This window comes from Streptomyces sp. YJ-C3 (genome assembly GCF_053891275.1).
Map to the genome: position 1 here is coordinate 5,568,493 of NZ_CM132685.1, position 56,355 is coordinate 5,624,847.

Annotated in this window: 47 protein-coding genes and 1 pseudogene (2 of these 48 cut by a window edge); 18 read left to right on the plus strand and 30 right to left on the minus strand. The window is 72.4% G+C overall.

Features of this window, described 5'->3' with window-relative positions:
• Positions 1-5,196, minus strand: the 5' portion of a protein-coding gene (gene pulA, locus ACVHNB_RS24925) for a pullulanase-type alpha-1,6-glucosidase (RefSeq protein WP_456225923.1). Its footprint begins 117 nt before the window's first position; the window shows 5,196 of its 5,313 coding nt (coding positions 1-5,196); the start codon lies at positions 5,194-5,196; the stop codon falls past the left edge of the window.
• A 247-nt stretch (positions 5,197-5,443) separates the two neighbouring features.
• Here pulA and ACVHNB_RS24930 point away from each other — a divergent pair, with 247 nt between their 5' ends.
• A complete protein-coding gene (locus ACVHNB_RS24930) occupies positions 5,444-7,519 on the plus strand; it encodes a carbohydrate-binding module family 20 domain-containing protein (protein ID WP_456225924.1) in 2,076 nt (691 codons plus the stop codon).
• A gap of 66 nt (positions 7,520-7,585) precedes the next feature.
• Here ACVHNB_RS24930 and ACVHNB_RS24935 read toward each other — a convergent pair whose 3' ends face one another.
• From ACVHNB_RS24935 to ACVHNB_RS24950, 4 genes are all read right to left on the minus strand, one after another.
• Positions 7,586-9,247, minus strand: a complete 1,662-nt coding sequence (locus tag ACVHNB_RS24935; protein WP_456225925.1) for a glycoside hydrolase family 13 protein — start codon at positions 9,245-9,247, stop codon at positions 7,586-7,588.
• A gap of 52 nt (positions 9,248-9,299) precedes the next feature.
• Positions 9,300-10,217 carry a sugar ABC transporter permease gene (locus ACVHNB_RS24940; protein WP_456225926.1) on the minus strand — a complete coding sequence of 306 codons (918 nt, stop codon included), beginning with the start codon at positions 10,215-10,217 and terminating at the stop codon, positions 9,300-9,302.
• 19 nt (positions 10,218-10,236) lie between these two features.
• Positions 10,237-11,229, minus strand: coding sequence for a carbohydrate ABC transporter permease (locus ACVHNB_RS24945; protein WP_428956439.1), 993 nt, complete (start codon positions 11,227-11,229; stop codon positions 10,237-10,239).
• A 97-nt stretch (positions 11,230-11,326) separates the two neighbouring features.
• Positions 11,327-12,601, minus strand: coding sequence for an extracellular solute-binding protein (locus ACVHNB_RS24950; RefSeq protein ID WP_456225927.1), 1,275 nt, complete (start codon positions 12,599-12,601; stop codon positions 11,327-11,329).
• Positions 12,602-12,980: 379 nt separating this feature from the next.
• Here ACVHNB_RS24950 and ACVHNB_RS24955 point away from each other — a divergent pair, with 379 nt between their 5' ends.
• The gene (locus tag ACVHNB_RS24955; protein ID WP_428957740.1) at positions 12,981-14,015 is read left to right on the plus strand and encodes a LacI family DNA-binding transcriptional regulator; all 1,035 of its coding nucleotides are present in this window, start codon (positions 12,981-12,983) and stop codon (positions 14,013-14,015) included.
• Between the two features lie 9 nt (positions 14,016-14,024).
• On the opposite strand, the gene sph is transcribed toward ACVHNB_RS24955, so the two are convergent.
• Positions 14,025-15,008 (minus strand): sphingomyelin phosphodiesterase, encoded by a 984-nt coding sequence (gene sph / locus ACVHNB_RS24960; protein WP_456225928.1) that lies wholly within the window; start codon positions 15,006-15,008, stop codon positions 14,025-14,027.
• Positions 15,009-15,102: 94 nt separating this feature from the next.
• A complete protein-coding gene (locus tag ACVHNB_RS24965; RefSeq protein ID WP_456225929.1) occupies positions 15,103-15,780 on the minus strand; it encodes an esterase/lipase family protein in 678 nt (225 codons plus the stop codon).
• A 191-nt stretch (positions 15,781-15,971) separates the two neighbouring features.
• On the opposite strand from ACVHNB_RS24965, the gene ACVHNB_RS24970 reads away from it, so the two are divergent.
• Both ACVHNB_RS24970 and ACVHNB_RS24975 read left to right on the plus strand, forming a co-directional pair.
• Positions 15,972-16,457: an Lrp/AsnC family transcriptional regulator gene (locus ACVHNB_RS24970; protein ID WP_428956435.1), complete on the plus strand. Its 486-nt coding sequence runs from the start codon at positions 15,972-15,974 to the stop codon at positions 16,455-16,457.
• A gap of 34 nt (positions 16,458-16,491) precedes the next feature.
• Positions 16,492-17,211, plus strand: a complete 720-nt coding sequence (locus ACVHNB_RS24975) for an HAD family hydrolase (protein ID WP_456225930.1) — start codon at positions 16,492-16,494, stop codon at positions 17,209-17,211.
• Here ACVHNB_RS24975 and ACVHNB_RS24980 read toward each other — a convergent pair.
• Positions 17,159-18,823 carry an AMP-binding protein gene (locus tag ACVHNB_RS24980; protein WP_428956433.1) on the minus strand — a complete coding sequence of 555 codons (1,665 nt, stop codon included), beginning with the start codon at positions 18,821-18,823 and terminating at the stop codon, positions 17,159-17,161. The genes ACVHNB_RS24975 and ACVHNB_RS24980 overlap by 53 nt on opposite strands.
• 11 nt (positions 18,824-18,834) lie before the next feature.
• Positions 18,835-19,476, minus strand: coding sequence for a TetR/AcrR family transcriptional regulator (locus ACVHNB_RS24985; protein WP_428956432.1), 642 nt, complete (start codon positions 19,474-19,476; stop codon positions 18,835-18,837).
• 86 nt (positions 19,477-19,562) lie between these two features.
• On the opposite strand from ACVHNB_RS24985, the gene ACVHNB_RS24990 reads away from it, so the two are divergent.
• The gene (locus ACVHNB_RS24990) at positions 19,563-22,694 is read left to right on the plus strand and encodes a carboxyl transferase domain-containing protein (RefSeq protein ID WP_428956431.1); all 3,132 of its coding nucleotides are present in this window, start codon (positions 19,563-19,565) and stop codon (positions 22,692-22,694) included.
• Positions 22,695-22,724: 30 nt separating this feature from the next.
• Positions 22,725-23,726, plus strand: a complete 1,002-nt coding sequence (locus ACVHNB_RS24995) for a Ppx/GppA phosphatase family protein (RefSeq protein WP_456225931.1) — start codon at positions 22,725-22,727, stop codon at positions 23,724-23,726.
• Positions 23,727-23,749: 23 nt separating this feature from the next.
• Here the strand turns inward: ACVHNB_RS24995 and ACVHNB_RS25000 are convergent, their stop codons facing one another.
• The 3 genes from ACVHNB_RS25000 to ACVHNB_RS25010 form a co-directional block, all read right to left on the minus strand.
• Positions 23,750-24,808 (minus strand): LLM class flavin-dependent oxidoreductase, encoded by a 1,059-nt coding sequence (locus tag ACVHNB_RS25000; protein ID WP_456225932.1) that lies wholly within the window; start codon positions 24,806-24,808, stop codon positions 23,750-23,752.
• Complete coding sequence (locus ACVHNB_RS25005; RefSeq protein ID WP_428956428.1) at positions 24,808-25,326, minus strand: SRPBCC family protein; 519 nt, start codon at positions 25,324-25,326, stop codon at positions 24,808-24,810. The genes ACVHNB_RS25000 and ACVHNB_RS25005 overlap by 1 nt, the downstream gene beginning before the upstream one ends.
• A 95-nt stretch (positions 25,327-25,421) precedes the next feature.
• A complete protein-coding gene (locus ACVHNB_RS25010) occupies positions 25,422-25,919 on the minus strand; it encodes a winged helix-turn-helix transcriptional regulator (RefSeq protein ID WP_428956427.1) in 498 nt (165 codons plus the stop codon).
• Positions 25,920-26,087: 168 nt separating this feature from the next.
• Between ACVHNB_RS25010 and ACVHNB_RS25015 the strand changes: the two genes are divergently transcribed.
• Both ACVHNB_RS25015 and ACVHNB_RS25020 read left to right on the plus strand, forming a co-directional pair.
• Positions 26,088-26,945 carry an AAA family ATPase gene (locus tag ACVHNB_RS25015; RefSeq protein ID WP_428957739.1) on the plus strand — a complete coding sequence of 286 codons (858 nt, stop codon included), beginning with the start codon at positions 26,088-26,090 and terminating at the stop codon, positions 26,943-26,945.
• Positions 26,942-28,294, plus strand: a complete 1,353-nt coding sequence (locus tag ACVHNB_RS25020; protein ID WP_456225933.1) for a vWA domain-containing protein — start codon at positions 26,942-26,944, stop codon at positions 28,292-28,294. The genes ACVHNB_RS25015 and ACVHNB_RS25020 overlap by 4 nt, the downstream gene beginning before the upstream one ends.
• Before the next feature lie 4 nt (positions 28,295-28,298).
• Here ACVHNB_RS25020 and ACVHNB_RS25025 read toward each other — a convergent pair whose 3' ends face one another.
• The gene (locus ACVHNB_RS25025; RefSeq protein ID WP_456225934.1) at positions 28,299-29,555 is read right to left on the minus strand and encodes an amidohydrolase; all 1,257 of its coding nucleotides are present in this window, start codon (positions 29,553-29,555) and stop codon (positions 28,299-28,301) included.
• Between the two features lie 330 nt (positions 29,556-29,885).
• Between ACVHNB_RS25025 and ACVHNB_RS25030 the strand changes: the two genes are divergently transcribed.
• On the plus strand, positions 29,886-30,389 hold the full coding sequence (locus ACVHNB_RS25030; protein ID WP_428956424.1) for a response regulator: 504 nt from the start codon (positions 29,886-29,888) through the stop codon (positions 30,387-30,389).
• 82 nt (positions 30,390-30,471) lie between these two features.
• On the plus strand, positions 30,472-32,238 hold the full coding sequence (locus tag ACVHNB_RS25035) for a VanW family protein (protein ID WP_456225935.1): 1,767 nt from the start codon (positions 30,472-30,474) through the stop codon (positions 32,236-32,238).
• Between the two features lie 24 nt (positions 32,239-32,262).
• On the opposite strand, the gene ACVHNB_RS25040 is transcribed toward ACVHNB_RS25035, so the two are convergent.
• Positions 32,263-33,318 (minus strand): chitinase, encoded by a 1,056-nt coding sequence (locus ACVHNB_RS25040; protein ID WP_428956422.1) that lies wholly within the window; start codon positions 33,316-33,318, stop codon positions 32,263-32,265.
• Between the two features lie 275 nt (positions 33,319-33,593).
• On the opposite strand from ACVHNB_RS25040, the gene ACVHNB_RS25045 reads away from it, so the two are divergent.
• The 4 genes from ACVHNB_RS25045 to ACVHNB_RS25060 all read left to right on the plus strand — a co-directional run bounded on the left by ACVHNB_RS25045 (position 33,594) and on the right by ACVHNB_RS25060 (position 38,808).
• A complete protein-coding gene (locus ACVHNB_RS25045; RefSeq protein WP_456225936.1) occupies positions 33,594-34,925 on the plus strand; it encodes a uracil-xanthine permease family protein in 1,332 nt (443 codons plus the stop codon).
• A complete protein-coding gene (locus ACVHNB_RS25050) occupies positions 34,922-36,247 on the plus strand; it encodes an amidohydrolase family protein (protein WP_428956420.1) in 1,326 nt (441 codons plus the stop codon). Before ACVHNB_RS25045 ends, ACVHNB_RS25050 begins: the two co-directional genes overlap by 4 nt.
• 223 nt (positions 36,248-36,470) lie before the next feature.
• The gene (locus ACVHNB_RS25055) at positions 36,471-37,457 is read left to right on the plus strand and encodes an isopenicillin N synthase family dioxygenase (RefSeq protein ID WP_456225937.1); all 987 of its coding nucleotides are present in this window, start codon (positions 36,471-36,473) and stop codon (positions 37,455-37,457) included.
• A 19-nt stretch (positions 37,458-37,476) separates the two neighbouring features.
• Positions 37,477-38,808 carry a nucleobase:cation symporter-2 family protein gene (locus ACVHNB_RS25060; RefSeq protein ID WP_456228943.1) on the plus strand — a complete coding sequence of 444 codons (1,332 nt, stop codon included), beginning with the start codon at positions 37,477-37,479 and terminating at the stop codon, positions 38,806-38,808.
• On the opposite strand, the gene ACVHNB_RS25065 is transcribed toward ACVHNB_RS25060, so the two are convergent.
• From ACVHNB_RS25065 to ACVHNB_RS25085, 5 genes are read right to left on the minus strand one after another with little or no spacing between them, the layout of a single operon-like run.
• Entirely contained in the window at positions 38,805-39,374 is a 570-nt protein-coding gene (locus ACVHNB_RS25065) for a hypothetical protein (protein ID WP_428956417.1), read from the minus strand. The genes ACVHNB_RS25060 and ACVHNB_RS25065 overlap by 4 nt on opposite strands.
• 36 nt (positions 39,375-39,410) lie before the next feature.
• Positions 39,411-40,523: an XdhC family protein gene (locus ACVHNB_RS25070; protein WP_456225938.1), complete on the minus strand. Its 1,113-nt coding sequence runs from the start codon at positions 40,521-40,523 to the stop codon at positions 39,411-39,413.
• Complete coding sequence (locus tag ACVHNB_RS25075) at positions 40,516-42,645, minus strand: xanthine dehydrogenase family protein molybdopterin-binding subunit (RefSeq protein ID WP_428956415.1); 2,130 nt, start codon at positions 42,643-42,645, stop codon at positions 40,516-40,518. Before ACVHNB_RS25075 ends, ACVHNB_RS25070 begins: the two co-directional genes overlap by 8 nt.
• The gene (locus tag ACVHNB_RS25080; protein ID WP_456225939.1) at positions 42,642-43,634 is read right to left on the minus strand and encodes an FAD binding domain-containing protein; all 993 of its coding nucleotides are present in this window, start codon (positions 43,632-43,634) and stop codon (positions 42,642-42,644) included. The genes ACVHNB_RS25075 and ACVHNB_RS25080 overlap by 4 nt, the downstream gene beginning before the upstream one ends.
• Positions 43,631-44,185: a (2Fe-2S)-binding protein gene (locus tag ACVHNB_RS25085; RefSeq protein WP_428956413.1), complete on the minus strand. Its 555-nt coding sequence runs from the start codon at positions 44,183-44,185 to the stop codon at positions 43,631-43,633. The genes ACVHNB_RS25080 and ACVHNB_RS25085 overlap by 4 nt, the downstream gene beginning before the upstream one ends.
• A 206-nt stretch (positions 44,186-44,391) precedes the next feature.
• Here ACVHNB_RS25085 and ACVHNB_RS25090 point away from each other — a divergent pair, with 206 nt between their 5' ends.
• Positions 44,392-44,985, plus strand: a complete 594-nt coding sequence (locus tag ACVHNB_RS25090; protein WP_456225940.1) for a TetR/AcrR family transcriptional regulator — start codon at positions 44,392-44,394, stop codon at positions 44,983-44,985.
• Between the two features lie 9 nt (positions 44,986-44,994).
• On the opposite strand, the gene ACVHNB_RS25095 is transcribed toward ACVHNB_RS25090, so the two are convergent.
• The gene (locus ACVHNB_RS25095; RefSeq protein ID WP_428956411.1) at positions 44,995-45,777 is read right to left on the minus strand and encodes a LysR family transcriptional regulator substrate-binding protein; all 783 of its coding nucleotides are present in this window, start codon (positions 45,775-45,777) and stop codon (positions 44,995-44,997) included.
• 58 nt (positions 45,778-45,835) lie between these two features.
• Here ACVHNB_RS25095 and ACVHNB_RS25100 point away from each other — a divergent pair, with 58 nt between their 5' ends.
• Entirely contained in the window at positions 45,836-46,246 is a 411-nt protein-coding gene (locus ACVHNB_RS25100) for a DUF5997 family protein (RefSeq protein ID WP_428956410.1), read from the plus strand.
• A gap of 8 nt (positions 46,247-46,254) precedes the next feature.
• Here the strand turns inward: ACVHNB_RS25100 and ACVHNB_RS25105 are convergent, their stop codons facing one another.
• Both ACVHNB_RS25105 and ACVHNB_RS25110 read right to left on the minus strand, forming a co-directional pair.
• The gene (locus tag ACVHNB_RS25105) at positions 46,255-47,475 is read right to left on the minus strand and encodes an MFS transporter (RefSeq protein ID WP_456225941.1); all 1,221 of its coding nucleotides are present in this window, start codon (positions 47,473-47,475) and stop codon (positions 46,255-46,257) included.
• Positions 47,472-48,041 (minus strand): helix-turn-helix domain-containing protein, encoded by a 570-nt coding sequence (locus tag ACVHNB_RS25110; RefSeq protein ID WP_428956408.1) that lies wholly within the window; start codon positions 48,039-48,041, stop codon positions 47,472-47,474. The genes ACVHNB_RS25105 and ACVHNB_RS25110 overlap by 4 nt, the downstream gene beginning before the upstream one ends.
• Here ACVHNB_RS25110 and ACVHNB_RS25115 point away from each other — a divergent pair.
• A complete protein-coding gene (locus ACVHNB_RS25115) occupies positions 48,040-48,561 on the plus strand; it encodes a GNAT family N-acetyltransferase (RefSeq protein WP_428956407.1) in 522 nt (173 codons plus the stop codon). The two genes, ACVHNB_RS25110 and ACVHNB_RS25115, sit on opposite strands and share 2 nt — an antisense overlap.
• A gap of 148 nt (positions 48,562-48,709) precedes the next feature.
• On the opposite strand, the pseudogene ACVHNB_RS25120 reads toward ACVHNB_RS25115, so the two are convergent.
• From ACVHNB_RS25120 to ACVHNB_RS25155, 8 genes and pseudogenes are all read right to left on the minus strand, one after another.
• Positions 48,710-48,781, minus strand: a pseudogene (locus ACVHNB_RS25120) (ANTAR domain-containing protein); the annotation flags it as partial.
• A gap of 154 nt (positions 48,782-48,935) precedes the next feature.
• Positions 48,936-50,177, minus strand: a complete 1,242-nt coding sequence (locus ACVHNB_RS25125; protein ID WP_456225942.1) for an MFS transporter — start codon at positions 50,175-50,177, stop codon at positions 48,936-48,938.
• A complete protein-coding gene (locus ACVHNB_RS25130; RefSeq protein ID WP_456225943.1) occupies positions 50,161-50,685 on the minus strand; it encodes a GNAT family N-acetyltransferase in 525 nt (174 codons plus the stop codon). Before ACVHNB_RS25130 ends, ACVHNB_RS25125 begins: the two co-directional genes overlap by 17 nt.
• Entirely contained in the window at positions 50,682-51,845 is a 1,164-nt protein-coding gene (locus tag ACVHNB_RS25135; protein WP_456225944.1) for a type III PLP-dependent enzyme, read from the minus strand. Before ACVHNB_RS25135 ends, ACVHNB_RS25130 begins: the two co-directional genes overlap by 4 nt.
• Positions 51,842-53,158 (minus strand): DUF6271 family protein, encoded by a 1,317-nt coding sequence (locus ACVHNB_RS25140; RefSeq protein ID WP_456225945.1) that lies wholly within the window; start codon positions 53,156-53,158, stop codon positions 51,842-51,844. Before ACVHNB_RS25140 ends, ACVHNB_RS25135 begins: the two co-directional genes overlap by 4 nt.
• Positions 53,140-54,222 (minus strand): phytanoyl-CoA dioxygenase family protein, encoded by a 1,083-nt coding sequence (locus tag ACVHNB_RS25145; protein ID WP_428956402.1) that lies wholly within the window; start codon positions 54,220-54,222, stop codon positions 53,140-53,142. The genes ACVHNB_RS25140 and ACVHNB_RS25145 overlap by 19 nt, the downstream gene beginning before the upstream one ends.
• Before the next feature lie 552 nt (positions 54,223-54,774).
• Positions 54,775-55,248 (minus strand): iron chaperone, encoded by a 474-nt coding sequence (locus tag ACVHNB_RS25150; RefSeq protein ID WP_456225946.1) that lies wholly within the window; start codon positions 55,246-55,248, stop codon positions 54,775-54,777.
• 171 nt (positions 55,249-55,419) lie between these two features.
• Complete coding sequence (locus tag ACVHNB_RS25155) at positions 55,420-55,875, minus strand: carboxymuconolactone decarboxylase family protein (protein ID WP_456228944.1); 456 nt, start codon at positions 55,873-55,875, stop codon at positions 55,420-55,422.
• A 224-nt stretch (positions 55,876-56,099) separates the two neighbouring features.
• Between ACVHNB_RS25155 and ACVHNB_RS25160 the strand changes: the two genes are divergently transcribed.
• On the plus strand, positions 56,100-56,355 hold the start of the coding sequence (locus ACVHNB_RS25160) for an ATP-binding protein (RefSeq protein ID WP_456225947.1). It continues 2,225 nt past the right edge of the window; only the first 256 of its 2,481 coding nucleotides appear in the window; the start codon lies at positions 56,100-56,102; the stop codon falls past the right edge of the window.

The following is a 56,355-nucleotide window of genomic DNA, read 5'->3' on the forward strand; positions in this document are numbered from 1 at the left end:
CCGGTATCCGGACCCGGCGAGCGCCGCGACCGTCTGGTCCTGCCGCTGCGGGGTCGCGTTGAGGACGACCACCAGGTCACCGAGGCGCATGGTGATGACGCCCGGCGCCTCGTCCTTGCCGGACAGCGGGAAGGAGAGCTCCCGCTGCACCTGGCCGGCCGTGGCCAGGTGGAAGGCCGGCTCGGCCGTGCGGATCCTCAGCAGGTCCTGGTAGGCGGCCGACGTGCCCTTGATCTCCCTACAGCCGGGCACCGCGACCGAGGCCAGCAAGGGCTTGGCGTAGGGCCACTTGGCCTTGTTGTCGGCGGCCGGGGGCAGCCCGCGCCCGAAGCCGTTGCCGGCCCGGCAGTCCCAGTGGACGGCGTTGAACCAGTCGCCGCTGTCGAACGAGTTGCGGTCCAGGGACTTGGACCGCAGCAGGTCGGTGCCCGCCTGCGACAGCGCCGGGCCCTGCGACAGCGCCGCGGTGGCCAGCGCGAGGACCTGCATGCGGGAGCGATCGGCGGCGCTCGTCGTCGCGGGCAGTTTGTAGGTCAGCGCGTCGTAGAGGGACTCGTTGTCGTGCGCGTCCGCGTAGGCGAGCGCGTCACCGGGGGCGTCCGCGTACCCGGCGGGCGCGCCGTTGTAGTCGACGTCGGAGCCCTTCACCTTCTTCCCGTCGCTGTCGGTGAACTCGTAGGCCGCGAGGTTGCCCGACAGACCCACCTTGATCAGGTCCTGGTAGTGCAGGAGGCGGGCCTTCTGCTCGGCCGATGTGCCGTTCGCCGTCGAGGAGTTGGGGTCGGAGTACAGCCCGGAGGCGAAGCCCTGCACGCCCGGGTCCTCGTCGAAGGGGCCGCCGCCGCGCACGGCGTCGCGCGCCCGGTCGGAGAAGGTGGCGATGCCGGTGCCCGCCATGTTCTTCTGCGTGGCCTGCACGAAGCGCGCGTCGTCGGCGACCTCGCCGAAGTTCCAGCCCTCCCCGTACAGGATGATCTTCTTGCCGTCGACGCCGTCCTTCTCGACGGTGAGGGCGTCAAGGGCCTTGCGGACCGCGAGGATGTTGGCCTTGGGGTGGTGGCCCATCAGGTCGAAGCGGAAGCCGTCGACCTTGTACTCCTTGGCCCAGGTGACGATCGAGTCGACGACGAGCTTGCCCATCATGGCGTTCTCCGGCGCCGTGTTCGCGCAGCAGGTGGAGTTCGCGACGGATCCGTCGGCCAGGAGCCGCTGGTAGTAGCCCGGGACGATCCTGTCGAGCACGGACGTCTTGTCCTGGCCGGCGGCCGCCGTGTGGTTGTAGACGACGTCCATGACGACGCGCAGCCCGTCCTCGTTGAGGGACTTGACCATCTGCCGGAACTCGACGGTGCGCCGGGTGCCGTCCGGGTCGCTGGCGTACGAGCCCTCCGGGACCGTGTAGTGGTACGGGTCGTAGCCCCAGTTGTACGCGTCCTTGGCGGCCGCCTTCGTCACGCACTCCTGCTGCTTGTCACTGTCGGCGGCATAGGACGCCACGTCACAGTCGGGTGAGGCCTGTTCGGACTTCTTCTCGGGGATCGTGGCAATGTCGAAGGCCGGCAGCAGGTGCACGTACGACGTGCCGGACCCGGCCAGGTCGCGCAGGTGCTTCGAGCCGTCGCTGTTCTTGTCGGTGAAGGCGAGGTAGGTGCCGCGATCCTTCTCGGGTGTCGTGTGGTCCGCCACCGAGAAGTCGCGGATGTGGAGCTCCTGGATCTGCGCGTCCTTCATGGCGACGGCCTTGGGCTTGCGCAGGTCGGACCAGCCCTTGGGCGCGGTGGACCTGTCGTTCAGGTCGACGACGAGGCTGCGCTGCGAGTTCGCGGTCAGGGCCACCGAGTACGGGTCGGTCACCTCGTTCGTGACGAGCTTCTGGACGCTGGGCGCCCACACGGTCACGGCGTAGCGGTACTGCTTGCCGCGCCAGGCCGCCGCGGAGCCCGTGGCGGTCCACACGCCGCTCGCGGCGTCGCGGCGCATCGGCGTCCGCTTGCCGCCCAGGTCGAGGCGGACGTCCCGCGCGGTCGGCGCCCAGACGGACAGGGTGACCTTGCCGCCCTTGAACACCGGCCCCAGCGCGGCCTTCCCGGCCGCGCCCGCGTACACGTCGTCGAGGGCGCCGGGGATCTGGACCCCCGTGGCCGCGAGGAGGGCACCGTTCGCCGCGCGCTGCGTCGCGACGAGCTGCCCCCGCAGGGCGTCGCGCACCCGGTCGCGGTCGCGCGGGTCGACGGTGAACGCCGGATAGTCCTTCAGGTGGGGGTACTCGGCCTTCTGCGCGTCGGTGAGCGCGCCGGGGTCGAGCCGCAGCCAGTGCCCCTCGCTGCTGAGGGCCCCGTCCTGGACGGTGATGCCGCCCTCGGGGGCGTAGACGAGCTGCTGGCTGGTGGCCGCGGTGGACGTCACCTTCCACACGACGGTGTCGGCGTCGATCCACTGCGCCTGCGCCTTGGAGAGGTCGAGGTCGGCGCCCGAACCGATCGACGGGAGCAGGTAGTCGGTGTCCCCCGCGTTGAGCCACACCTCCTTGCCGTACGTGGCGAGGTCGAGCGCGCGGTCGGTGGGGATGTCCTTCTCGTCGCCCTTGTGGAGGATGTAGCTCAGGGACGTCGCGCCGTCGGCGAGCGGCACCTCGAAGACCAGGCCGTAGGCGTCCTTGCCGGTGGGCTGCAGCGGCCTGGACCAGTCGGTGGGGTTCGCGGCGCCGGTCCAGGTGTGCAGGCCCCAGCCGTCGTAGTCGCCGTCGGCGCGGTGGACGTGGACGACGGCCTTCTTCTCGTCCTGCGGCGGGTAGGCGCCGTCGGGCCTGGTCGTCGCCTGGCCGTCCTTGCCCTGCTCGATCCAGACCTCTCCGGTCTTCGCCAGGTCGACGGTGCGCTGCGGCCCGTCGGCGCCGTCGGCGTTCCGGACGGTGTACGTCAGGGAACTCGCACCGTCGGGCACCTTCACCCAGGCGAAGGCTCCATAGGCGTCGCGCCCGACGAACTCACCCGTCGCGTCGCCGGACTTGAGGGTCCAGCCGGCATAGTCGCCGTCCGCACGCTTGTAGTGGACGACGGCGTGGTCGCGGTCGACGGCCGTGGGCTTGTCGGGCGCGGGCGGCTGTCCCGCCGTCGTACCGGCGAGGGCGCTCGCGGTGCGTCCGGCGCGGTCCACCACAACCGCCTTGTACCGCAGAGGCGTTCCGGCCGACACGGTGTCCGGCAGGTACTGGGTGATCCGGTACGGGGCGTGGTCGACGGAGCCGAGGGTGCGCCACGCGCCGTTGCCGGCCTGCGCGGCGAAGACGACGCGGGCCGAGGCGCTGTCGCCGGGGTCGGCGGACAGGGTGACCGTCCCGGTGGCACCCGCGGCCGGGGCCTTCAGCGACAGCGTGGGCCGGGACGCCGGCGCGGGGAGCTTGTTCTCGGCGCGCAGGACGAGGGACGACAGGGCCGGGACGGTGACCTCGATACTCCCGTCGGACGCCTCGGACGTGCCCGAACCGCCGTACAGGGTACGGAATGCCGCCGACTCGACCGGCAGCTCGACCGTCTTCGCCGAGGTCGCGTTGTTGACCGCCACGACGTACTCGCGGCCGGCGCCGGTGCGCGAGAAGGCGTACACCGAGTCCTTGGCGTACAGCTCCTTCTGCGTGCCGTCGGCGAGCGCGGGGTTGTCCTTGCGTAGCTTCGAGAGCGCGGCGATCGACTTGAACAGGGGATGCGCGGTGTCGTACGCGTCGTCGGCGTGGGTGCGGTCGGTGCCGAGCTCGTCGTCGTCGAGGTAGTCGGCCACCTTCGAGGCGAACATCGTCTGGCGGGCGTCCTTGTCGCCGCCGGGGCCGGTGAAGCCCTGTTCGTCGCCGTAGTAGACGACGGGGTTGCCACGTGACAGGAACATCAGCTCGTTGGCGAGCTTGTCGCGCCGCAGCAGTTCGTCGTCGCCGGCCTTCGGGTTGTCGGCTTTCAGGAAGGTGCCGATGCGCCCCATGTCGTGGTTGCCGAGGAACGTCACCTGCTCATAGGCGTTCGCCTTGTCGGTGGCGTACTTGTAGTCGTCGGCGAAGACCTTGGCGAGCTTGTCGGCGGAAGCGCCTTGCGAGGCGTAGGCGCGGGCCGCGTCCTGGAACGGAAAGTCGAGCGTCGCGTCGAGGCGGCCGCGCGTGACGTACGGAGAGGTGACGTCGGTGTCGGCGGAGTACACCTCGCCGAACATGAAGAAGTCCTCGCGGCCGTGCTCGGCGGCGTACTTGTCGAGCGCCGTGGCCCACTGGGTCCAGAAGTCCAGGTCGACGTGTTTGGTCGTGTCGATGCGGAAGCCGTCGACGGCGAAGTCCCGCACCCACTTCTCGTAGATCTTCTCCATGCCCTTCACGACCTCGGGCCGCTCGGTCCACAGGTCGTCGAGCCCGGAGAAGTCCCCGTACGTCGTCGACTCGCCCTCCCAGGTGGAGTCGCCGCGGTTGTGGTACATGGTCGGGTCGTTCAGCCACGACGGGACCATCTCGCCCGTGTTCTTCGGCGTGTACGGGAAGGAGTCGGCGTCGACCTTCGCCATGCCCTTGCTGTCGTCGAAGGGGCGGCCCTCGGTGTCCAGGTACGGGTAGGCGCCCTTGGAGCGGTAGCCGTAGGTCTTCTCGGTGTAGTCGACGGTGTCGGCGGTGTGGTTCGTGATGACGTCGAAGAAGACCTTCATGCCCTTGCCGTGGGCTCGGGAGATGAGGGTCTTCAGGTCGGCGTTCGTGCCGAAGTGCGGGTCGACCTGGGTGAAGTCGGTGATCCAGTAGCCGTGATAGCCGGCCGAGGCGTCCTTGCCCGCACCCTGCACGGGCTTGTTCTTGAAGATCGGCGCCAGCCATATCGCGGTGGTGCCGAGGTCCTTGATGTAGTCGAGCCGCTTGGTCAGGCCCTTGAGGTCGCCGCCCTGGTAGAAGCCCTTGTCGGTGGGGTCGTAGCCGGTCGCGAGGCGTGAACCGGTCAGTTTGCCCCTGTCGTTGGAGGCGTCGCCGTTCGCGAAGCGGTCCGGCAGCACGAAGTAGTACTGCTCGCGCGTCAGGTCGTGGCGGGCCGGCGCGGCGGCCAGCTTCGCGTCGGACGGCGGCGCGGGCGGGGCCGCGGCGCGCGCGGCGAGGGGCTGGGCGAGGGTGACCAGCAGCGCGGCGGCCGCGGTGTACGCGGCGGCCCGTCTGTGCGGGGTGGTACGGGTGCGGCTCAAGGCGTGAACTCCTCGCGGAATCAGGGCTCTTGGGAGGGCGAGAGGCCGGGGCGCGGGCGGGCGGCGCCGCTCCGCCGCGTGACCGTATCCCTTGCAGAGACTTTGCTGCAAGAGTTCTGCAACTCACAGCAAGAACTTTCAGCAGGGTTATTGACGTGACCTTCTCAACTCCCTCACGCTCACGGAGCGTTGCTCGTCCTCCGGCCCCGCCAGACCGGCCGGAATCCCCACATTCCAGGAGCCGCACATGAGACAGATCCCCACCCGGCCGTCCCGGCCACGGCGCCGCACCGCCGCCGCACTCGCCGTCGGTGCCCTCGCGCTCGGCGGCGTCGTCGCCCTGCCCGCGTCCCCGGCCGCCGCGGCCGACACGGGCGTCCCGAACGGCGACGTGATCGCCAACCTCTGGCAGTGGAACTGGGCGTCCGTGGCCAAGGAGTGCACGGACGTCCTCGACCCGGCCGGCTACGGCGCCGTCCAGGTCGCCCCGCCCGAGGAGTCCCTGAAGCAGGCGAACTTCTACTGGTGGGACGTCTACCAGCCGTACTCGTACAGCCTGGACAGCCGTTTCGGCAGCGCCGCCGCCTTCAAGGCGATGGTCGACGCCTGCCACGGCGCGGGCATCGAGGTGTACACGGACGCCGTCATCAACCACACGGCCGCCCAGACCGGCACCGGCTACGCGGGCACCACGATCGGCAACAAGTACGACACCCCGGACTACGACCCGGCCGACAGCGACGACTGCACGAAGACCATCTCCAACTGGTCGGACCAGCACGAGGTCCAGCACTGCGAGCTGCTCGGCCTGCCCGACCTCGACACCGCCGAGTCCGGCGTGCGCGACAAGATCGTCGGCTTCCTGAACAAGCAGATCGACCTGGGCGTCGACGGCTTCCGCGTGGACGCCGCCAAGCACATCGAGACCGGCGACATGAAGGCCATCGTCGGGGCGCTGCACAAGACGACATCGGGCGAGACGCCGTACATCACGCAGGAGGTCTATCCCGGCACTCCCCCGGCCCTCGGCGACTACTACGCGAACGGGGACGTCCTCGACTTCACGTACGCCGCCGCGATGAAGTCGCAGTTCGGCGGCGGCGACATCGCCAACCTGTCCTCGTTCGGCAGCAGCTGGGGCCTGGCGAACGAGCAGAACGCCAACACGTTCGTCACCAACCACGACACCGAGCGCAACGGCTACACGCTCAGCTACAAGGACGGCGCCACCGCCACCCTCGCCAACGTCTTCCAGCTGGCCCGCGGATACGGACGCCCCTCGGTCTACGCGGCCTGGAACTTCGGCCAGAGCGACGAGGCCCCGCCGCACAACGGCAGCGGCTTCGTCACGGCCACCGACTGCGCGAACGGCTGGACCTGCCTGGACCGGGACACGGCCGTCGCGGGCATGGTCGGCTGGCACAACGCCGCGGCCGGCTCGGCCGTCGCCAACTGGCAGTCACCGGCGTCGAACGTCATCGGGTTCGGCCGGGGCAACGCGGGCTTCGTCGCGCTCAACAACAGCTCCGGCGCGCACACGTCCACGTACACGACGGGCCTGGCCGACGGCACGTACCCGAACGTCATCGACGGCGGCGCGACGTCCGTCACCGTCTCCGGCGGCAAGGCGACGCTGACCGTGCCCGCGAAGTCGGCGGTCGCGTTCTACGACAAGAACTACGTCTGCACCGTCAACTGCGGCGGCGGCAGCGGCGGTTCGGGCGGCTCCGGCACGGTCACGGCGTCCTTCGGCGCATACGCGGCCACCGCCTCCGGCTCGGACGTCTACGTCGTCGGCTCGACCGCGGCGCTCGGCTCCTGGAACCCGGCGAACGCGGTCAAGCTGTCCTCCACCGACTACCCGATCTGGAAGAAGGACATCGCGGTCCCGACCTCGGCGTCGCTGGAGTACAAGTACCTGAAGAAGGACTCCGCCGGGAACGTCACCTGGGAGTCCAACGCCAACAGGACGCTGAAGACGGCGAGTTCGCCGGTCCAGGTGAACAACTCCTGGAACGTGGCGAACGCCGACGCCACCGATGTGACGTTCTCGGTGAACGCGACGACGGCCTACGGCACGAACGTCTACGTCACCGGTTCGCTGCCCTCGCTCGGCTCCTGGAACCCCGCCGACGCGATCCCGCTGTCGTCGGCCGCGTACCCCTCCTGGGGGCGGTCGGCCATCGTCCCCAAGGGCACGGCCTTCACGTACAAGTACCTGAAGAAGGACGCGTCGGGGAACGTCACGTGGGAGTCCGGCGCCAACCGCACCTACACGACCGGGTCCGGAGCCGGGTACACGGCGAGGGACACCTGGAAGTGACGCCGAGAGCATGAAGAAAGGGGCCGGTCCGCACCGGCCCCTTTCTCCTGCGTCAGCGCCGGCGCGTCACGCCGTCTCCCACCACACGGTCGTGTCGGCGGGCAGCTCGATGCGGCCGCCCTCGACCGTGACCGGGCCGGAGGACAGCAGCACCCGGCCCGGCGCCTCGACGGAGACCGGGGCGCCGGTGGTGTTGACCGTGCAGGCGAACCCGGGCCGCTCGAAGAAGAGCAGCCCCGGGGGGACGTCGTCGTGCCACTTCACGCTGTCGCCGGCGCCGAGGCCCGGCCGCGTGCGGCGCAGGGCGAAGGCGGAGCGGTACAGCTCCAGGGTCGAGTCCGGGTCACCGGTCTGCGCCTCGACACTGAGCGCACCCCAGGTGTCGGGCTGCGGGAGCCAGCTGCCGCCGTCGCCGAAGCCGTACGACGGCCCGTCCACGGTCCACGGGATCGGCACCCGGCAGCCGTCCCGGAAGCCGTCCTGGCCCTGGGCGCGGAAGAACGACGGGTCCTGGCGCACCTCGTCGGGCAGGTCCGTGACGTCCGGCAGGCCGAGCTCCTCGCCCTGGTAGACGTACGCGGACCCGGGCAGCGCCAGCATGAGCAGCGTGGCGGCGCGGGCGCGGCGCAGGCCGAGCTCACGGTCGCCGGCGGTGCGGATCTGGGTGCCGCCGGGCGGATTGGCGTAGCGGGTGGCGTGCCGGGTGACGTCGTGGTTGGACAGCACCCAGGTGGCCGGGGCGCCGACGGGGCGCATCGCGTCGAGGGAGCCGTCGATGATCTCCCGCAGCTCCTGCGCCTCCCAAGGAGCGCTCAGGTACTGGAAGTTGAAGGCCTGGTGCAGCTCGTCGGGGCGGACGTAGTTCGCGGTCCGCTCGACGGTGGGGGTCCAGGCCTCGGCGACGAACACCTTGTCGCCGTCGTACTCGTCGAGGATCGTGCGCCAGGAGCGGTAGATCGCGTGCACGCCGTCCTGGTCGAAGAACGGCATGACGTCGTTGCCGAGCAGCTTCAGCTGGTCGTGCGAGCCGAGGTCCGGCAGGCCCTCGGCCTTGACGAGGCCGTGGGCGACGTCGATGCGGAAGCCGTCGACGCCCATGTCGAGCCAGAAGCGCAGGATCGAGCGGAACTCGTCGGCGACGGCCGGGTGCTCCCAGTTCAAGTCGGGCTGCTCGGGCGCGAACAGGTGGAGGTACCACTCGCCGTCCGGCAGCCGGGTCCAGGCGGGGCCGCCGAAGATGGACTCCCAGTCGTTGGGCGGGAGTTCGCCGTTCGCGCCCTGGCCGGCGCGGAAGTGGTAGCGCTCCCGCAGCGGCGATCCGGGGCCCTCGGCGACGGCCCGCTTGAACCACTCGTGCTGGTCGGAGGAGTGGTTGGGCACGAGGTCGACGATGATGCGCAGGCCGAGCGCGTGCGCGTCGCGGATCACCGCGTCGGCGTCGAGGAGCGTGCCGTACATGGGGTCGACGGCGCGGTAGTCGGCGACGTCGTAGCCGCCGTCGGCCTGCGGCGACGCGTAGAACGGCGAGAGCCACACCGCGTCGACCCCGAGGTCGCGCAGGTAGGGCAGACGGCGGCGGATGCCTTCGAGGTCGCCCGTGCCGTCGCCGTCGCTGTCGGCGAAACTGCGCGGGTACACCTGGTAGATGACCGCGTCGCGCCACCAGTCGGTGGTCGGGCGGGTCGTGGTGGCGAACGCCGGGGACTCGTCGGTGGAATGCTGAGTCATGGTGTCCTTGCTGCGTGAAGGAACGGTCAACTGGTCGGTCGTCGAAGCGGGATCAGCCCTTGGTACCGCCCGCGGTCAGGCCGGTGACCAGGTGCTTCTGGACAAGGTAGAAGAAGGCGGTGACCGGTATCGCGATCAACACCGCGGTGGCGGCCATCAGACCCCACTGGGCGTCGTGCTCGCTGATGAAACTCTGCAGGCCCACCGCGAACGTGTACTTGGAGTCGTCCAGCATGAACGTGGACGCGAAGGGGACTTCGGCGAAGGCCGTGATGAAGCTGTAGAACGCCGCGACGGCGATGCCCGGCTTGGCGAGCGGCAGGATCAGCCGGTAGAAGGTGCCGAAGGGGCTGAGTCCGTCGATGCGGCCGGCCTCGTCGATGTCGACGGGGACGGTGTCGAAGTACCCCTTCATCAGCCAGGTGCAGTACGGCACGACCGTGGTGCAGTAGGCGAGGATCAGACCGAGATAGCTGTCGACGAGCCCGAGCTCGGCGAAGATCTCGTACATCGGCACGATCAGCACGGCGATGGGGAACGCCTGCGTGAGCAGCAGCACCCACATCAGCGGCTTGTAGCCGGGGAACCGCATCCGGGAGACCGCGTACCCGGTGGTCGCCGCGAACATCACACCGACGAGTGTGGTGCCGAGGGAGACGATCAGCGTGGACGTCATCCAGTTGAAGAAGCCGCTGTGCTGGAGGACCTGCGCGTAGTTGTCGAAGGTGGCCTTGCCGGCGATGTCGCCGGGGTGCAGGTAGTCGTCCTTGTCCGGCCCGAGCGACAGGTAGATCAGCCACACGATGGGGAACAGGGCGATCAGGCTCGCGACGGCGAGCACGCCGTGCGAGAAGGCCTTCGCCAGCGGACCGAGTTCGCCGCGCCGGCGGGTCCGGCGGGTGGCGCCGGCACCGGTGGCCCGCGGGGCTGAGCGCTGCTCGGGGATCTGCGAGGCGGTCGTGGTGCTCATGGTGGTGACTCCTGCGGCGTCAGACGGCGAGCTGCTCATTGCGCCTCAACCAGCGGTAGTAGAAGGACGTGAACACGGTCAGGATCGACAGCAGCAGGACGCCGTACGCGGCGGACTGCGCGAAGTCGCGCGGCTGCTGGCCGAAGCCCAGGCGGTAGGCCCAGGTCACGAGGATCTGTGCGTCCGGCGCCGTGTTGCCGAACAGCAGGAAGATGATCGCGAACTGGTTGAACGTCCAGATCACGCCGAGCAGGACGACGGTGGAGCTGACCGAGCGCAGGCCGGGCAGGGTGATGTGGCGGAACCGCTGCCAGGCGTTCGCGCCGTCCATCTCCGCGGCCTCGTACAGCGAGGCGTCGATGGACTGCAGTCCACCGAGCAGCGAGATCATCATGAACGGCACACCGCACCACGTGTTGACGAGGATCGCGGCGGCGCGCTGGAAGAAGGGGTCCTCCAGCCATTGGGGCTGGGGCAGGTGGAGCGAGCCGAGGGTGGCGTTGATGACGCCGGAGTCGGCGAGCATGATGCGCCACGCGAAGACGGTGACGAACGTCGGCACGGCCCACGGCAGGATCAGCATCAGCCGGTAGAAGGTGCGCCCGCGCATCTTCTGGTTCAGCAGCAGGGCGAGACCGAGCCCGATCGAGTAGTGCAGCGCGACGCACAGCGCGGTCCAGACGACCGTCCAGATGAAGTGCGACCAGAAGCGGTCGTAGGAGGCGGGGCCCCACAGGATGTCGGCGTAGTTGTCGAGGCCGATGAACTTGTAGGTGGCGTCGATGTGGTTGACGCCGATGGTGCGGGCGGAGTTGAGGCTGTTGGCGTCGGTGAGCGTCAGGTAGAAGCCCCGCACCAGGGGGTAGCCGACGAGGACGCCGAGGACCACGACGACCGGGGCGATCATCGCGTACGCGTACCAGTATCTGCGGTACGAGTCCTTCAGGCGCTGGATCGGTCCGGGGCGTGGCTCACGGCTCGTGGAGGCCGGTCGGTCGACGGCGAGGGTCATGTGCGGGGCACCTTCTGAGTCGGGCTGCATCAGGTCGACGCCGGTTCGCGCCCTCCCCTTCGGGGCGCGAACCGGCTGGACTACGAGGACGCGGGCGTCACTTGGAGAAGTCGGGCACGAGCTTGGCGAACGCGGTCTCCACGTTGCCCAGGCCCTTGTCCAGGGACTCCTTGCCGGTGGCGACCTTCGGCAGCTCCTGGTCCAGCGGCGTCCACAGCGAGCTGTACTCGGGCAGCTCGGGCCGCGGCTGGGCGGCGGTCAGGACCTTCTGGTAGCCGGCGATGCCCGGGTCGGCGGTGACCTTCGCGGTGTACGCGTCCGAACGCGTGGGCAGCGTCGAGTTCTTGAGGGCGATCTGCTCCTGCGTCTTCGCCGAGGTCATCCACTTGACGAACGTCAGGGACGCTTCCTGGTGGGACTTGTCCGAGCCCGCGTAGACCGACAGGTTGTGGCCGCCGGTCGGGGCGCCCGCCTTGCCGCTGGAGCCGGCCGGGACGGTGGCGATGCCGAGGTTGCCCTTGTCCTTGAACGCGGAGCCCTTGTAGAAGTTCGTGATCTCCCAGGGGCCCTGGATGATCGAGGCGACCTTGCCGCTGACGAAGGCGTCCTGGATGTGGGCGTAGGCGTCCGCGGTGGCGTCGGCCTTGTGCAGGCCCTTGCCGTCGAACAGGCCCTGCCAGGTGGTGAGGCCCTTCTTGGCCTCGGCGGAGGCGATGGTGATCTTCTTGCCGGAGGCGTCGACGGTGTCGGTGCCCTCGCCGAACAGGAACGGCTGGGCGTAGTAGCCGGCCGTGGAGCCCCAGTAGCCGTCGGCGCCGGTCTTGTCCTTGACCTTGGCCGCGTCCGCCTTCAGCTCCTCCCACGTGGTGGGGGCCTCGGTGATCCCGGCCTTCTTGAAGAGGGCCTTGTTGTAGACGAGGGCGAGCGTGTCGGTGACCAGCGGGACGCCGTAGGTCTTGCCGTCGAACTGGGCCTGCTTGATCAGGCTCTCCTGGAACTTGCCCTGGTCCGCGAGGGCCTCGGTGCCGTCCAGCGGCAGCAGGTAGCTCTTCTTCGCGAACGCGGGCGTCCAGCCGACCTCGGCGCGCAGCACGTCCGGGGCGCCGCTGGCGCCGGCCGCCGTGTCGAACTTGTTCTGCGCCTGGTCGAAGGGCACGTTGACGTACTTGACCTTGATGTCGGGGTTGGCCTTCTCGAAGTCCTTGACCAACACCTTGTACGTGGGCGCCTCGTTGGTGGCGTTCGACGTGTCCCACCACGTGATGGTGACCGGGCCCGACGCCTTGCCGCCGTCGTCGTCACTTCCGCCGCAGGCCGTCGCCGCGAGTGCGAGGGACGCCACCACCGCGGTGGCCGCTATGCCACGCCGCATGAGATCTCCTAGAGGGTGAATGCCCGTGAGTGGGCGAGGAACGGTCCCGTCCGTTCCTCTGGCCTACTTGCCGACCGCGCCGTCGCCGCCGCCGGGCGACGTGAACGTAACAGCGCAGCAAGCCCGGCGAAAGACCTTGCAGCAAAAAATTGCAGCCACGGGGGCGAGTTACCGCTTCGTGACCGGCAAGGTGCGGACCAAAGCGGCGTGTTATGCCCGTTTTTCAGGCACTCTGCCGCCTTGCAAGGGTCTGCAAGGTCTTGCCACCAGCCGGTTGCGCAGGGATGATCGGGACTCTTGCCATCAGGATGTCCCCCCAAGGAGTGCGATGACGCAGCTGCCCGCACAGGCTGCCCGGCGACCGGCCCAGTCCCCACCCGTGACCGCGCGCCTCGCCGACATCGCGGCACAGGCGGGCGTCAGCGAGGCGACGGTCAGCCGGGTCCTCAACGGCAAGCCGGGCGTCGCGTCGGGCACCCGCCAGTCGGTGCTCGCCGCGCTCGACGTGCTCGGCTACGAGCGGCCCGTGCGGCTGCGCCAGCGCAGCGAGGGACTCGTCGGTCTGATCACCCCGGAGCTGGAGAACCCGATCTTCCCGGCCCTCGCCCAGACCATCGGGCAGGCGCTGACCCGCCAGGGCTACACACCGGTCCTGGCCACCCAGACCCCGGGCGGCTCCACCGAGGACGAGCTCACCGAGATGCTCGTCGACCGGGGCGTCAGCGCCATCATCTACGTGTCCGGGCTGCACGCGGACACCACGGCCGACACCCAGCGCTACGAGCAACTGCGCGCCCAGGGCGTGCCGTTCGTGCTCGTCGACGGGTTCTCGCCGAAGGTGCAGGCACCGTTCATCTCGCCGGACGACCGGGCCGCGATGCACCTGGCCGTCACGCATCTCGCGTCGCTGGGCCACGCGCGGATCGGTCTCGCGCTCGGCCCGAAGCGGTTCGTGCCGGTCCAGCGGAAGATCGAGGGCTTCGTGCGTTCGATGCAGGACCGGTTCGGTCTCGGCCCGGACGAGATCGAGCGCGATCTCGTCCAGCACTCCCTCTACACCTTGGAGGGCGGCCAGGCCGCGGCCTCCGCGCTGATGGACCGCGGCTGCACGGCGATCGTCTGCGCCAGCGACATGATGGCGCTCGGCGCGATCCGGGCGGCCCGGCAGCGCGGTCTGGAGGTGCCGGACGACGTGTCGGTGGTCGGCTTCGACGACTCGCCGCTGATCGCGTTCACCGATCCGCCGCTGACCACGGTGCGCAAGCCCGTGCAGGCGATGGGCCAGGCAGCGGTCCGCGCGGTCCTGGAGGAGATCGGCGGCACCCCCGCGCCGCACACGGAGTTCGTGTTCATGCCCGAACTGGTGGTGCGCGGCTCGACGGCGTCGGGGCCCGGGGTCACGGGCCGGCGCTGACCGGGCGCGTCAGCGCGCGGACGCCACCACGGGGTAGTGGTCGGAGAGGTCCGTGTACGTGTAGCTCGCGCCCCAGCTGGTCACGGTCCAGGGGGCGCTGTGCTCGGCGACGACCTCGTTGGTCCATCCGGCGGGACGGGCGTGGCCCTGCTTGAAGAGCACGTGGTCGAGATCCTCGCGCGGGTCGTCGGGGTAGCGGTAGCGGGCGACGGAGTTGTCCCGGGTGTCGAAGGAGTACGGGTGCCCGGTGCGGCCGTCGGCCGGGGTCAGGCCCGCGTCGGCCAGCATCGAGGCGTACTCGGTGCCGTGGGCGTCGACGTTCATGTCCCCGGCGACGACGACCTCCTCGTCCGCGGGGATGTGCCGGTCGGCGAGGAACGCGTCGATGGCCCGGAACTGCTTTGCGCGGTCGGCCCGCGCCTCTCCGTCGCCGCATCCGGAGTCGGTGGACTGCGTGTGCGTGCCGACGACGTGCACCTTGGTGCCGCGCACGTCCAGCACGGCGTACACGAACCCCTTGTTCGACCACCAGTCGGAGCCGCACGCGTCCGCGTAGACGTACTGCTCCTTGCGCAGGATCGGCCACTTGCTGAGCAGGGTGACCCCGCCGTCCTCCGGCGTCGTGGCGGAGTAGGCCCCGCCCGTGGCGTCCCACCCGCTCGTGCCGCGGCCGACGACGGGGGTCTGGTGGGGGTAGGCCCCGGCCGCCGCCCGCTTGAGGGCGTCCGAGGCGGAGTTGTCGAACGCCTCCTGGAGGACGACGACGTCGTTGCCCTGGAAGAAGGACGCCTTGGGGATCTGCGCCGCGCGGTGCTCCTGGCCCCAGTTCGGATACAGGTTCTGACTCATGAGGAACGTGTTGTAGGTCAGGACACGCAGCGCCGGTGCCGGCTCGGCGGCGGTCGCGGCCGGCGATCCGGCCGCGACCGCGGCGAGGGCGACGAGCGCGGCGGGGACCGCTCGGCGCAGGCGGGAGTGCGGGGCACGCGGCATGAGAGCTCCTGGGGGGGGTCGGCTTGTCGGCGTACATCCAAACAGAGCGGAGTACGCCGGGGTGGGCGGCGGGTGACGGGAGGCTGTCGAGGCGTCATGTCGCGAGGAACGCGCGCACCCCCTGTGAGACGCCGTCGTCCCCGAGCAGTTCGTTGTGGTCCAGGCAGCCGGCCGCGGTGTTGAGGGCCCCGGTGAGCGGCACGCTGTCGTCGGGGTTGATCACCTCGTCACAGTTCGACCAGAAGGTGGCGTACCGGGTGGCGCCCGGGGTCTCGTCGCCCGCGGCCAGCCGCTTCTGGACGTAGCTGCCGGGCGACATGTCGCGGCAGGCCTGGTCCCAGGCGGCGCAGGCCCAGGCCGTGTAGGTGCCGTGGTTGGGGCCGCCGAGCGAGATCCAGTGGGCGACGTGTGCCGTACCGCCGCCGTGGGCGAGGTACCAGCGGGTGGGCAGGCTGCCGAAGGAGTGCGCGACGATGTCGACCTGGTCGGCGCCCGTCCGCGCGCGGACGCCGTCCACGTAGGCGGCGAACTGGCCGGCGAGCGTCTCGTTGACCGACGCGTGCGTGTCGTAGCCCCAGCGGAAGATCTCGTCGTCGGTGTATCCGGACGCCTTGAGGTCGTCCGCCAGTGCGCCCCAGACCCCGGGGTCGGCGTTGTATCCGTGGACGAGGACCACGGGACGGTGCGGTGCGGCGGACACCGTCGGCGCCGCGTACAGCAGCCCGGCGAGCGAGCTCAACAGGGCCAGGAGCAGGGCGGGTCGACGGCGCATCGGTACCTCCGGCGTGGGGGGGCGGAAGGAGACGAGACGGAGCTACTGGATGGTAGGGCTCCGAGGCGCAGAGGAACAGAGCGCCGCGGCATGTACACCGGCTGAACCGTCCGGTCGGCGAAAGGGCAGCTCGACCGGGCCATCGGTACAGTCGGTGACGATCGACCGCGCCACCGAAGGAGCCCGCCCCCATGGCCGTGGACCAGCTCGACACCCGCATCCTGCGGCTGCTCCTGGAGCAGCCGCGGACCAGCGTCCGCGAGTACGCGCGCATCCTCGGCGTCGCCCGCGGCACGCTGCAGGCGCGGCTCGACCGGCTCGAACGGGACGGTGTGATCACCGGCGCGGCGCCGTCCCTCTCCCCCGCGGCGCTCGGCCACCCGGTGCTGGCGTTCGTGCACATCGAAGTGACACAGGGCCACCTGAGCGAGGTCGGGGACGCCCTCGCGGGGGTGCCGGAGATCATCGAGGCGCACTCCATCACCGGCGGCGGCGACCTGCTGGCCCGGGTGGCGGCCCGCGACGCCGGTCATCTGGAGGACGTGGTCCAGCAGCTCAACCGGTTGCCCGGGGTGGTCCGCACCCGTACCGAGGTCGCCCTGCGCGAGCGGGTCCCGCACCGGCTGCTGCCGCTGGTCGAGGCGATCGGCCGGGCGGCGGCGAAGGACCGCGGGTGATCGCCGGGGCCGCGCTTCCTGCATCCTGGGAAGCATGAGCGACCCGCACCACGACTCCCCGTACCGGCTGCGCGGCACGGCGGTCGTCTTCGATCTCGACGGCACCCTCGTCGACAGCGAGCCCAACTACTACAAGGCGTCCCTGGGGACTCTCGCCCGCTACGGTGTCACGGGCTTCACCTGGGCCGACCACGAGACGTACGTCGGCATCTCGACGCTGGAGACCATCGGGATCTGGCGGCGCGCGTACGGCATCGAGGCCCCCGCCGACGAACTCCTCGCCGACATGAACGCCCGGTACCTGGACCTGGCCCGCGCCGACACCCACGTCTTCCCGCAGATGCGGCTGTTCGTGGAGCGGCTGCACACGGCGGGTGTGCCGATGATCGTGGCGTCGGGTTCGTCGCCGGAGGCCATCGAGGCGATCCTGACCGGCACCGGTCTCGGTGCGCAGCTGACGCGGTACGTGTCGGCGGACGAGGTCGAGCACGGCAAGCCGGCCCCGGACGTGTTCCTGGAGGCGGCGCGCCGCCTCGGGGTGGACCCGGCGCACTGTGTGGTCCTGGAGGACGCGGCGCCGGGTGCCGCCGCGGCGCACGCGGCGGGCATGCGCTGCATCGCGCTGCCGTATGTCGCGGCGCAGGCGGACGACCCGGCGTTCACCACGGCGGACCTGCTGTTCAAGGGCGGTCAGGAGGAGTTCACGGCGCGGGCCGCGTGCGAGTGGCTCGAGCGGTCAGCTCCGTCTTCCTGATCTTGCCGGTGGGGGTCATCGGGAGGGCGTCGACGATCTCGACGGTGGGCACTTTGTACGTCGCCATCGTCGCCGCGGCCCATTCCCGCAGGCCGTCCCCGGTGAGCGTCGAGCCGGGGGCGGTGCGCACGAACGCGTAGGGCCGCTGCCCGCTGTCGGCGTCGTCGACGGCGACGACCGCGGCGGCGAGCACGTCGGGGTGCTGCCCCAGGAGCGTCTCGACCTCGGTGGGGAAGACGCTCATCCCCTTGACCTTGATCATGTCCTTGTCGCGGCCGAGGTAGTGCAGACAGCCCTCCTCGTCGAGGGCGCCGATGTCGCCGGTGTGCAGCCAGCCGTCGCGCAGGGCGTTCTCGGTGGCCTCGGGCGCGCGCCAGTACCGGGTGAGCACGGACGGGCCGCGCACGACGATCTCGCCGCGCTCGCCGAGCGGCAGCGGCCGCCCGGTGGCGAAGTCGACGACCATGAAGTCCGTGCCGGGGACGGGCAGCCCGCAGAAGACGGGGTCGCCGAGCAGGTCCCGGTCACCGTCCTGGAAGCCGAGCGTGTTGGTGTCGCTGGTGTGGGTCTCCGTCATCCCGTACGAGGCCTCGCGCAGCACGCTGTGGTCGCCGACGGCGGCCTTCCAGCGGGCGCGCAGCGACGGCGTGAGCTTGCGGACGAAGGAGACGGTCAGCGGGGCCGTGAGGCTCGACAGGTTGTGCCGCGCGAGGTCCGGATGCTCGAGGAGTTCGAGGTAGTTCTCGACGGTCCCGGCCATGGTGCTCACCCGGTGGGTGCCGATGGCGCGCAGCACGGCGTCGGCGTTCCAGCGGGTGAGCAGGACGCTGGTGCCGCCGGAGACGAGCGGGGCGAGCACGCCGAGGTTCTCTCCGGCGATCCAGAAGACGGGCAGGTAGCACAGGGAGACGATGCCGCGGGCGCGTTCGGCGGCGTCGGGCATCCGGCCGTTGTCGATGGCGGTGGCCGTGTAGACCATGTGCCGCTGGGTGTGCTCGCAGCCCTTGGGCAGTCCGGTGGTGCCGCCCGTGTAGTTGAGTGCGGCGAGCGCGTCGAGGTCGTCGGCGACGTGGTCCAGCGGCGGATGGGCGAGGGCGGCCGGCCAGTCGGTGTCGGCGAGGACGGTGCGGACGGCGGTGTCGGCGCGCACCTCGTCGAGGACCGGCAGCAGGGCGTCCTGGGTGAGGACGGTCCCCGGTCCGGCGTCGACGAGTTCGTGGCGGAGTTCGGCGGCGCGGAACATCGGGTTGACCGGCACGTGCACCGCGCCGAGCCGCAGCACGGCGAGCATCGCCACGACGAACCGGATGCCGTTCGGCAGGAACACCGCGACCCGGTCGCCGGGCCGCACGCCGCGCGCGTCGAGCCAGCCGGCCAACCCGGCGACGGCCGCGTCGAGTTCACGGTAGGTGAGCGTCTCGCCGCCGCTGACGAGCGCGGGCCGGTCGCCCTTGAGGCGGGCCCAGCGCGCGAGATGTGCGGGGATCGTCAACTCGCCCGCCCCGTGGACGGTTCGGGTGGGCTGGCGGCCCGCGCGGGCCTTGGCCTGGCGGGCCCGCAGGCCGTGCAGATACGTGTCGGTGTCTGTGCCGATGGATATGCCGGTGGACAACGTGCGGCTCCCTACTGGGGGTGTGCTGCTCCGATACCGAGGAGGTGCAGATACATGGCGGTGACGTCCCGCACCGCTTCGTCGTACGCCGCCGGCCGCTCGGCCACGAGCCGGGCGAACTCCACGCTCATGCCGCCGACGGCGCGGGACAGCGTGAGCGGGTCGACGACCGGGTGCGCCCGGCCCTCGGCCGCGACCCGGCGCACGTAGCGGGCGGCGCGGCGGACCGGCCGCTCGCGGATCTCCTCCCACAGCGCACGCACCTCGTCGTCGGCGCGGGCCTGCTGTTCGAGGAGGGCGAGCAGCGGGAGGTGGCGGGCGTAGGCGGCGATGAACGCGGCGGTGGAGGCCCCGGCGACCGAGGCCACGTCGTCGGTGTCGACGCCGGGCACGTCCTGGGCGGCGAGGAACGCGTCCCGGACGCGCGCCGCGAGGACGCGGAACACCTCCTCCTTCGACGCGAAGTAGACGTAGAAGCCGGCCCGGGACACCTCGGCCCGCGCGGTGATGTCGGCGATGGTCGTCGGCCCGTACCCGAGCCGCCCGAACACCTCCTCCGCCGCGTCGAGCAAGCGTCCGCGCGCCGGGGCGTCGGTCCGGTCCCGGGCGGTGCGGGTCGCCCATTCGTGCCGTTGCTGCGCTCTGCGTGCCACAGCGCCAGAGTATTGACGTTGACGTCAGTGTCAATGAGCATGGCGGCATCTTTCGAGGTCCGACCACGAACGTTCCGGAGGGGCTCATGGGGTCTGCCGCCGTACTCGTCGCCAACCGCGGGGAGATCGCCGTACGGGTGCTGCGCGCGGCCGCCGAGCTGGGTCTGCGGACCGTGGCGGTGCACGAGCCGGGTGACGAGGCGCATGTCCCGCTCGCGGACGAGGCCGTGCCGTTGGCGGCCGGGGGGTATCTCGACGCGGCGGCTCTGGTGGCCGCCGCGCGCCGGACGGGATGTGCGTATCTGCATCCCGGATACGGCTTCCTGAGCGAATCGGCGGCGCTCGCCCGGCGGTGCGCCGACGCGGGTGTCGTGTTCGTCGGGCCGTCGCCCGAGGTGCTGGATCTGTTCGGGGACAAGGCGCGGGCCCGCGCGCTCGCGGTCGAGGCGGGGGTGCCGGTCCTGCCGGGTACGGACGGTGACACGGACCTGGACCGGGCGCGGGCGTTCCTCGCGGACGGCCCGGTGATGGTGAAGGCGCTGGGCGGGGGCGGCGGGCGCGGGATGCGGGTCGCGCGCACCGCGGCGGAGCTGGACGAGGCCTGGGAGCGGTGCCGTTCGGAGGCTCAACAGGGCTTCGGACGGGCCGAGTTGTACGTGGAGCGGCTGTGGGAGGGCGCCCGGCACATCGAGGTGCAGATCGTCGCCGACGGCGGCGGCACGGTCGGGCATCTGTGGGAGCGGGACTGCAGCGCGCAGCGCCGCCATCAGAAGCTGGTCGAGATCGCCCCGGCGCCCGCCCTGGACCCGGCCGTACGGGAGCGGCTCCTCGACAGCGCGCTGCGCCTGGCCCGGGCCGCCGGGTACCAGGGGCTCGGCACGGTCGAATTCCTCGTCCGGGACGGGGAGTTCGTCTTCATCGAGGCGAATCCGCGGCTTCAGGTGGAGCACACGGTGACGGAGGAGGTGACCGGGGTCGACCTGGTCGCCGCGCAGCTGCGGATCGCGGCGGGCGAGCGCCTCGCCGATCTGGGCCTGGCCGGGGAGCCGCCCGCGCCGCGCGGTTGCGCGGTGCAGGTGCGGGTGAACGCGGAGGTCACGGCGGCGGACGGGTCGGTGCGTCCGTCGGGCGGGCGGATCGCACGCTTCGACGTGCCGACGGGGCCGGGCGTGCGCGTGGACACGGCCGCGCGGACCGGCACGGAGATCGGGACGCGCTACGACTCGCTGCTGGCCAAGGTCGTCACCCATGCGCCGGGCGGCTCCTTCGAGGCGGCGTGCTCGCGGGCGCGCCGGGCCCTCGGCGAGTTCACGGTGGACGGGGTGCGGACCTCGGTGCCGCTGCTGCGCGCCCTGCTCGGTCATCCGGGGTTCACGGCGGGCGGCATCGACACCGGGTTCGTGGAGCGGCACCTCGCCGAGCTGGCGCCGCCCGAGCGGCCGGAGCCCGTCGCCGCGGCGGGCACGGTGACGGCTCCGATGAGCGGCACCGTGGTCGCCGTCGAGGCGGAGCCCGGCCGGGCCGTCGCCGCGGGCGCCACGCTGCTCGTCCTGGAGGCCATGAAGATGGAGCACGTCGTGCGCGCCGGGCACTCCGGTGTCGTGCGCAGCGTCGGCGCGGCCGTCGGGGAGACCGTCGCGGAGGGCGCCGAGCTGGTCCTCGTCGAGGTGTCCGGTGACGGGTCCGCGCCGGAGGAGGAGGCGGTGGACGCCGACCCCGACGCGGTGCGCCCCGACCTCGCCCAGGCGCTGGCGCGGCACGCGTTCGGCCTGGACGAGCACCGCCCGCAGGCCGTCGCCAAGCGGCACGCGGCGGGGCGCCGCACGGCCCGCGAGAACATCGAGGACCTCTGCGACCCGGGCACGTTCACCGAGTTCGGGGCGCTCGCGGTGGCGGCGCAGCGACAGCGCAGGACGCTCGACGACCTGATCCGCTCGACGCCCGCGGACGGCATGGTCACGGGCACCGGCCGGATCGGCGGCGCGCCCGCGGTCGCCATGTCGTACGACTACACGGTGCTCGCCGGCACCCAGGGCCTCAACAACCACCGCAAGACCGACCGGATGCTCCAGGTGGCGGAGCGACGGAGCCTGCCGGTCGTGCTGTTCGCGGAGGGCGGCGGCGGCCGGCCCGGCGACACGGACACCACGTCGGTCGCCGGGCTGAACGTGACGACGTTCCAGCAAATGGCCCGGCTCAGCGGCCGGGTGCCGCTGGTCGGGATCGCGTCGGGCCGCTGCTTCGCGGGGAACGCGGCGCTGCTCGGCTGCTGCGACGTGGTCATCGCGACGCCCGAGGCGACCATCGGCATGGGCGGCCCCGCGATGATCGAGGGCGGCGGGCTCGGCGTGCACCGGCCCGAGGACGTCGGGCCGCTGTCGGTGCAGGTGCCGAACGGAGTCGTCGATCTGCCGGTCGCCGACGAGGCGGAGGCGGTGCGGGTGGCCCGTGCCTACCTCTCGTACTTCCAGGGGCCGCGGGAGAGTTGGGAGGCGCCGGACCGGCGGCTGCTGCGGCATGCGGTGCCGGAGAACCGGCGGCGCGCCTATGACGTGCGTGGTGCGGTCACCGGGCTCGCCGACACCGGCTCGGTGCTGGAACTGCGGCGCGGCTTCGGCGTCGGGATCATCACGGCCCTGATCCGCGTCGAGGGCCGGCCGATGGGGCTGATCGCCAATGACCCGGGGCATCTGGGCGGCGCCGTCGACCGGGACGCCGCCGACAAGGCCGCGCGGTTCCTGCGGCTGTGCGAGGCGTTCGGACTGCCGGTCGTCTCGCTGTGCGACACCCCGGGGTTCATGGTCGGTCCGGAGGCCGAACGCACCGCCACGGTGAAGCAGTTCGCGGATCTGTTCGTCGCGGGTGCGCGGCTCACGGTGCCGCTGGTCTGCCTCGTGCTGCGCAAGGCGTACGGGCTCGGCGCGATGGCCATGATGGGCGGTTCGACGCGGGCGCCGCTGGCGACGGCGGCCTGGCCGAGCGGCGAGTTCGGCGGCATGGGCCTGGAGGGCGCGGTCCGGCTCGGCTACCGGCGTGAGCTGGAGGCGATCGCCGATCCGGCGGAGCGGGAGCGGGTGTTCGCGGCGCGGGTGGCCGAGCTGTACGAGCACGGAAAGGCGGTGAACGCGGCGGCGGCGCTGGAGATCGACGCGGTCATCGACCCCGCGGACTCGCGGAGTTGGGTCCTTGCCGCGATGGACGCGGCACCGCGGCTTTGACCGGCGGACCATTCGGGTAATCGAACGATCATGCGTATAAGTGTGGTGGATGTCGGATCGAACACGGCGCGCCTCGCGATCGCGGACGCCCGGGACGGCGCACCGCTGCCGGTGCACACGGCCAAGCGCCGGCTGCACCTGTCCGAGGACGTCGACAGCGACCGAAGACTCGGGCCGGGGGCCGTCGAACGGATCGTCGAGGCGGTCGCGGCCGCGTGCGCGGAGGCCGAACGGTGGGGCAGCGACGAGCCGTTCGCCTTCGCCACGGCCGTCGTGCGCGACGCGCCGAACCGGGACGAGGTGCTGCGCGCCGTGGAGCGGGGCACGGGGGTACGGCTGCGGGTGCTGCCCGGCGAGGTGGAGGCCGAGCTGACGTTCCTCGCGGCGCGCCGCTGGATGGGCTGGCGCGCGGGTCCGCTCGGCGTCCTGGACATCGGCGGCGGCACCCTCGAAGTCGCTTTCGGGCGGGGCCGGTTGCCGGACTTCGCGGTGTCGCTGCCGCTCGGCGCGGCCCGGCTGACGCGGGAGTTCCTGCCCGGCGGCGACCCGGCGACCGACGAGGAGCTGAAGGCGCTGCGCCGCCATGTGCGGCACGGGCTGCGGGACGTCGCGGCCCGCATCCGCTGGGAGGGGCCGCTCACGGCGGCCGCCACGTCCCGTACGTTCACGCAGCTGGCCCGGCTGTGCGGGGCGCCGCCCGGACGGCACGGGCCGTTCGTGCCGCGCCGGCTGGCACGCAAGGACCTGGGCTCGGCCGTCACCGAGCTGGCGCTGCGCCCGGTGGCGCGCCGCGCGGAACTTCCCGGCATCTCGGCACCGCGCGCGGCCCAGTCGCTGGCCGGGGCGCTGGTCGGTCACACGGCGATGAAGCTGATGGGGATGCGCGAACTCACCATCTGCCCCTGGGCGATCCGTGAGGGCATCCTGCTGCGGCGCATCGAGGGGGACACGGGCTGGTGGTCGGGGAAGCTCGCGCCGACCACCCAACAGACCGTCTCAGCGGTGAAGTTGCGGCTCGCGGTGCCGCGCTGAGGCACGGGACGGCCGGGTCCCCCTCACCCGGCGTCCCGGTCCACGCCCCGTACGAGGTCGATGGCCCGCCCCAGCGTCGTCAGGCGCGCGGCAGGCGTGTCGCCCGCCGGGTAGAGACGGACGGTGTCGACGCCGGCGTCCCGCCACACCTTCAGCCGGGCCCGCACCATGTCCTCGGTGCCGATGAGGGTCGTGGCGAGGACCATGTCGTCGGTGACCAGGGCGGTGGCCCCGTCCCGGTCGCCGGCCTGCCAGCGCTCACGGACGGCGGCGGCGACCTCGGCCCACCCCTGCCTGCTGTAGGCCTGGTTGTAGAAGTTCGTCGTGGCGGACCCCATGCCGCCGAGGCTGAAGGCGAGCTCCTTCTTGCGGCTCGCGACGATCGCCCGCAGTGACTGCTCGTCCTCCGCGAAGTTCACCTCGGCGCCCTGGCAGATGTCGAGGTCGGCACGGGTGCGGCCGGACGCGGCGAGCCCGGCGTCGAGGTGGTCGAAGTACGCCTCCCCTGCGCCCTCCGGCACGAAGCTGGTGCCCAGCCAGCCGTCGGCCACCTCTCCGGTCAGCCGGAGCATCTTCGGCGACAACGTGGCCAGATAGACGGGCAGTTCGTGCTCCGCCCGCATCGACAGGCGCATGGGCTTCGCATCGCCGCCGGGCAGCGGGAGCGTGAACTCACGTCCCTGGTAGGCGAGTTTCTCTCCGGTCAGCGCCATCCTCACGATCTCGACCGTCTCCCGCATCCGCGTCAGCGGCCGGTCGAACGGCACTCCGTGCAGCCCCTCGATCACCTGCGGCCCGGACGGGCCGAGGCCCAGCAGGAAGCGGCCCTCGGAGAGGTTGGAGAGGGTGATCGCGGCGCGGGCGATGGCGGCCGGGGTGCGGGTGGCGAGCTGGATGATGCCGGAGCCGAGCAGCATCCGTTCCGTGCGCGCCGCCAAGTAGCCGAGCGCGGACGGCGCTTCGGAGCCCCATGCCTCGGCGACCCAGCAGATGTCCATGCCGAGCTTCTCGGCCTCGGTCACGAAGTCGACGGTCTCCCGCCAGTTCCCGCCGGACGCCTCGATCGTCGTGGACGTGCGCATCAGACGGCCTCCTCTTCCGCGAGCGCCTTCAGGGCGTCGAGCGTGACGCCCATGTTCCGCTCGAACTCCCGCAGCCGCACGAAGACGATCTTCTGTTCCTTCTCCGGCGTCCGGTCGATGGCGAACGAGAGTCCGGAGCGGCCCGGGCCGAGCTGCATCCACTGGGTCAGGTCCGTGGTCCCGTCGTCGCGCGCTTCGAGGGTGAACCGCCATACGGCGCTGGGATGTTCGGGGTCCGAGACGGCCCAGGCGAACCGGTGCGGGGCGGCGCACTCGACGACGTACGACGTGGTCTCCCAGGAGCCGAACGCCTCGTGCCGGTTGCGGCCGACGAACCGGGCGCCGACCGCCGGGCCCGTCACCTCCCCGAGCCACTCGGCCGACTGCAGCTCGTCGCTCAGGCGCGGCATCAGACCGATGTCCGTCACCAGCTCCCAGACCCGCCGCGGCGCCGCCTCGATCCTGCGCCGCACCTCGACGGTCGGGGTGTCCGCGTACCGCGCGCCCGTCCACTCCATCGTGGCCCACCTCTCTGTTTCACCGGCTCTGACCACGAGAGTTTCGTAGATGGACTCACTACGTCAAGAGGGACGCCCTGGTCCGGGGCGATCGTTCAGCGGGTGAACCGCTCGCGGATGTCGGGGCGTTCGGCGAGGCGCCGGGGGTAGCCGGGGCCCATCCGGGGCCGGGTGTCGTCGGCCGTCATCGGCTCCCCGCAGTCGGCACACACGACCGCGGCCTCGGTGCGGTGACCGCAGCGGTCGTGCTCGAAGACGACGGGGGCGCCCGCGTCACCCGACAGCCAGCGGTTGCCCCAGGAGTTCATGGCCGCGAGCACCCCGAAGAAGTCGCGGCCCATCTCCGTGAGGACGTAGTCGTGGCGCACCGGCTCGGTCTGGTAGGCGCGCTTCTCCATCAGCCCCTCGTCGACGAGGCGGCGCAGCCGCTCCGCGAGAGTGGTGCGGGCGATGCCGAGCTCCTGCTGGAAGCCGTCGAAGCGGGTGATCCCGTAGAACGCCTCGCGCAGCACGAGCGGCGTCCACCAGTCACCGAGGAGATCCATGGTGCGGGCGATGGAGCAGGGCCAGTCGGCAAAGGAAGTGCGCCTCATGCCGTCAGGATACGGAGGGCGCGCCAGTGGGTCCCTGTACGAGACTCAGCAGACGGCCCCGGGGATCGGCGGGACGTGACGTTCGCCATGAACCGGGCCGGCCGGTTGTGGCGGCCGCGCGGAGCTGATCAGCTGGAGCGACCGCAACGCAACCAGCTGGAGGCCCCGTTGTTCACTTCCGTGGACGATGTCACCGCACGCCTGGCCGAGACCGGTTACCTGGCCTCGCCCGCGGTCGCGACCACCGTGTTCCTGGCGGCCCGGCTCGGCAAGCCGCTGCTCGTCGAGGGCCCGGCGGGCGTCGGCAAGACGGAGCTGGCCAAGGCGGTCGCCGCGATCAGCGACGCGCGGCTGATCCGCCTCCAGTGCTACGAGGGCGTCGACGAGTCGCGCGCGCTGTACGAGTGGAACCACGCCAAGCAGTTGCTGCGCATCACCGCGGGCCGCGACGAGTCGTGGGACCAGACGCGCACGGACATCTTCAGCGAGGAGTTCCTGCTCACCCGTCCGCTGCTCACCGCGATCCGCGGCGACGACGCGAAGGTCCTGCTCATCGACGAGATGGACAAGGCGGACGTGGAGGTGGAGGGCCTGCTCCTGGAGGTGCTCAGCGACTTCCAGGTCACGGTGCCCGAGCTGGGCACGATCAGCGCCACCCGGCGCCCGTTCGTCGTTCTCACGTCCAACGCCAGCCGTGAGCTGTCCGAGGCCCTGCGCCGGCGCTGTCTGTTCCTGCACATCGGCTTCCCCGAGGAGGAGCTGGAGCGCCGGATCGTCGCGCTGAAGGTGCCCGAGCTCGACACGGTGCTGGCCGAGTCCCTGGTCCGGGTGGTGGGCGCGCTGCGCGCGATGGACCTGCGCAAGGTGCCGTCGGTGGCGGAGACGGTCGACTGGGCGCGCACGCTGCTCGCGCTCGGCGCGGACCGGCTGGACGAGGAGGTCGTGCGCCAGTCCCTCGGTGTCGTCCTCAAGCACCAGGAGGACGTGGCGACGGCCACCGCCAAGCTCGACCTGGACGCGGTGTGAGCACGCCGTCGGTCACGGACCGGGTGACGTCACTGGTCCGGGCGCTGCGCACGCACGGCATCCGGATCGGCACCGGCGAGAGCGTGGACGCGGCGCGGGCCGTCGCGGCGCTCGGTCTCGACCACCGCGAGCATCTGCGCGAAGGGCTCGCCGCGGCGCTGCTGCACGACCAGGGCCAGCGCGATGTCTTCGACCCGGTCTTCGACCTGTACTTCCCGCGCGACGTGGGGGCGCCGGAGCGGCCGGACGGCGCCTTCGACCGGGCCGGGCTCCGTGAGCGGCTCGCCGACGCGCTCGCCGCGAACGACCGGTCGGCGATGGCGCGGCTGGCCGCCGAAGCGGTCGACGGACTCGGCGGGTACGACGCGGACGGCTGGTCGTCGATGCAGACCCTCGACCGGCTGCGCCCGCAGACCCTGCTCGCCCGGATCATGGCCGGCATCCGGGAGGCGGGCGGCGGCTCCGGCGCGTTCACCGACCGCATCGAGGCCGACGAGATCCGGCGCCGGATCGAGGACTTCCGTGAGCAGGTGCGCTCCGAGGCGCGCCGCCGGGTCGCCGAGCGCCGCGGCACGGACGAGATGGCCCGCCGCGTCCCCGTGCGGACCCCCGACCGCACCCAGTTCCTGTACGCGGGCAAGGAGCAGCTCGCCGAGCTGCGCAGGACCGTGCACCCGCTGGCCCGCAAGCTGGCGACGCGCCTCGCGGCCCGTCGCCGCCGGGCCGCGCGCGGCCACATCGACCTGCGCCGGACGCTGCGCGGCTCGCTCTCCACCGGCGGCGTCCCGATGCGCCCGGTGCTGCGCAGACGCCGTCCCGCCCGTCCCGAACTCGTGCTGCTGTGCGATGTGTCGGGTTCGGTCGCGGGCTTCGCGAACTTCACGATGCTGCTGGTGCAGGCGCTGCACGACGAGTTCAGCAAGATCCGCGTGTTCGCCTTCGTCAACCGGATCGACGAGGTCACCGACCTCATCGCCCGCGGCACCGCCGACCCGGAGGGGCTCGGCGACCGCATCACCACGCAGGCGGCGGTCACCGGCTGGCACGGCAGCAGCGACTACGGCACCGCCCTCGGGGAGTTCGTCGAGCGCTACGAGGCGGCGGTCGGCCCGCGCACCTCGGTGTTCGTCCTGGGCGACGCCCGCACGAACCAGATGGACCCGAACGTCGCGGCCCTGCGCCGCATCGCCCGCTCGGCCCGCCGCGTCCACTGGCTGAACCCGGAGCCGCGCTCCCTGTGGGACACGGGCGACTCGGCGGCCGGCGCGTACGCGGACGTCGTGACGATGCACGAGTGCCGCACGGCGCGCCAACTGAGCGCGCTGGTGGGGCGGTTGCTGCCGGTCTAGCTGCCTATGCGGCGCCGTCGAGCCAGGTGAGGGCCGCGACCACGAGGGCTTCGACGCCCGTGCTCAGGGTCGGCTCGACGAGCGGGGCGAAATGCGGCGAGTGGTTGCTCGGCAGGTCGTCGAGGCGGCCCTCCTGCAGCGCGGCGACCACCGTCCGCGTCTCCAGTCCGCCCCAGAACCAGAAGACCGTGGGCACGCCCAGCGCGTCGCCGAACACGCCGACGTCCTCGCTCGCGTTGACCTGCGGCATCGGCATCACGCGTTCCTGCCCGAAGTGCGCGGCGAACGCGGCCACCGTGGTCCTGGTCCCGTCGGGGTCGCTCACCAGGGCGGGCGCGCTGGCCAGCCACTCCAGGGTGGGCTCGGCGACCGCGGCGCTCGCCTTCGACTCGGCGCGCACGATGCGCTCCACGGCGGCGCGGACCAGGGTGCGGGTCTCCGGCGTGTAGGTGCGGATGTTGATGCCGAGTTCGGCCGTGCTCGGGATGATGTTGTCCTTCGTGCCGGCCTGCAGCCGGCCGACGGTGACCACGGCGGTATCGGCCGGCGGCACCTCGCGGCCGACGATGCCCTGCAGCCGGGTGACGACGTTCGCGGCCATCAGCACGGGGTCGACGGACGCCTCCGGGCGCGAGCCGTGCGCGCCGCGCCCGTGCAGGGTGACGTCGAGGGAGTCGGAGGCCGCCATCACCGGTCCGGTGCCGAAGCCGATGAAGCCGGCCGGCAGCGGTCCGACGTGCTGGCCCAGTACGATCTCCGGCTTCGGGACCCGCTCGAAGAGGCCGGCCTCGACCATGTCGCGGGCGCCGCGCGCCAGTTCCTCGGCGGGCTGGAACACGACGAGCAGCGTCCCGGACCACTGCTCGCGCGCCCGGGCGAGCAGGGTGACGGCCCCGACCAGGCAGGTCGCGTGCATGTCGTGGCCGCAGGCGTGCATGACCGGGACGTCGCGGCCCTCGCCGTCGACGCCGCGGACCCGGCTCGCGTACGGCAGGTCCGTCTGCTCCTCCACGGGCAGCGCGTCGATGTCGGCGCGGAGCATGACGACCGGCCCCGTGCCGTTGCGCAGCACCCCGGCCACGCCGGTGCCGCCGATCTTCTCGATCACCTCGTCGAAGCCGGCGTCCCGCAGCCGCCCGGCGAGCAGACCGGCCGTGCGCGTCTCCTGGAGCGACAGTTCCGGGTGCTGGTGCAGATCGCGGTACAGGTCGGCCAGCTCGTCCTTCATCGTGGCCAGCCCCGCGGTCACCGTCTGTGCCATGCCCCAGCCCTCCTCGCGCGCCGATGCGGGCACGCTACCGCCGGGGTGATCATGTCGCCAGCCCGGACGCCGGCCCAGGCGGGGAGTGCTCACGACAAGGGGCCACTGAGCACCGTGCGGGGGCCGTCCGGCCCCTGTCGTCACGCGGCCCGGACCCCACATCGTTGACGAGCGGCCCCTTGCGGGCCCGCCCCGTCCCCTTGCCCACCCCTGCTCTCTTCCAGTCCACTCCGCACGGCACCAGCAAAGAGTCGGCCGAGGCGTCACACGACAGCCTGCCCCGTACGCTGCGCGGGCCCCCTCGTGGAGCAGCCCACCAAGGACGGTGACATGCCGACGGAACTCACGGTGCTCCTCGTGGACAACCACGAGGAGACCCTCGTCGCCCTGGAGGGCGCGCTGACACCGCTCGGCTGCGCCACCGAGCGCGTGCAGAGCGGCGAGGAGGCGCTCAAGGCGGTGCTGCGGGGCGGCATCGACCTGATCATCCTGGATGTCGTCATGCCGGGCATCACGGGCCTCGAGGTGGCCCGGCATCTGCACCGGCTCGACCAGACCTCCGGCATCCCCGTGATCCTCCTGACCGGTCTGTTCCGGCATGCGCAACTTGCCGAGGAGGCCTACGAGTTGAGCGTGGCCGACATTCTCACCAAACCCGTCGACCCGTGGCTGCTGCGCATCAAGGTCTCCTCCCATCTGCGCTATCTGCGCCGCATCAAGTCCCTGGAGGCCGAAATCGCCCGGCAGTCGGCGGCGGCCCGGCGCGACGCAGCGGCCGAGAGCGACCGGGGCGGCTCGGCCGCCCGACGGGCAGGGCCTTCCTCGCGCCCTTAGGGTGGTGACGAGCAGATGCCTGATTGGTCCGTGTCGTCGCAGGTCAACGGCTTGCGCGCGCCCCACCGAGAGGGAGCACGCCATGTCCGATCCCGCCCCGGACGACATATCCGGCAGAGCTTCGGCCGGCCGCGGGGGCAGAGGCCGGCGCACCGCGTGGTGGGCAGGGGCCGCCGCGGTGCTCGTCCTCGGCGCCCTGTATGTGGTGGGCCTGCTGCGTTCCGGTGACGACATACCCGAGGGCACCCAGGTGCAGGGCGTCGACATCGGCGGCATGTCGCGCACCCAGGCCGCCGCGGCGCTCGAGAAGCAGCGCGGTGACGACTGGTCGGCCCCCGTCGCCGTACGGATCGGGGACACCGGCGCGAAGGTCGACCCCGCCGCGGCGGGTCTCACCGTGGACGCGGCGGCGACGGCACGGGACGCGGCGGGCAGCCGGGACAAGAACCCGGTCGCGGTCATCGGCGGGCTCTTCGGCTCCGGCGGGCGCTCCCTGGACCCGGTCGTCCGCGTCGACGGGACCAAGGCCCGCGCCGCACTGAAGGCCCTCGCCGAGGGCCACGACACCTCGGCCGAGGACGCCGCCATCGCCTTCCGCGACGGCACGGCGGTGGCGACGCAGCCACGGCAGGGCCGCACCCTCGACGTGGACCGGGCGGCGACCGCCCTGCGCGCCGCCTACGCGGAGCGCAGGTCGGCGTCCTCGGGCGACGCCCGGCCCGCCGACCTGCCGACGAAGACCACGCAACCGGCCGTCGGGCAGGACGAACTCGACCGCGCCATGAAGGAGTTGGCCACTCCGGCCGTGTCCGGGCCGGTGAAGCTCACCACGGGCGCGCACACGATCGAGGTGTCCCCGGCGGCGCTCGGCGCGCATCTCACCGTCGAGCCCGGCGACGACCACCGCTTCGCGCTGCGGCTCGACGGGCAGGGCCTGCTGGACGATCCGTCCGTGGCCCGGTCCGTGGACCGGGCCACGGACGGCCCGGTCGAGGCCAGGCTCCGTCTCGACGGCGACCGGGTGGTGGTCGCCTCCGACGGCAGGCCCGGCCGGACGCTCACCGCGGCCTCCCTGCACAAGGCGGTGCTGCCGCTGCTCGCGAAGACCGGGGACCGGGCCCGCACGGCGCCGGTGGCCACCGAGGCGGTCCAGCCCCGCCTCACCAAGGCCACCGTGGAGAAGCTCGGCATCACCCGGCGCATGTCCACCTTCACCGTGAACTTCGAGCCGGCCCCGTACCGCACCACCAACATCGGCCGCGCGGCGGAGCTGATCAACGGTTCGCTCGTGCCGTCCGACGCCGTCTGGTCGTTCAACCGCACGGTCGGTGAGCGCACCAAGGAGAACGGCTTCGTCGACGGCACGATGATCCAGGACGGTTCGTACGAGAAGGCGCCCGGCGGCGGTGTCTCCGCGGTGGCCACCACCATGTTCAACGCGATCTTCTTCGCGGGCGTCCAGCCGCTCGAGCACGGCGCCCACTCGTTCTACATCGAGCGCTACCCGGAGGGCCGCGAGGCCACGGTCGCCTGGGGCACCCTCGACCTCTCGTTCCGCAACGACTCCGGGCACGCCCTCTACATCCTGGCGAACGCGACGGACACGTCGGTCACCATCACCTTCCTCGGCACCCCCAAGTACGACGACGTCGAGTCCGTCACCGGCCCCCGCACCCGCATCACCCAGCCGAAGGAGCGCACCAGCGACTCGGAGAGCTGCGTGCCGCAGCCGCCGCTCGAAGGGTTCGACGTGGCCGTGGACCGGGTCATGAGCAACGGCGGCGAAGAGGTGAAGCGCGAGACGTTCCGCACGCACTACACACCACGCGACAAGGTCACCTGCGAGTGATGCGCGGGTGACCCGCAGGCATGGCTACTGCTGGAGGCTCTTCACGTTGTCCCCGAAGGTCCACCCCTTCGACCCGTCCCAGTTGGCGGACCAGGTCATCAGCCCCTTGAGGCCGCCGCCGTAGGTGTTCCAGGCCTGCGCGACCTGACTGGTCGTCATGTAGCCGCCGCCCGCGCCGGGTTGTGCGGGCAGGCCGGGCACCTGCTTGTCGTAGGGGACCTTGATGGTGGTGCCCTGGACGACGAGGCCCTTGTTCAGGCAGTCGGTCTGGGCGGTGAAGCCCTGCACGGTGCCGGCCTCGTAGGTGTCGCCGGAGCAGCCGTACATGGAGCCGTTGTAGTACTGCATGTTGAGCCACCACAGGCGGCCGTTGTCCGCGTACTTCTTGATGACCGGCAGGTACGCGCCCCAGATCGACCCGTAGGTGACACTGCCGCCGGTGACGTAGGCGGTCTCGGGGGCCATCGTGAGGCCGAACCCGGCGGGCATCTGGGCGAGGATGCCGTCGATGATGCGGATCAGGTTGGTCTGCGACGTGGACAGCTGACCGATGCTGCCGCTGCCGGTGAGGCCGGTCTCGATGTCGATGTCGATGCCGTCGAAGTTGTACTTCTTCAGGATCGGGACGATCGTCTCGACGAAGCGGTCCGCGACGGCGGTGGAGTTCAGGTCGATACCGGCCGCCGCGCCGCCGATGGACATGAGGATCGTCTGGCCGGCGTCCTTGGCCTGGCACATCTCGGCGGGGGTCGCGACCTTCACGTTGGTGTCCATGCCGTCCTCCCACAGCGCGGTGCCGTCGGAACGGATCACCGGGAAGGCGGCGTTGAGCACGTTGTAGCCGTGCTGCGCGAGTGCGGGGTCGGTGATCGGGGTCCAGCCGAAGGGCGGGTGGACGCCGTTCGAGGCTCCGTCCCAGTTCTCCCAGTAGCCCTGGAGGACCTTTCCGGCCGGTCTCTGCTTGGTCGCGCAGGTGTCGGCGGCGGGGGCGGCGGGCGCCGCGACGAGGACGGTGGACAGGGCGGCGGCAGCAGCGAGGGCCGCGCCGAGGAGACGGGACGTACGACTGCGACGGGACATGGGGGGCCTCCGCAGGATCGCCGGTGAGTGGGGGTTGGCGTGAGCACGACGCACGCTAGAGAGGTCCAGACCTTTCGTCAATGGGTCTGGACCAATGGGCTGTCGAGGCGGACCGGCCGGGTTCCGCGACGGACTCCTGGCGGCAATGCCGGCGAAACACACCGTCCCTACGGTCGCCCGTACACCGGTCATGGCTGCAACGGCCGGTGCGCGCACGGACGTTGATCCGCGTCGGCGCTAACCAGCCGTCTTCCACCGAGTTTCAGGGAGGAACGATGGCTGTCACCACGCACGCCGTCGCGCCCGCGCCGGACCCGCACCCCGTCGACGCCCGGCCGCCGCTGCGCCGCCTGGTACCGCTGAGCCTCCAGCATCTGCTCGTCGCGTACGCGGGCCTGGCGACGATGCCGCTCCTCGTGGGCACCGCGCTGCACCTGCCCGAGGACCGCATACGGCTGCTCATCAGCGCCAATCTGCTGGTGAGCGGCCTCGCCACGCTGCTGCAGTCACTGGGTGTGAAGTGGCTGGGGGCGCGTCTGCCGATCGTGATGGGGTCGACCTTCACCGCCATCACGCCCGCCATCCTGATCGGCGCGGAGCACGGGCTCGCCGCCGTGTTCGGGGCGACGATCGTGTCCGGCCTGGTGACCCTGGCCGTCGCGCCGTGGTTCGGGCGGTGGCTGCACCTGTTCCCGCCGCTGGTCACCGGGACCGTCATCGCCGTCATCGGGTTCTCCCTGGTGCCGTCCGCGGCCGGGCTCGTCACCGGCGGGCACGGGGCCGGCGGCGGGCGCGGCCTCGCCCTGGCCGCGGTGACGGTGCTGCTCGTCGTGCTGGTGGAGCGCCTCGCGCCGCCCGCGCTCGCCCGGTTCTCGGTGCTCGTCGCGATGGCCGCCGGAACCGTACTGGCCGTGCCCCTCGGGCTGTTCGACGGCTCGGGCATCGCGGACGCGCAGGCGGTGACGGCTCCCGACCCGACCGCCTTCGGAGCGCCCACGTTCGTCGTCCCGGCGATCGCGGCGATGCTCGTCGTCCAGCTCGTGAACATGGTCGAGTCGGTCGGCGACACCCTCGCCGTCGGGCAGATCGTCGGCCGCGGCGACGACGCGCCCACGGTCGTACGGGCGCTGCGCGCGGACGGCGCCGCCACCGTGGTGTCCGGGGCGCTCGCCTCCTTTCCCGTCGTGACGTTCGGGCAGTCCGTCGGCCTGGTGAGCGTGACGCGGGTGCGCAGCCGTCATGTCGTGGCGCTGTCCGGCCTGCTGATGGTGGTGCTGGCGTTCGTCCCGGTGCTCGGCGCGGCCGTCGCCGCCCTGCCGGGACCGGTCCTCGGCGGGGTCTCGCTCGTCATGTTCGGCACGGTCGGCGCCGTCGGCCTGCGCATTCTGGCCCGCGCCGACCTCACCGACTCCCGCAATCTGCTGACCGCGGCGCTCGCCTTCGCGCTCGGCATGATCCCGGTCGGCGCCCCGGACTTCTACGCGCCGCTCCCCTCCTACGTCCGCACGGTCCTGGACAGCGGCATCGCCGTCACCGGGATCGTCGCCTTCGCCCTGAACCTGCTGTTCCACCACACGCCCCGCGCCCGGAAGGACCACGCCCGATGACGACGACCGACATCGACACGATCACCGACGTCACCGTCTACAGCGAGGGCCGCTGGCACCCGGGCACGGACGTCCATCTCGCCGACGGGCGGATCACGGCGCTCGTCCCGTCCGGTGAACTCCCCCACGGACGACGGGTCCTGGACGGAACCGGCGGACACCTCACGCCCGGCCTGGTGAACACGCACACGCACCTCTTCCAGGCGGGCCTGCGCGGCATCGGCGAAGGGCTGCCCCTGCTGGCGTGGCTCAGCGCGGTCGGCGAGGAGGCGGCGCTGCTCACCCCCGAACGCGCCTACGCGACCGCGGCCGCCGCCGCTGCCGAGGCCCTGCGCAGCGGCACCACCACGCTCGTCGAGCACATGTGGCCGCACCCCTCCCCCGCCGTGCACGACGCGGTGCTGCGGGCGCTGCGCGACAGCGGCGTACGGGCCGTGCTGTGCCGGGGCGTCGCCGACCGCGCCGACCGCAGCCGCAAGTGGGGCTTCGACCCGCGCCTGATGCAGCCGCTGAAGGAGGCTCTCGCGCACACCGACGAGCTGATCGCCGCCGCGCGCGGCAGCCGGATCGAGGTCGGCCTCGCCGTGCCCAATCCGCGGTGTCTGACACCGGAGGGAATGGCAGCCGTACGCGCCTACGCCGACGAGCGCGGGCTGCCCGTGTCGCTGCACCTGCTGGAGACGACGACGGACGACGCGATGTGCCGCGAGCACACGGGGGCCGGCGCCGTCGACTACCTGGAGCGGGCCGGGTTCCTGTGGGAGCGGCTGCTCGCGGTGCACTGCGTGGAGCTGGACGCGGCCGGCCGCGCGACGCTCGCCCGGCACGGCGTCGGTGTGTCGTACAACCCGCTCAGCAACATGCGGCTCGGCAGCGGGATCGCGCCGGTGCCGGACATGCTCGCCGACGGACTGCGGGTCGGGCTCGGTGTCGACGGCGCGGCCAGCAACGACACGCAGGACATCCTGGAGGCGATGCGGATCGGCGCGTACCTGCAACGGGCCGCGCACCGCAAGGCGGACCTGTTCGGCTTCCCCGAGATGCTCGCGATGGCCGCGAACGGCGCGAACCGGGTCCTCGGCCTGGAGGAGCGCCCGGACGGGGTGCGGCCCGGTCTGCAGGCCGACCTCGTCCTGCACCGGTTCGAGAAGGACTACGCGTGCCTGCCCGTACGCGATCCGGGGGCCACGCTGCTGACCTGTGCGGGCAGCAGGACCGTGGCCGCGGTCCTGGTCGGCGGGGAGGTCCTGGTGCGCGACGGGGAGCATGTCCGGCTTCCGTCGCGGGAGTTGGCGGCCGGGCTCGGCTTTACGGCCGCGTAACACCGTGATGCCCGGCGGAAACACACGCCGGGCAGGCTGAACGCATCGCGTACGGACCCCGCGCACCTCACGCTCCGGGGTCCGTGCCAGTCCACGGCGCCGGGCCCGCGAAGGGGTCCGCCGCGACCGTGCCCACGGGCCTCTGAGCGCCCGCGGTGGGGATCGCAGGGGCGGTGACTGCATCCCGGGAAACCCACGATCGCTTCGAGGAGCGACAGCCGCGATGAGTGACATCACGTACAGCATGGCCGAGTTGGCCAAGGAGACCCGTATGGGCGGGGCCGGGACGGAGACCTCCGACCGGGAGATCCGCCGCATCGACCTCAGCGACTTCGACGCCCGCAAGGCCGAGATCACCGAGGAGCTGTGGGCCGCCGCCACCGACATCGGTTTCTTCCAGCTCGTGCACCACGGCATCGAACAGGAGCTGGTGGACGGGGCGTTCGCCGACGCCGAGCGCTTCTTCGGACTGCCGGAGGAGACGAAGGCGCGGCACGGCCTGAAGAAGGGCCTCAACTCGGGCTGGGAGTCGATGACCCAGGTCCGGCCGTCGATCGGGACGCCGGACCAGAAGGAGTCGTACCAGCTGACCCGGCCGCACATGGACGGGCTGTGGCCGGACGACGCGCTGCCCGGCTTCCAGGAGCGCACGCTCGCGTTCGAGGCGCGCTGCCGGAAACTGGCGATGCGCGTCCTGTCGTGCTTCGCCGACAAGCTGGGGCTGCCCGAGGGCTTCTTCGCGCGGGCCCACGACCCGGTGAGCGCCCAGTACCAGTCGACGCTGCGGATGCTGCACTACTTCGCGGTGCCCGAGGACGCCGAGATCCCGGCGGACGTCTGGCGGGCCGGCGCGCACACGGACTTCGACTGCCTGACGCTGCTGTTCCAGCGCGACGGGCAGGGCGGCCTGCAGGTGTGCCCGGGCAAGGAGGCCGAGGCGCAGGAGTGGACGCCGGTCGAGCCCGCGGACTCCGTGATCACCTGCAACATCGGGGACATGCTGATGCGGTGGAGCGACGACCGGCTGCCGTCGAACTTCCACCGGGTCAAGTCCCCGGGCCCGGACGACGACCGGTCCGCCCGCTACAGCATCGCGTTCTTCGCGCAGGCCGACCGTGACGTGGTGATCGAGGGGCCCGCGGGCCGCTATCCGCCGATCACCGCGGCCGACTACATCCAGCAGCGGATCGCCGCCAACTTCGCACGCTAGAGGGGAGGCCGACGTGACGATGTCCATGAGGGAACGGGCCGGATCGGGGTTCGGACGGCTCGCGGTGCTGGGCCTGCAGCATGTGCTCGTGATGTACACGGGGTGTGTGACGGTGCCGCTGGTGTTCGGCGCGGCGGCCGGTCTCGACGCCGCGACGGTCGCGGTGCTCATCAACGCCGATCTGCTCGTCGCGGGCGTCGTCACGGTGATCCAGGGCGCCGGGGTCGGCCGGATCCTGGGCGTGCGGATGCCGGTGATGGCGGGGGCCGCGTTCACCGCGGTGACGCCGATGATCCTGATCGCCGGGGAGTACGGCCTGCAGGCGGTGTACGGGTCGATGCTGGCGGCGGGGGTCTTCGGGCTGCTGGTGGCCTATCCGTTCGCGAAGGCGGTGCGCTTCTTCCCGCCGCTGGTGAGCGGTGTCGTCATCACGGTGGTCGGGCTCGCCCTGATCGGGGTCGGGGTGAACCTGGTCGTCGGGAACGATCCGAAGGCCGGCGACCACGCCGCGCCCTCGCGTCTCGCGCTCGCCGCCTTCGTGGTGATCGTGATTCTCCTGGTGGCACGCTTCGGGCGCGACTTCCTCGCGCAGACCGGCGTCCTGCTGGGGCTGCTGGCGGGGACGGCGGTCGCGGTGCCGTTCGGTCTGGTCGACCTCTCGGCCGCGCGGACGGCGGACTGGATCGGGGTCAGCGCGCCCTTCCACTTCGGCGCGCCGCAGTTCCCCGCGGTCGCGGTGCTCTCCATGTGCGTGGTGATGCTGGTGCTGTTCGCCGAGTCGACGGCGGACCTCATCGCGGTCGCGGAGCTGACCGGGAAGCGGCTGACGACGGCGGACATGGCGCGCGGCCTCGCGGCGGACGGCCTGTCCGGTGTCCTCGGCGGCGTCATGAACGCCTTCCTGGACACGGTGTTCGCGCAGAATGTCGGCCTGGTCACGATGACGAAGGTGCGCAGCCGGCACGTCGCGACGGTCGCGGGCGGCATGCTCGTGGTGCTCGGCCTGATCCCCAAACTGGGCGCGCTGGTCGCCGGACTGCCCCAGCCGGTGGTCGGCGCGGCCGGTCTGGTGATGTTCGCGACGGTCGCCGCCGTCGGTATCGGCACGCTGCGCAAGGTGGACTTCGACGGCACGCACAACCTGCTGATCGTGGCGGTGTCCATCGGCGCGGGCATGGCCCCGGAGGTGGCCCCCGATCTGTACAGCCGGTTCCCGGAGGGGGTGGGGATCGTGCTGGGGTCGCCGGTGACGAGCGCGACGCTGGTGGCGTTCGGGCTGAACCTGGCGTTCAACGGGCGGGGCGCGCGGCGCACCCCCCTCCCGGAACCGGCCGTCAGACTGTCGGCCTAGTAGCTCACACGTCTCCGGCTCGCCCGCGTCGTGCTGCCGTCGGCGGCGTCGGTGCGGTCCCCGGGGGCCGAGCGGCCGGCGAGGGCGCGGAGGGTGTCGAGCCCCGCGAGGACGTCCTCACGGCGCGCCGCCGACGTCGTCCGGTCAGGCAGCCTGGGGAACATGTCCCAGGACGACGGCGTGCACCCCCGCTCCCTGAGGCGCGCGCCGACGTACGCGGCGAGCGCGTCCACGTGCTCGGCGTCGTAGGCCCACAGCACGTGACCCGCGCAGCGCACCTGCAACCACAGCGGGCGGTCGAAGAACGGCTCGGCCGGGCCGCCGAGCGTCACCCCCAGCCGGGCCCCGCCGCGGCGCTCCGGCTCCCACTCCTTCGTCGCACCGCACCCGGCGCAGGCCAGTCGGCGCGGCAGGAACAACAGCTCGATGTCATAACGGAGTTCGGGTCCGCCGGGCCGGGGCACGACGACGGCCCGGCCGCCGCACCGCGGGCACACCACGAGGATCCGTCCGGCGAACCGGGCCAGAGGCGTACCCCGGTCGGCGTGGCGGTGCTCGCTGTCCATGTGATCTCCCCCGGACGTCCGGACCGTACGGACACGCTAGCTGCCGTGGATCGGGCCCCGCTCCCCCGCCAGCGGCGCCCCGCTGCCGCCCCGCCGCACCGCGACGATCTCCGCCCCGATCGACACCGCCGTCTCCTCGGGGGTGCGACCGCCCAGGTCGAGGCCGATCGGCGAGCGGAGCCGGGCCAGTTCGGTCTCCGTCAGTCCGGCCTCCCGGAGCCGGCCGAGCCGGTCGTCGTGCGTGCGGCGCGAGCCCATCGCCCCGATGTACGCGACGGGCAGCCGCAGCGCCACCTCCAGCAGCGGTACGTCGAACTTGGCGTCGTGCGTGAGGACGCACAGCACCGTCCGCTCGTCGGTGGCCGTGTCGCGCAGATAGCGGTCGGGCCACTCCACGACGACCTCGTCCGCCTCGGGGAAGCGGGCCCGCGTCGCGAACACGCCCCGCGCATCGCACAGGGTCACGTGGAAGCCGAGGAGTTTGCCGACCCGCACGAGCGCGCCCGCGAAGTCGACGGCACCGAACACGATCATCCGGGCGGGCGGCACGCTCGACTCGACGAACAGGGTGACGTCGCCGCCGCACCGCGCCGAGCTCTCCGGCACCTGGCACACGCCGGTCCGCCCGAGGTCGAGCAGGGCGCGGGCCTGCGCGGCGAGCCCCGGGTCGTCGCCCGAGCCGATGCCGCTCTCGTACGAGCCGTCGGGACGGACCAGCAACAGGCCACCGCTCGCGGCGAGTTCGCCGGGCCCGTCGAGCACGCGCGCGAGGGCCACCGGCTCGCCCCGCCCCACCGCGGTGAGCGCCGTCTCCAGCGTGGTCCGGGCAGCGGACCCCGACGGCACCGGGACGACATGCACCTCCACGGCCCCGCCGCAGGTGAGGCCCACGGCGAACGCGTCGTCGTCGCTGTAGCCGAACCGCTCCCGGCGCACCGTCCCGTCCCGCAGGGCGTCGACGCACAGTTCGTAGACCGCGCCCTCGACGCAGCCGCCGGAGACGGAGCCGATGACCTCTCCCGCGGAGTCCACGGCGAGGGCCGCGCCGGGGGGCCGGGGTGCGCTGCCGCTCACCGAGACGACGGTGGCGACAGCGAACTCCCGGCCCTGCGCGGCCCAGCGGCCGAGCTCCGGGGCCAGATCAAGCATCCGTTCCGTCCCGGCCGGCCTCGGCGAGCAGGACCCGGTCGGGCCGGATCGGCAGGTCGCGGTGGCGGACGCCGGTCGCGTGCCACACCGCGTTGGCGATCGCGGCGGCCGTTCCGACGATGCCGATCTCGCCGATGCCCTTGATCCCGACGGGGTCGTCGGGGTCCGGGTCGTCGATCCACTCGGCCTGGAGGTCCGGCACGTCGGCGTTCGCGGCGACGTGGTAGCCCGCGAAGTCGGCGCCGACGTGCCCGCCGGACGCCGCGTCGCGCACCGCTTCCTCGTGCAGCGCCATGGAGATGCCCCAGGTCATGCCGCCGGTGAACTGGCTGCGCGCGGTGAGCGGGTTGATGATCCGGCCCGCCGCGAAGACGCCCAGCAGCCGCCGCACCCGCACCTCGCCGGTGCTCACGTCCACCGCGACCTCGGCGAACTGCGCGCCGTAGGAGTACCGCTCCTTCTGCGCGAGCGCCGCGATCAGTTCCGCGGTGTCCGTCCGGGCGGTGATCCCGTCCGCCGGGATGTCGCCGGGTGCCAGGGGCAGGCGCTCCCGCAGGTCGCGTGCGGCCGCCATGACGGCCCAGCCCCAGGACCGGGTGCCCATCGAGCCGCCGGAGACCCACGCGGGCCCGAAGTCGCTGTCGGCGATCCGTACCCGCACCCGGTCGGGCGCCACGTCGAGGGCTTCCGCGGCGATGAGGCCGAGGGCCGTGCGGGCACCGGTGCCGACGTCGGCCGCGGTGATCCGGACGGTGAAGGTGCCGTCCTGCTCGGCGGTCACGGTCGCCGTGGAGGGCGCCGCGCCGGCCGGGAACGTGGACGCGGCGGTGCCGGTGCCGAGCAGCCAGCGGCCCTCGCGGCGCACGCGCGGGCGCGGGTCGCGGTCCGCCCAGCCGAACCGGCGCGCGCCCTCCTCGAAGCAGCCCAGCACGTTGCGGCTGCTGAACGGCAGGCCGGACACCGGGCCCACGGCGGGTTCGTTGCGGGCGCGCAGCGCGATCGGGTCCATGCCGAGCCGCTCGGCGAGTTCGTCGAGCGCGGACTCCACGGCGAACGAGCCGGGCGCCTCGCCGGGCGCGCGCATCCAGGTGGGCGTCGCGACGTCCACGGGCACGACCCGGTTGACGGTGTGGTGGGCGTCGGCGTCGTACATGCTGCGGCCGAACCCGGCGCTGCCCTCGACGAACTCCCGCAGGTTCGAGGTGAGGTTCTGGTTCTCGTGCGCGAAGGCGCGCAGCCGCCCGTCCGGGTCGGCGCCGAGCCGCACCCGCTGCGCGGTGGGGCTGCGGTAGCCGGTCGTCGCGAAGACCTGACGCCTCGTCAATACCACGCGGACCGGACGCTGCAGCTCGGTCGCGGCCATGACGGCGGCCACGTGGTGCGCGCGCAGCCCCTTGGAGCCGAAGGCTCCGCCGACGTGCTCGGAGCGGACGCGGACGGCGGACAGGTCGAGGGAGAAGAGGTTGGCGAGGTCGTCGGCGACCCATTTGCTGCCCTGGTTGGAGTCGAAGACCTCCAGGCGTCCGCCGTCCCAGCGCACGGTCACCGCGTGCGGTTCCATGGCGCCGTGATGCTGCTCGGGTGTCGTGTAGGAAGCGTCCAACACCACGGCGGACGCGGCGAGTTCGGCGTCGAGGTCACCCTTGGCGGCCGCCGTGTCCTGCGGGGTGTAGACGCCGGGCCGGTCGGCGTAGAAGGCGACGTCGTGCGGCTCCTCGTCGTACTCGACGACGAGCGCCTCGGCGGCCTCCCGGGCCTGCTCGGACGTCTCGGCGACGACCAGGGCGACGGGCCAGCCGGCGTGCGGCACCCGGTCGTTCTGGAACACCTCGACGATCGGGTCCGGGCGGCCGAGCGCGCCGACGACGTCGTCCTTCACCCGCGGCGCGTTCTTGTGGTGCAGGACGGTCAGGACGCCGGGCAGCGCACGGACGGCCTCCTCGTCGATCGCGCGGATGCGGCCGCGCGCCACGGTCGACAGCACCAGCCAGCCGTGGGCGAGGTCGGCGAAGGGGATCTCGCCCGCGTAGCGGGCGGTGCCGGTGACCTTGTCGCGGCCCTCGACACGGGTGTGCGCGACGCCGACCGCGTCCGCCTTCGGCGTGGTGGGCGCTGTGGTCATCGGGTCGCCTCCTGCGTGAGTTCGGTGAGCAGCGCCACGACGAGATTGCGCGTCAGCGGCACCTTGTACGCGTTGTGGGGCAGCGGTTCGGCGGCCGCGAGCTCGGCGTCGGCCGCGGCCGCGAACGAAGCCTCGTCCGCGGGCGAGCCGATCAGCGCGCGCTCCGCGGCGCGGGCCCGCCAGGGCCGGGACGCGACCGCGCCGAAGGCCAGGCGCACGTCCTGGACGACGCCGTCGCGGACGTCGAGGGCGGCGGCCACGGAGCCGATGGCGAAGGCGTACGAGGCGCGCTCGCGGACCTTGCGGTAGCGGGACCGGGCGGCGACGGGCGCGGGCGGCAGGGTGACCCCGGTGATGAGCGCACCGGCGGGCAGCGCGGTCTCCAGGTGCGGGGTGTCGCCGACGGGCCGGTAGAAGTCCGCGAGCGTCAACTCCCCTGCTCCGGCGTCGGTTTCGTAGTGCACGACGGCGTCGAAGGCCGTGAGTGCGACGCCCATGTCGGACGGGTGCACGGCCACGCACGCCTGGCTCGCGCCGAGGATCGCGTGGTTGCGGTGCTCGCCCTCGACGGCGGGGCAACCGCTGCCGGGGACCCGCTTGTTGCAGGGCTTGCTGACATCGGTGAAGTAGCCGCAGCGGGTGCGCTGGAGCAGATTGCCGCCGACGGTGGCCATGTTGCGCAGCTGTCCGGACGCCCCGGCGAGCACGGCTTGCGTCAGGGCCGGGTAGCGGCGCCGTACGTCCGGGTGGGCGGCGAGGTCGCTGTTGGTGACGGTGGCGCCGATGCGCAGCCCGCCCTCCTCGGTCGGCTCGACGCGGTCCAGGGGCAGTTCCCGGACGTCGACGAGGCGGGCGGGGCGCTCCACTCCCGCCTTCATCAGGTCGACGAGGTTGGTGCCGCCGCCGAGGAAGCGTGCGTCGGGGTCGGCGCCGAGCACCGCCACGGCGCCCGGCACGTCGAGTGCCCGCTCGTATCCGAACTCCTTCACGCCACCGTCTCCTTCGTGGTGCCGGCGGCCTGCTCGACGGCCCGGACGATCGAGTTGTACGCACCGCAGCGGCACAGGTTGCCGCTCATGCGCTCCCTGATCTCCTCCGGTGTCAGGGGTGGGGCTCCGGCCTCGGGCCGCACGTCCTCGGTCGCGGCGCTCGGCCAGCCGGCCGCGTGCTCCGCCAGGACGCCGAGGGCCGAACAGATCTGGCCAGGGGTGCAGTAGCCGCACTGGAACCCGTCCAGCTCGACGAACGCCTGCTGCACCGGATGCAGTTCGTCGCCGTCCGCGACGCCTTCGATGGTGGTGATCTCGCGCCCCTCGGCGGCGACCGCGAGCTGCAGACAGGACACGGTCCGGCGCCCGTCGACCAGTACGGTGCAGGCCCCGCACTGTCCCTGGTCGCAGCCCTTCTTGGTGCCGGTCAGATCGAGCCGCTCGCGCAGGGCGTCGAGCAGGGTGGTGCGGTTGTCGACGGGCAGCGTGTACTTCTCTCCATTGACGTGCAAGGTGATCGAGCTGGACGTGGAGATGCCCGCTGGGGCCATGAGCAGCCTTCTTTCGCGTTTCCGGTGCGAGGAGAATCAGCGCTGTACGGAGGTGGGGGCGGGGGGACCGGCGTCGGCTCCGGACGCGGTCGCCGCTATGGTGGACGGAGCTGAAGCGGACACTTGTCCGCTCCATGGTCCACGAACGTAGTGGACAACTGTCCGGTCAGCAAGGACGTTTCCGAGCCACGGCCGAAGGAGGAGACGTGCGGCACCCGAAGAAGCAGGTCACGCTGCGTTCGGACGCGCAGCGCAATCGCGACCGCATCCTCGAGGTGGCCCTGGCCGAGCTGACGCACTCGGCGGACGCGCCGCTGAGCGTGATCGCGCGGAAGGCGGGCGTCGGACAGGGCACCTTCTACCGGAACTTCCCGAACCGGGAGGCGCTCGTGCTGGAGGTGTACCGGTACGAGGTGCAGCAGGTCGCCGAGACGGCGGCCCAGTTGCTGTGCACCCGAGCGCCCGAGGTGGCGCTGCGCGAGTGGATGGACCGGCTCGCCCAGTACGCGATGGCCAAGGCGGGGCTCGCGGACGCGCTGCGCGAGGCGACGACGGCCCGCGGCCAGCTCAAGAGCCTGGCGCACGGGCCGCTGACCGAGGCGGTCACGCTGCTGCTCACGGCGAACGAGCGGGCGGGCACCATCCGGCCGGGGGTCACCCCGGACGACTTCATGCTGGCGATCGCGGGGCTGTGGCTGGTCGACCCGCACAGCGACTGGCAGTCCCGCGCGGGACGCCTGCTCGATCTGGTGATGGACGGACTGCGGGCAGGAGCGCCTGGGCCGCCCCCGGGCGCGTAGCCGAGCGGGTCAGGACCGCTTGCGCGGCTTGCCGCGCTTGCCGCCCTGCTGCTTGCCGCCCTGCTTGGTGCCGGGCTTGGGACGGCCGCCGCCCCGTGCGGTGCGGTGCGCCGCGGGCGCCTTCCGGGCCCCGGTCGCGGCGGGCTTCTTCTTCTCCTGCGGGGGCTGGCTGCGGCCCCGGGAGCTGTTCACCGTCCGGCCCCGGACGATGCCGATGAAGTCCTCGACCTGCTCGGTGGTCCGCTCCTCGGGCCAGGCGAGCGCGACGTCCGATCCCGGCGCGTCCGTGACCGTGCGGTAGGTGAGGTCGCGGCGGTGGTGCAGCCGCGCCAGCGACTGCGGCACGACGAGCAGGCCCACGCCCGCGGCGACCAGCTCGACGGCGTCGGCCGTGGTGGCGGGGCGCTCGAACGCGGGCTGCCCGGGCGGGTTCTCCCAGTCCAGGACGTCGTCGAGGGGGTGCTGCACGATCTCGTCGGCGAGGTCGGCGAGGGTGACCTCCTCGACGGCGGCCACGACGTGGTCCTTGGGGACGATCACGACGGTGGTCTCGGTGTAGAGGGGGATGGCGCTGAAGAACGTACGGTCCACGGGCAGCCGTACGAGACCGGCGTCGGCGTCACCGCGCCGCAGCACGTCCGACACGTCGGCGGCGGCCACCGGGACGAGGGCGAGCGGGGTGCCGGGCAGGCGCTCGTTCCAGATCCGCACCCATTTGGCGGGGGTCGCTCCGGGAACGTACGCGAGCCGGAACGAAGGGGTCGCCGCGGGGTTCTCTTCCGTGCCTGTCACGCCGCAAGGCTACCCGTCGTGGTCGGAGCTCTCCTCCGCGCTGGATACCCTTGACCTCATGAGTTCGCACCAGAACGCCCAGACCATGAAGCCCGCCACGGCGGCGAAGAAGCTGGGCGTGTACCTCGAGGCCACGCCCGCCGAGTTCCGTGAGGGCGTCGTCTCGCGCAGTGAGCTGAGCGCGCTGCAGGCCGATCCGCCGCAGTGGCTGCGCGAGCTGCGCGAGAGCGGCCCGCACCCGCGTCCGGTGGTCGCGGAGAAGCTGGGCGTCTCCATCGCGGGTCTGGCCCGCGGTGGCGTCACCGAGCCGCTCACCACGGAGCAGATCGCCGCCCTCAAGGACGAGAACCCCGAGTGGCTGCAGAAGGAGCGGGCCACCCAGGCGGACGTCCGCAAGGAGAACGTCCGCGTCAAGAAGCTGCACGCCGAGCAGGCGGAGAAGCGGGCGGCGCGGGAGTCCCGGGACTGACCGACCCCTCACGAGGACGGCCGGGACGGATGCGTCCCGGCCGTTTTCCGTGTGCCGAGTCCCACGGTCCGTCGCTCGCCCGGGTCGCGGCGCAGCGCCAGGAGCCCGGCGAGAAGCAGCGCCCCGAGCACCGCGCCGGACGCCGCGGGCCAGCCGCCGGCCTCGATGAGGGGTGCGGCGAGGGCGGAGCCGACGACGCCGGCGAGGAAGTAGAGCAGCAGGTAGACGCCGCTGAGGCTGCCGCCGCGGCGCGGGTCGACGCCGAGGATGCGGGCCTGGTTGGCGGCCTGCGCGGTGAAGCAGCCCGCGTCGACGAGGGCCAGTCCCGCGGCGGTGACGGCGGGTGTGTCCAGGCCGGTGCAGAGCAGCGCGGCGCCGATGCCGGCCACGCCCATGCTCGCGCAGATCACCGCACGCGGCCCGAACCGGTCGCCGAGCCGTCCGGCGGCGGGCAGCGCGGCGAAGCCGAGGGCCCCGGCCAGGCTGTAGAGGCCGATGGCCGCGGCGTCGAGCGCGTACGGGGGTTGCGCGAGGCGCACGGTGAGCGCGACCCAGACGAGACTGAACGCGAAGTACCACAGGCTCCCGCTCACCACGGCGCGGCGCAGCGTCCGGTACCGGCGCAGCAGTCCGGGCAGTGCCGTCAGGGTCGCGAGATAGCTGCCGGTGGGCGTGGGCCGCTCCCCCGGCAGCCACAGCCACGCCCCGGCGGCGCACAGCAGGACGAGCCCGGCGAAGACGAGCAGCATGCCGCGCCAGCCGAGCGTGTCCGCGAGGGCGCCGCCGACGAGCCTGCTGAGCAGGATCCCGGCGGACATTCCGGCGGCCACGAGCGCGACGGCCGCCCCGCGCCGCTCCCCGGGCACGCCGCGCCCGGCGATCGTCGAGGCGCCCGCGCTGACGCTCGCGCCCGCGCCGACGACCGCGTACGCGACGAGCAGCGGGCCGAGTCCGTCCGCGGCGGACGCGAGCAGCAGGCCGGCGGCGAGCAGGGCGAGCTGGCCGGTGACGAGCCGGCGGGGCGCCGTGCGGTCGGCGAGCGGCAGCAGGAGGGCGAAGCCCGCGATGCAGCCGGCCAGCGCGGCGGTGGTGACGAGGCCGACGGCGGCGACGGACGTGCCGGTGTCGCGGGCGACGTCGCCCAGGGCGGGCTGCACGGCGTAGTTGTTGGCGAGGGCGATCCCGGCCGTGCAGGCGAGCAGCGCGACGCCACCGCGGCGCAGGCTCACGGCGCCTCGCCGCGGACCAGGACGACGGCGTAACGGCACTCCTGGTCGCTGGCGTTGACGAAGACGCACGGCGCGGGCCGTCCCAGCTCGACGGTGTCACCGGCGGCCAGCTCGTGCACCGTCTCGCCCTCGTGGAAGGTGAGCCGGCCGTCGATGACCCAGATGATCTGCCGGTGGAACGCGAACGCGGCGGCGGGGTACGGGACCCGGGCTCCGGCGGGCAGCCGGATCTCGGCCACTTCGGCCGGGAAGCCGGGGCCCGAGAGCTGCCGGCGCACGTAGCCGGTCTCCGGGTCGAGCCACCGGGGCGCCGCGTCGCCGCGCCGCACCCGGTCCGGGTCGGCCTCCGGGTCGAGCAGCGTGGCGACGCTCAGCCGGAACGCGGCCGACAGCTTGCCGAGGACCACGGCGGTCGGATTGCTCTCGCCCCGCTCGATCCGGTTGATCATCGCCCGTGAGACCCCGGACGCCTCGGCGAGCTCCGACAGGGTCCAGCGGCGCCGGTCCCGCTCGTCCCGGATGCGGGCGCCGATCCGCTCGACCAGGGGGTCTACGATGTTGGACATGAATCCACCATACGAGACGGGGATGCGGGCGGTGACGGTCCGCCCGGCACTCTCCCACGACCTGGACGCGGTCCTCGCCATCCGCAACCACGCCATCGAGCACGGGACGGCGCTGTGGACCGACACACCGCAGTCGCGTGACGAGGGTGCGGCCTGGCTCGGCGCGCACCTGGGCCGCGGCTCCGCGTACGTGGCCGAGCTCGACGGCGCGGTCGTCGGGTTCGGGGTGTACGGGCCCTGGAAGGACTACTCGGGGTTCCGGCACACGGTCGAGAACTCGGTGTACGTCGCCGACGGCCATCACGGGAACGGCATCGGGTCCGCCCTGCTCGCTGCCCTGGTCACGTCGGCCGGGGCGGCCGGCCTGCACGTCATGATCGCCGGGATCGAGGCGGGCAACGCGGCGTCGGTCCGGCTCCACGAGCGGCACGGCTTCGAGCACGCGGGCACGGTGCGCGAGGTCGGCACGAAGTTCGGCCGGTGGCTCGATCTGACGCTGATGCGGCTGCAGTTGAGCTGACCGCGGGCCATCCCGCCCGCACCAGCGTCGCGTGCAGCGCGCTCCGGGTGGTCTCGGGCAGCTGTCCGCCGTCCGTCCACTCCACGCTCTGCTCGGCGATCTCCCGGAGCTTGGTGTTGGTGTGCTGCGAGACCTCTTTCAGGACCTCCCAGCCCTGGTCCGGCTCGAGACGGCCGAGCACGATGACGACCCCGATCGCCTGATCGACGACGGCGTGCACCGGTGAACTCCCGTACCCGGTGCGCGGGGAACTGGAGCGACAGCGCGCCGGGCCGCGGCAGCGCGAGGGCGGGAACCCGGACGTCCGGGAAGCCCCGGGTGACGGGCGGACGGGCGGAGCCTGCCCGCCGCCCGCCGAGCAGCGACCGCGCGGATCACGCCGTGCCGCTGCCGGGCACCGCCTCGGCCCGCGGCTCCGCGGCGCCCTCCCGCGGGGCGTCCTGCCACCGGATGCGGGTGCCGCACAGGCAGACGACGGCCGCCGCGCCGGCGACGACGCCCAGCCCCCACACCAGACCGGCCCCGTCCGCGACAAAGCCGATGACCGGCGGTCCGGCCAGCAGACCGGTGGTGCCCATGGCGGCGACCACGGCAAGCGTGTCGGCGCCCTGCCGGGCCGCGGCCACGTACACGCAGGGGGTCACCGCCGCGATGCCCAGGCCGACGCAGGCGAAACCGATCAGCGCCGGGACGACGCCGCCGCCCAGCAGCGCGAAGGCGAGGCCCGCCGTGGCGAGCGCGCTGCCGGTCACGACGACTCTGCCGTCGCCCCAGCGGCCGCGCCAGCCGTCGGCGAAGAGCCGGGCGAGCAGCATCATGCCGGAGACCACGGCGATGCCGAGCGGCGCCAACGCGTGCGAGGCGCCTGCGACTTCCTGCATGTACAGCGTGGACCAGTCGTTCATGGCGCCTTCGGTGACGGTGCCGAACGCCATGGCCGCGCACATCCACAGCGTCAGCCGCGAGGGCATCGCCCATCTGCCCCGGCGCTTCTTCCCGCTCTTGTCCTCGGGCGCGGCGGCCGGCTCGTCGTCGGCGAGCAGTCCGGTCCTGGCGTACACGCCCAGGAGCACCAGCAGGGCCGCGGCGACGGCGAAGTGCCCGAGGAGGGAGGACGTGAGGGCGCTCATCCGTGAGGCGAGCAGCGCCGCGAGCAGCGAGCCGCCGCTGAACGTGGCGTGCAGGCGGGCCATCGTGGTCCGCTCGAACCGGGCTTCCAGAGCGGCGCCCTGGGCGTTCATGGCGACGTTGAGACAGCCCACGAGGACGCCGTCGACGCCCAGCACGAGCAGCGCGAGCGGGTAGTTGGGGACCTCGGCCAGCGCGAGGAGCAGCGCGGCGAGGCCGAGCGCCGACAGCAGGGCGAGCCGCCGCGAGCCGAGCCGCCGCATCAGCGGGTCCACGAGCGGGAACGAGACGACCGCGCCGATCCCCGCGGCCATCAGGAGCACGCCGACCTGGGCCGGGGTGAGGCCGAGGTCGGCCTTCAGCGCGGGGATGCGCGCGGCCCAGGTGGCGTACTGGAAGCCGAGGGAGCAGAACAGCGCGGCGACGGCCCGCTGGTGGCGTCGGAAGGGGTCGCGGGGGCCGGGGGCGGCATCAGGGATAGGGGACACGCACACCACTCACTTCGAGGGACAGGGACATGTAGACGGCGTTCGCGCCGTACTCGCCAGGGGTCACGACCCCGGGATGCGGGGTGAACCCGCGCGCCGACCAGAACGCTTCGGTCCCGCCGACGGAGACGAGGGACACGTGGTCGTACGCGTGGGAGCGCGCGGCCGTGAAGAGGTGCCGCAGGAGCTTGCGGGCGAGGCCCCGGCGCCGCAGTTCCGGCGCGATCACGAGGTCGTGGAGGTGCAGGTTGCGGGTCGGCGCGGTGGCCCGGCCGGCTCGCCCCAGGCCCGGGTAGGCGCCGTGCGGGTAGGGCAACGCCAGTGCGTAGCCGCCGAGTCGACTGCCGAGGTGCAGGGCGAAACAGGTGTCGGGCGAGGTGTCCCGCCGGGCGCGCAGGGCGGCCTGGCCCTCCGTCAGGCCGAGCCGGGTGTACGCGCGGGCCTCCAGGGCGGCGATGGCGGTCCAGTCGCGCTCGGCGATGCCGCGGATGCGGACGGCGTCGTTCATCGCGCGCCGCCGACGCAGGTGTGCGGGAGCGGGGCGAAGCCGTTGAAGCCGCGCGTCATGTAGCTGGCCGCGTAGGCGCCGCTGGCCAGCACCCACACGGGGTCGCCGGACCTGAGGTCCGCCGGCACGAGCACCGGGGCGGGGAAGGCGTCGTCGCTGTCGCAGGTGGGTCCGGCCACCCGGGCGGGCACCCGGTCCGCGTCGGGGTGCGTGGGGAAGACGAGCGGGTACTGCAGGGCGTCCGTCTCGTACAGGCCGTTGAACCGTCCGGCGCTCAGGTACAGCCAGCGCCGGTACGTGCCGTCGGGCCCGCGGCGCCGGGTCGTACGGACCACATGGGCGCGGACGGCGCCGTGCTCGGCGACGAGGTGGCGGCCCGGCTCCACGACGAAGTCGAGAGGGCCGCCGTGCAGGTCCCTGAGGTGCTGCATGCCGTCGCGGAGCACGGCGAAGATCTTGTCCAGGGGCGGGTCGAGGGGCGTGCCGTACCGGTCGGTGTACCCGCGTGCGGGCAGGCCGCCGCCGAGGTTGACGTGATCGAGGACCACGCCGCGTCGGCGCAGCGCCTCCAGGGTCTGCGCGAGGTCGGCGAACGCGTCCTGCCAGGCGTCCGCCGTCATCTGCTGCGACCCCACGTGCACGGACAGGCCCGCGGGGGTCAGCCCCGCCTCCCGGGCCGCGAGGAGGACGTCGACCGCGTCGGCGGGGGCGCACCCGAACTTGTCGCTCAGGCCCCACAGCGCCCCGTCGCCCGTGGTCGCGAGCCGGCAGAAGACGCGAGCTCCGGGGGCGTGCGCCGCGACGGCCCGGACGTCCTCGACGCTGTCGGTGGCGTAGTCGCGTACGCCCGAGCGGTGGGCGTGCGCGATGCTCCGGTCGGACTTCACGGTGTTGCCGTAGTGGATCCGCTCGACGGGGACACCGGCCCGGACCGCCTGGGCGATCTCTTCGGGTCCGGCCGCGTCGACGCCGATGCCGCGCCGCGCGAGATACCGGAGGACCTCGTCCACCGGGCAGGCCTTCAGGGCGAACCGCACGTGTACGCCCGGGAGTTCGCGCCGCAGTTCGGCGCAGCTCGCGCCGATGCCGTCGAGGTCGTAGACGAGCCGGTCCTCCGTGGCGGCGGCCAGTGCGTCGCGGAGCGGTCCCGTGGCCGTCATCGGGTCGGCTCCGCGCCGGGCACGGGGGTGGTGCGGGCCGCGTGGACCAGCGCCTCCCAGGACTCCGTCAGCAGGGCGAAGTCCTCCATGTCGCGGCGCGCCTCGTCGAGCAGCCGCTCGCGTCGCGCCGCGAGATGGTCGGCCAACTCGACATATCTGTGGCCGAGTTGCCGGTAGGAGGCGTCGAGGACGTCGAGCCGTCGGATGTTCTCCGTCCGGTCGAGCGTGGTGCTCTCGCGGACGAGAGCGGCGACGGCATCGGCCCGCACCTGCCCCCGGTCGTCCAGGAGCGCCGGACCGGCCTCGGCCATCCGCTCGTAGACGTGGTGCAGGTACAGCATCGACAGCAGGAACTTCGCGAAGCGCGTCTGGTACGCGAGGAATCCGGGGCCGGTTCTGCGTTCGGCGGTGTGGAAGTTGACGATGTCGCGGTTGTGCAGGACGCCCGGCAGCCCGGCGTCGTGCACGAGGTGGATGAGGAAGTAGTCGCTGCCGATCGTGTCGGTGGCGGGCGGCAGCGGCACGCGTTCGTGCACGTCGTGGAAGGCGATGTTGCACATGTCGACGCGCATGGGGTCGACGAGGGTGAGCAGCGACCGGTCGTGGGTGAACGGTTCGGTCCCGGCGCCGAGGAACGACTCGGCCGCGAGGTCCGCGCGCTGCTCGGCCGACCAGTGTCCGGGCGCCCACAGGCCGATGATCTCGGTGTACAGGTCGGGGCGCAGGGCCTGTATCTCGGCGACGTCCACGGAGAGTTCACCGACGAACGACGCGCCGACCATCGCCACCCGCCGGTCCCGGTGCGCGACGGCCAGGGCGGTCTCGTCGACCGACGCGGCGGCGTCGGCGGCCCTGCGTCCGAGGCTGCGCAGTTCGTGGTGCACGGGGAAGACGGGGCGGCCCTCGACGCTCTGGTAGCGGCTGTCCGAGTCCCTGCGGTGGACGGAGTCGCAGCCGAGCGCGGCCGAGAGCAGGAACGCCCGGTTGGTGCAGGCCCCGTAGGAGACGCGGTCCGGAAGCATCAGGTCGAGCAACAGCTCGGGCTTGGGGGTGTCGGCACGGGCGATGACCCGGCGAAGGAAGTCGCGCTGCCGCGCCTCGTCGAGGTGGTGGACGGCGATCCGCGGATCGGCGGGCAGGTGGCCCAGGACCTCGCGGTGCCGCTCGCGCACGGCCGCGTCGCAGGAGTCCAGGACCAGCAGCCGCACCTCGGCGTCGAACGTCTCCGCGGCGTACGCCGCTTCGTCGCCGAGGGCCCAAAGGGTGTCGGTGCAGGGCCTGTTGGTCGGCAGGGTCAGACAGATACGGGGCACGACGCCTCCTCCGCGGCCTCGCCCTCGCGCGGTTCGCGCCCGCCCCACGACTCCAGGCCGAGGAGCCTGGCGCCCAGGTCGGTGAGGTCGGCCGGGCCGTACCGGAGCGATTCGGGGCGGACCGCGTCGCCGAGCAGGGTCGGGTTCCAGTCCGGGGTGCTGAGGGTGCGCCAGGAGTCCACGCGGGAGCGGCGCAGCGTCTCGTGGGTCTCCAGGGCGGGCATCATCGACAGGTACTGGACGGCCCGGACGCTCGCGTCGGAGGTGTTGGGCGCGACGCCGTGCGCCAGCATGCCGTTGAAGATGAGCAGGTCACCGGCCGCCAACTCCGGCCGCACCACGGGCATTTCGTCGCGGTCGATGCGGGGCCGGATGGGGTCCCGGTCCGCCGGCTGGAGGGCGGCCCATCGGTCGAAGCGCCGGAACAGCTCGGGGCAGCACTGGAATCCGCCGGTCTCGGCGCTGGTGTCGTTCAGCGCGATGATCCCCTGCACGCGCTGCGGCAGCACGCTGGAGGTGGTGTCGACGTCCCAGTGGAGCTCGATGTCGAAGCCCTGCTCCGTGGGCGCGATCAGTTCGCGGGAGCGGTTCTTGATGTTGGGCGGGTTGAGGTTGAGCCGGTCGAGGGTGACCCACAGTTCCTCGCTGTCCCATACGTCGACGAACGCGTCGTAGACACGTGGGGACTGGCGGCTGTTCCACAGGAGCTGGTGGTGGTACGCCTCCACGAAGCCGTAGACGTGCAGGTCCCGGTCGAGGTCCGTCCGGAACTCCCGCTCCTGGTACCAGGTGTCGGGCCGGTCGGGATCGATGCCCTGGAACTCCCAGGTGAAGTCGAGGAGTTGACGGGCGGCCGCGGCGGGTATCGCCTGCTTCACCACGACGTAGCCGTAGGTCTGCCAGAAGGCGAAGTCCTCCGGCGAGAGCACTCTGAGCGGCCGCTTCTTGTCCAGGTGGCGCAGCTGGGTCTGGGCGAGGTAGGTCTCGCCGTCCGCGCTGAGGTAGGGGACCTCGCCGGCGGCGCGGTGGAGGTAGGGGGCGGGGGGTGTCGTGCGGTGTTCCAAGGCTCGATCCTTCGGTGCAACCGCGTCGACCGTCGGGCCGACAGGTACTGGAGTGCGGTTCTGAGGCTGGTGAGGCCTGAGTGATGCGAGTGGATGCCTGCTGGATGAACTGGTGCTGTGGAGTGGGGTGGTGGCGGGTGATGTCGCACGGAGGGCGACCGGTGGCCGCCCCCGGGGAAGGCTCCCGGGGGCGGCGGTCCAGGGCGGTCGGGACGGAGCGCTGAACGCGTCCGTCGGCGAACCGGCGTGCCCTCAATTTGGACTAGACCAACGGAGGCTGTCAACACCGGACGTGACCGCGCCGCCACCGTGGCCGCCACGACACCCGCACGTCATTCGGCCTTCCGACCTGCGTCAACTCGGCACTTGACGCGACGGGTTGGGCGGGTGGATGTTAGTGGTCTACACCACGAGGACAGCCCCTCGGGATGTGCGGCCGGCTCTTCGCCGCGCATCCAGAGGGGCTGTCCCGGAGGGCTGTCTCGTTGTTGGGTCTCTCGGTGCAATGGGTGTCTGGGCGCCGGGCGCCATGGTGCGGTGCAGGGGCGCGGCTCAGCTCACCGCGCTCTTCAGCAGGTCGACGATCCTCGCCTCGTCCTGGGCGGTCAGTCCCGTCAGGGCGTAGGACGTCGGCCACATGGTGCCCTCGTCGAGCTGTGCCTGGTCGCTGAAGCCGAGCGTCGCGTACCGGGCGTTGAACTTCGCCGCGCACTGGAAGAAGCAGACGACCTTGCCGTTCCTGGCGTACGCGGGCATCCCGTACCAGAGCTTCGGCGCGAGCTCCGGCGCGTTCTCCTTGACCAGGGCGTGGAGCCGCTCGGCCGTGCCCCGGTCCGGCTCGGCCATCTCGGCGATCTTCGCGATCACGGCGGCCTCGTCCTGTGCCGCCTTGTCGGCGCGCGATCCACGGCGCGCCGATGTCTTCAGCTCCTGGGCGCGCTGCTTCATCGCGGCGCGCTCCTCGTCGGTGAAGCCGTCGTACGAGCCGGCGGCCGTGGCGGTCTTCTCGGCGGTGTTCTTCGTCATGGTGGTTCCCTTTCGCGTACGCGGATCCAGATGGTCCAGCGGGCCTGGCGGATCTAGCGGATCTAGCGGATCTGCAAGTGGCATGGGCTTGGAGGAGTTGGTCGGGTGCTCGGTCCGGGGCGGGGCCGGGTCCCGGAGGCCGGGGCCGGGGGCCGGAGGGGGCGGCTGCTGTCAGCCCCAGGCGCCGACGATCTGGCGGGTCGTGGCGTTGAGGCGGTTGAACAGGTTGGTGACGCCGATCATCAGGACGAGCGCGGCCAGTTGCTTCTCGTCGAAGTGGGTGGCGGCCGCGTCCCAGATGTCGTCGCTCACCGCGTCGGGACGGTCGGCCAGCCGCGTCGCGGCCTCGGCGAGCGCGAGCGCCGCGCGCTCCGGCTCGGTGAAGTACGGGGCCTCGCGCCAGGCGGCGATCGCGGCGAGCCGCTCGTCGCTCACCCCGGCCTTGCGGGCCGTCTTCGCGCCGCCGTCGACACAGGCGCTGCAGCCGTTGATCTGGCTGACCCGCAGATGGACCAGTTCCAGCGTCTGCCCCTCGACCCCGCCGGCGTGCACGGCCTTGAAGAGCTGCTGGATGGAGGACATCGCGTCCGGCAGGACGGCGGCGGGGTTCTGCATGCGGGACTGCATCTGCATCGCGGTTCGCTCCTCGTTGCGGGAAGGTGCCCCGTTTCCGTCGGGGCGTGAGTCCATATCAGCCGGATCCGCTCGCCCCGACCACGGCGGTGGGACACCGTGGGACAGGTGAAACAGCCTTGAGCAGCGGCGACTTGGCCAGGTAGTTTTCCGTCGGGGCGGGACACGGGGCACCGCATGAACGGCGGGGCCCTCTGATGGAACGGCGGGGGCAGCTGGTGGACGGACAAGAGAAGCACCGGACAGCGCAGGCCGACCCGGTCGTCGAGCTGGCCGACCGGCTGCGCCGGATCCAGGACCTGTCCGGGCTCGGCGTGCGGGCCCTCGCACGGGACGCCGGGCTCAGCTCCTCGTCGCTGTCGCGCTATCTGGGCGGGCAGACCGTGCCTCCCTGGCCCGCGGTGATCGCCTTGTGCCGCCTGGTGAAGCGTGATCCCCGTCCCCTGCGCCCGCTGTGGGAGCGGTGTTCCAGTC

Bases quoted from the DNA above. Each gene is read 5' to 3' on its own strand.
- ACVHNB_RS24930 (WP_456225924.1), top strand. From the start codon at position 5,444: ATGAGACAGATCCCCACCCGGCCGTCCCGGCCACGGCGCCGCACCGCC.
- ACVHNB_RS24935 (WP_456225925.1), bottom strand. From the start codon at position 9,247: ATGACTCAGCATTCCACCGACGAGTCCCCGGCGTTCGCCACCACGACC.
- ACVHNB_RS24940 (WP_456225926.1), bottom strand. From the start codon at position 10,217: ATGAGCACCACGACCGCCTCGCAGATCCCCGAGCAGCGCTCAGCCCCG.
- ACVHNB_RS24945 (WP_428956439.1), bottom strand. From the start codon at position 11,229: ATGACCCTCGCCGTCGACCGACCGGCCTCCACGAGCCGTGAGCCACGC.
- ACVHNB_RS24950 (WP_456225927.1), bottom strand. From the start codon at position 12,601: ATGCGGCGTGGCATAGCGGCCACCGCGGTGGTGGCGTCCCTCGCACTC.
- sph (WP_456225928.1), bottom strand. From the start codon at position 15,008: ATGCCGCGTGCCCCGCACTCCCGCCTGCGCCGAGCGGTCCCCGCCGCG.
- ACVHNB_RS24965 (WP_456225929.1), bottom strand. From the start codon at position 15,780: ATGCGCCGTCGACCCGCCCTGCTCCTGGCCCTGTTGAGCTCGCTCGCC.
- ACVHNB_RS24970 (WP_428956435.1), top strand. From the start codon at position 15,972: ATGGCCGTGGACCAGCTCGACACCCGCATCCTGCGGCTGCTCCTGGAG.
- ACVHNB_RS24975 (WP_456225930.1), top strand. From the start codon at position 16,492: ATGAGCGACCCGCACCACGACTCCCCGTACCGGCTGCGCGGCACGGCG.
- ACVHNB_RS24990 (WP_428956431.1), top strand. From the start codon at position 19,563: ATGGGGTCTGCCGCCGTACTCGTCGCCAACCGCGGGGAGATCGCCGTA.
- ACVHNB_RS24995 (WP_456225931.1), top strand. From the start codon at position 22,725: ATGCGTATAAGTGTGGTGGATGTCGGATCGAACACGGCGCGCCTCGCG.
- ACVHNB_RS25000 (WP_456225932.1), bottom strand. From the start codon at position 24,808: ATGCGCACGTCCACGACGATCGAGGCGTCCGGCGGGAACTGGCGGGAG.
- ACVHNB_RS25005 (WP_428956428.1), bottom strand. From the start codon at position 25,326: ATGGAGTGGACGGGCGCGCGGTACGCGGACACCCCGACCGTCGAGGTG.
- ACVHNB_RS25010 (WP_428956427.1), bottom strand. From the start codon at position 25,919: ATGAGGCGCACTTCCTTTGCCGACTGGCCCTGCTCCATCGCCCGCACC.
- ACVHNB_RS25025 (WP_456225934.1), bottom strand. From the start codon at position 29,555: ATGGCACAGACGGTGACCGCGGGGCTGGCCACGATGAAGGACGAGCTG.
- ACVHNB_RS25030 (WP_428956424.1), top strand. From the start codon at position 29,886: ATGCCGACGGAACTCACGGTGCTCCTCGTGGACAACCACGAGGAGACC.
- ACVHNB_RS25035 (WP_456225935.1), top strand. From the start codon at position 30,472: ATGTCCGATCCCGCCCCGGACGACATATCCGGCAGAGCTTCGGCCGGC.
- ACVHNB_RS25040 (WP_428956422.1), bottom strand. From the start codon at position 33,318: ATGTCCCGTCGCAGTCGTACGTCCCGTCTCCTCGGCGCGGCCCTCGCT.
- ACVHNB_RS25045 (WP_456225936.1), top strand. From the start codon at position 33,594: ATGGCTGTCACCACGCACGCCGTCGCGCCCGCGCCGGACCCGCACCCC.
- ACVHNB_RS25050 (WP_428956420.1), top strand. From the start codon at position 34,922: ATGACGACGACCGACATCGACACGATCACCGACGTCACCGTCTACAGC.
- ACVHNB_RS25055 (WP_456225937.1), top strand. From the start codon at position 36,471: ATGAGTGACATCACGTACAGCATGGCCGAGTTGGCCAAGGAGACCCGT.
- ACVHNB_RS25060 (WP_456228943.1), top strand. From the start codon at position 37,477: ATGTCCATGAGGGAACGGGCCGGATCGGGGTTCGGACGGCTCGCGGTG.
- ACVHNB_RS25065 (WP_428956417.1), bottom strand. From the start codon at position 39,374: ATGGACAGCGAGCACCGCCACGCCGACCGGGGTACGCCTCTGGCCCGG.
- ACVHNB_RS25070 (WP_456225938.1), bottom strand. From the start codon at position 40,523: ATGCTTGATCTGGCCCCGGAGCTCGGCCGCTGGGCCGCGCAGGGCCGG.
- ACVHNB_RS25075 (WP_428956415.1), bottom strand. From the start codon at position 42,645: ATGACCACAGCGCCCACCACGCCGAAGGCGGACGCGGTCGGCGTCGCG.
- ACVHNB_RS25085 (WP_428956413.1), bottom strand. From the start codon at position 44,185: ATGGCCCCAGCGGGCATCTCCACGTCCAGCTCGATCACCTTGCACGTC.
- ACVHNB_RS25100 (WP_428956410.1), top strand. From the start codon at position 45,836: ATGAGTTCGCACCAGAACGCCCAGACCATGAAGCCCGCCACGGCGGCG.
- ACVHNB_RS25115 (WP_428956407.1), top strand. From the start codon at position 48,040: ATGAATCCACCATACGAGACGGGGATGCGGGCGGTGACGGTCCGCCCG.
- ACVHNB_RS25110 (WP_428956408.1), bottom strand. From the start codon at position 48,041: ATGTCCAACATCGTAGACCCCCTGGTCGAGCGGATCGGCGCCCGCATC.
- ACVHNB_RS25130 (WP_456225943.1), bottom strand. From the start codon at position 50,685: ATGAACGACGCCGTCCGCATCCGCGGCATCGCCGAGCGCGACTGGACC.
- ACVHNB_RS25135 (WP_456225944.1), bottom strand. From the start codon at position 51,845: ATGACGGCCACGGGACCGCTCCGCGACGCACTGGCCGCCGCCACGGAG.
- ACVHNB_RS25150 (WP_456225946.1), bottom strand. From the start codon at position 55,248: ATGACGAAGAACACCGCCGAGAAGACCGCCACGGCCGCCGGCTCGTAC.
- ACVHNB_RS25155 (WP_456228944.1), bottom strand. From the start codon at position 55,875: ATGCAGTCCCGCATGCAGAACCCCGCCGCCGTCCTGCCGGACGCGATG.